Source organism: Actinophytocola sp., from assembly GCF_009379765.1.
Classification (GTDB): domain Bacteria; phylum Actinomycetota; class Actinomycetes; order Mycobacteriales; family Pseudonocardiaceae; genus Actinophytocola.
In genome coordinates, this window is the sequence record NZ_WHTD01000066.1 from 1 (window position 1) to 40,748 (window position 40,748).

General features: G+C 71.3%; 43 protein-coding genes and 2 tRNA genes. 15 read left to right on the top strand and 30 right to left on the bottom strand.

Going from position 1 to position 40,748, the window contains the following annotated elements; all coding sequences use genetic code 11:
• Positions 1-409 precede the first annotated feature (409 nt).
• Positions 410-844: a hypothetical protein gene (locus tag GEV28_RS20615; protein ID WP_291413738.1), complete on the top strand. Its 435-nt coding sequence runs from the start codon at positions 410-412 to the stop codon at positions 842-844.
• Between the two features lies 1 nt (position 845).
• Here the strand turns inward: GEV28_RS20615 and GEV28_RS20620 are convergent, their stop codons facing one another.
• The 5 genes from GEV28_RS20620 to GEV28_RS20640 all read right to left on the bottom strand — a co-directional run bounded on the left by GEV28_RS20620 (position 846) and on the right by GEV28_RS20640 (position 5,107).
• Positions 846-1,208 (bottom strand): RDD family protein, encoded by a 363-nt coding sequence (locus tag GEV28_RS20620; RefSeq protein ID WP_291413739.1) that lies wholly within the window; start codon positions 1,206-1,208, stop codon positions 846-848.
• A 67-nt stretch (positions 1,209-1,275) separates the two neighbouring features.
• On the bottom strand, positions 1,276-1,710 hold the full coding sequence (locus GEV28_RS20625) for a hypothetical protein (RefSeq protein WP_291413740.1): 435 nt from the start codon (positions 1,708-1,710) through the stop codon (positions 1,276-1,278).
• 85 nt (positions 1,711-1,795) lie between these two features.
• A complete protein-coding gene (locus GEV28_RS20630; RefSeq protein ID WP_291413741.1) occupies positions 1,796-2,311 on the bottom strand; it encodes a DUF742 domain-containing protein in 516 nt (171 codons plus the stop codon).
• Positions 2,312-2,327: 16 nt separating this feature from the next.
• Complete coding sequence (locus GEV28_RS20635; protein ID WP_291413742.1) at positions 2,328-2,756, bottom strand: roadblock/LC7 domain-containing protein; 429 nt, start codon at positions 2,754-2,756, stop codon at positions 2,328-2,330.
• Positions 2,753-5,107 (bottom strand): nitrate- and nitrite sensing domain-containing protein, encoded by a 2,355-nt coding sequence (locus GEV28_RS20640; RefSeq protein WP_291413743.1) that lies wholly within the window; start codon positions 5,105-5,107, stop codon positions 2,753-2,755. The genes GEV28_RS20635 and GEV28_RS20640 overlap by 4 nt, the downstream gene beginning before the upstream one ends.
• 454 nt (positions 5,108-5,561) lie before the next feature.
• Between GEV28_RS20640 and GEV28_RS20645 the strand changes: the two genes are divergently transcribed.
• The 3 genes from GEV28_RS20645 (at position 5,562) to GEV28_RS20655 (ending at position 10,009) form a co-directional block, all read left to right on the top strand.
• Positions 5,562-5,870 carry a DUF485 domain-containing protein gene (locus GEV28_RS20645; RefSeq protein WP_291413744.1) on the top strand — a complete coding sequence of 103 codons (309 nt, stop codon included), beginning with the start codon at positions 5,562-5,564 and terminating at the stop codon, positions 5,868-5,870.
• Positions 5,867-7,480, top strand: coding sequence for a cation acetate symporter (locus tag GEV28_RS20650; protein WP_291413745.1), 1,614 nt, complete (start codon positions 5,867-5,869; stop codon positions 7,478-7,480). Before GEV28_RS20645 ends, GEV28_RS20650 begins: the two co-directional genes overlap by 4 nt.
• A 312-nt stretch (positions 7,481-7,792) precedes the next feature.
• Positions 7,793-10,009, top strand: coding sequence for an MMPL family transporter (locus GEV28_RS20655; RefSeq protein ID WP_291413746.1), 2,217 nt, complete (start codon positions 7,793-7,795; stop codon positions 10,007-10,009).
• Between the two features lie 364 nt (positions 10,010-10,373).
• Here the strand turns inward: GEV28_RS20655 and GEV28_RS20660 are convergent, their stop codons facing one another.
• From GEV28_RS20660 to GEV28_RS20675, 4 genes are read right to left on the bottom strand one after another with little or no spacing between them, the layout of a single operon-like run.
• Positions 10,374-10,562: a hypothetical protein gene (locus tag GEV28_RS20660; protein ID WP_291413747.1), complete on the bottom strand. Its 189-nt coding sequence runs from the start codon at positions 10,560-10,562 to the stop codon at positions 10,374-10,376.
• Between the two features lie 3 nt (positions 10,563-10,565).
• A complete protein-coding gene (locus tag GEV28_RS20665) occupies positions 10,566-10,781 on the bottom strand; it encodes a hypothetical protein (RefSeq protein WP_291413748.1) in 216 nt (71 codons plus the stop codon).
• On the bottom strand, positions 10,769-11,422 hold the full coding sequence (locus GEV28_RS20670) for a hypothetical protein (RefSeq protein WP_291413749.1): 654 nt from the start codon (positions 11,420-11,422) through the stop codon (positions 10,769-10,771). Before GEV28_RS20670 ends, GEV28_RS20665 begins: the two co-directional genes overlap by 13 nt.
• A 1-nt stretch (position 11,423) precedes the next feature.
• Positions 11,424-11,702 carry a hypothetical protein gene (locus GEV28_RS20675; protein WP_291413750.1) on the bottom strand — a complete coding sequence of 93 codons (279 nt, stop codon included), beginning with the start codon at positions 11,700-11,702 and terminating at the stop codon, positions 11,424-11,426.
• 239 nt (positions 11,703-11,941) lie between these two features.
• Here GEV28_RS20675 and GEV28_RS20680 point away from each other — a divergent pair, with 239 nt between their 5' ends.
• Positions 11,942-12,793 carry a helix-turn-helix transcriptional regulator gene (locus GEV28_RS20680; protein ID WP_291413751.1) on the top strand — a complete coding sequence of 284 codons (852 nt, stop codon included), beginning with the start codon at positions 11,942-11,944 and terminating at the stop codon, positions 12,791-12,793.
• 30 nt (positions 12,794-12,823) lie between these two features.
• On the top strand, positions 12,824-13,000 hold the full coding sequence (locus GEV28_RS20685; protein ID WP_291413752.1) for a DUF397 domain-containing protein: 177 nt from the start codon (positions 12,824-12,826) through the stop codon (positions 12,998-13,000).
• Positions 13,001-13,126: 126 nt separating this feature from the next.
• Here the strand turns inward: GEV28_RS20685 and GEV28_RS20690 are convergent, their stop codons facing one another.
• The 3 genes from GEV28_RS20690 to GEV28_RS20700 are packed head-to-tail and all read right to left on the bottom strand — an operon-like array spanning position 13,127 to position 16,344.
• On the bottom strand, positions 13,127-14,179 hold the full coding sequence (locus GEV28_RS20690; RefSeq protein ID WP_291413753.1) for an alpha/beta hydrolase: 1,053 nt from the start codon (positions 14,177-14,179) through the stop codon (positions 13,127-13,129).
• A gap of 13 nt (positions 14,180-14,192) precedes the next feature.
• Positions 14,193-15,446, bottom strand: coding sequence for a triacylglycerol lipase (locus GEV28_RS20695; RefSeq protein WP_291413754.1), 1,254 nt, complete (start codon positions 15,444-15,446; stop codon positions 14,193-14,195).
• Between the two features lie 10 nt (positions 15,447-15,456).
• Positions 15,457-16,344: an alpha/beta fold hydrolase gene (locus GEV28_RS20700; RefSeq protein WP_291413755.1), complete on the bottom strand. Its 888-nt coding sequence runs from the start codon at positions 16,342-16,344 to the stop codon at positions 15,457-15,459.
• 791 nt (positions 16,345-17,135) lie between these two features.
• Between GEV28_RS20700 and GEV28_RS20705 the strand changes: the two genes are divergently transcribed.
• A tRNA-Arg gene (locus tag GEV28_RS20705) sits at positions 17,136-17,209 on the top strand.
• Between the two features lie 108 nt (positions 17,210-17,317).
• Positions 17,318-17,389: transfer RNA gene (locus GEV28_RS20710), tRNA-Glu, on the top strand.
• A gap of 142 nt (positions 17,390-17,531) precedes the next feature.
• Here GEV28_RS20710 and GEV28_RS20715 read toward each other — a convergent pair.
• The 14 genes from GEV28_RS20715 to GEV28_RS20780 all read right to left on the bottom strand — a co-directional run bounded on the left by GEV28_RS20715 (position 17,532) and on the right by GEV28_RS20780 (position 30,858).
• Positions 17,532-18,134: a dihydrofolate reductase family protein gene (locus GEV28_RS20715; RefSeq protein ID WP_291413756.1), complete on the bottom strand. Its 603-nt coding sequence runs from the start codon at positions 18,132-18,134 to the stop codon at positions 17,532-17,534.
• A complete protein-coding gene (locus GEV28_RS20720) occupies positions 18,131-18,994 on the bottom strand; it encodes a metalloregulator ArsR/SmtB family transcription factor (protein WP_291413757.1) in 864 nt (287 codons plus the stop codon). The genes GEV28_RS20715 and GEV28_RS20720 overlap by 4 nt, the downstream gene beginning before the upstream one ends.
• 314 nt (positions 18,995-19,308) lie before the next feature.
• Positions 19,309-19,851 (bottom strand): dihydrofolate reductase family protein, encoded by a 543-nt coding sequence (locus GEV28_RS20725; protein ID WP_291413758.1) that lies wholly within the window; start codon positions 19,849-19,851, stop codon positions 19,309-19,311.
• Between the two features lie 56 nt (positions 19,852-19,907).
• Positions 19,908-20,909 carry a sigma-70 family RNA polymerase sigma factor gene (locus GEV28_RS20730; protein WP_291413759.1) on the bottom strand — a complete coding sequence of 334 codons (1,002 nt, stop codon included), beginning with the start codon at positions 20,907-20,909 and terminating at the stop codon, positions 19,908-19,910.
• Between the two features lie 264 nt (positions 20,910-21,173).
• Positions 21,174-23,993 carry a carbohydrate-binding protein gene (locus GEV28_RS20735; RefSeq protein ID WP_291413760.1) on the bottom strand — a complete coding sequence of 940 codons (2,820 nt, stop codon included), beginning with the start codon at positions 23,991-23,993 and terminating at the stop codon, positions 21,174-21,176.
• A 166-nt stretch (positions 23,994-24,159) separates the two neighbouring features.
• Positions 24,160-25,644: a discoidin domain-containing protein gene (locus tag GEV28_RS20740; protein WP_291413761.1), complete on the bottom strand. Its 1,485-nt coding sequence runs from the start codon at positions 25,642-25,644 to the stop codon at positions 24,160-24,162.
• Between the two features lie 158 nt (positions 25,645-25,802).
• Positions 25,803-26,594: a peptidoglycan-binding domain-containing protein gene (locus GEV28_RS20745; RefSeq protein WP_291413762.1), complete on the bottom strand. Its 792-nt coding sequence runs from the start codon at positions 26,592-26,594 to the stop codon at positions 25,803-25,805.
• Between the two features lie 176 nt (positions 26,595-26,770).
• Entirely contained in the window at positions 26,771-26,947 is a 177-nt protein-coding gene (locus GEV28_RS20750; RefSeq protein ID WP_291413763.1) for a hypothetical protein, read from the bottom strand.
• A gap of 416 nt (positions 26,948-27,363) precedes the next feature.
• Positions 27,364-28,608: an FAD-binding oxidoreductase gene (locus tag GEV28_RS20755; protein ID WP_291413764.1), complete on the bottom strand. Its 1,245-nt coding sequence runs from the start codon at positions 28,606-28,608 to the stop codon at positions 27,364-27,366.
• Entirely contained in the window at positions 28,605-28,916 is a 312-nt protein-coding gene (locus GEV28_RS20760; RefSeq protein ID WP_291413765.1) for a dihydrofolate reductase family protein, read from the bottom strand. The genes GEV28_RS20755 and GEV28_RS20760 overlap by 4 nt, the downstream gene beginning before the upstream one ends.
• 71 nt (positions 28,917-28,987) lie before the next feature.
• Positions 28,988-29,428, bottom strand: coding sequence for a hypothetical protein (locus GEV28_RS20765; protein WP_291413766.1), 441 nt, complete (start codon positions 29,426-29,428; stop codon positions 28,988-28,990).
• Complete coding sequence (locus GEV28_RS20770) at positions 29,425-30,261, bottom strand: patatin-like phospholipase family protein (RefSeq protein ID WP_291413767.1); 837 nt, start codon at positions 30,259-30,261, stop codon at positions 29,425-29,427. The genes GEV28_RS20765 and GEV28_RS20770 overlap by 4 nt, the downstream gene beginning before the upstream one ends.
• A 7-nt stretch (positions 30,262-30,268) precedes the next feature.
• Positions 30,269-30,592 carry a hypothetical protein gene (locus tag GEV28_RS20775; protein WP_291413768.1) on the bottom strand — a complete coding sequence of 108 codons (324 nt, stop codon included), beginning with the start codon at positions 30,590-30,592 and terminating at the stop codon, positions 30,269-30,271.
• Between the two features lie 47 nt (positions 30,593-30,639).
• Complete coding sequence (locus GEV28_RS20780) at positions 30,640-30,858, bottom strand: hypothetical protein (RefSeq protein WP_291413769.1); 219 nt, start codon at positions 30,856-30,858, stop codon at positions 30,640-30,642.
• Between the two features lie 177 nt (positions 30,859-31,035).
• Here GEV28_RS20780 and GEV28_RS20785 point away from each other — a divergent pair, with 177 nt between their 5' ends.
• A complete protein-coding gene (locus tag GEV28_RS20785) occupies positions 31,036-31,542 on the top strand; it encodes a hypothetical protein (protein WP_291413770.1) in 507 nt (168 codons plus the stop codon).
• A 104-nt stretch (positions 31,543-31,646) separates the two neighbouring features.
• On the opposite strand, the gene GEV28_RS20790 is transcribed toward GEV28_RS20785, so the two are convergent.
• The 3 genes from GEV28_RS20790 to GEV28_RS20800 all read right to left on the bottom strand — a co-directional run bounded on the left by GEV28_RS20790 (position 31,647) and on the right by GEV28_RS20800 (position 33,071).
• Complete coding sequence (locus tag GEV28_RS20790; protein WP_291413771.1) at positions 31,647-32,069, bottom strand: pyridoxamine 5'-phosphate oxidase family protein; 423 nt, start codon at positions 32,067-32,069, stop codon at positions 31,647-31,649.
• A 157-nt stretch (positions 32,070-32,226) separates the two neighbouring features.
• Positions 32,227-32,331: a hypothetical protein gene (locus tag GEV28_RS20795; RefSeq protein ID WP_367115142.1), complete on the bottom strand. Its 105-nt coding sequence runs from the start codon at positions 32,329-32,331 to the stop codon at positions 32,227-32,229.
• On the bottom strand, positions 32,328-33,071 hold the full coding sequence (locus GEV28_RS20800; protein ID WP_291413772.1) for an ATP-binding cassette domain-containing protein: 744 nt from the start codon (positions 33,069-33,071) through the stop codon (positions 32,328-32,330). The genes GEV28_RS20795 and GEV28_RS20800 overlap by 4 nt, the downstream gene beginning before the upstream one ends.
• 129 nt (positions 33,072-33,200) lie before the next feature.
• On the opposite strand from GEV28_RS20800, the gene GEV28_RS20805 reads away from it, so the two are divergent.
• From GEV28_RS20805 to GEV28_RS20815, 3 genes are all read left to right on the top strand, one after another.
• Positions 33,201-34,478, top strand: coding sequence for a PQQ-binding-like beta-propeller repeat protein (locus GEV28_RS20805; RefSeq protein WP_291413773.1), 1,278 nt, complete (start codon positions 33,201-33,203; stop codon positions 34,476-34,478).
• Between the two features lie 111 nt (positions 34,479-34,589).
• Complete coding sequence (locus GEV28_RS20810; protein WP_291413774.1) at positions 34,590-35,132, top strand: sigma-70 family RNA polymerase sigma factor; 543 nt, start codon at positions 34,590-34,592, stop codon at positions 35,130-35,132.
• The gene (locus tag GEV28_RS20815; RefSeq protein ID WP_291413775.1) at positions 35,122-36,066 is read left to right on the top strand and encodes a hypothetical protein; all 945 of its coding nucleotides are present in this window, start codon (positions 35,122-35,124) and stop codon (positions 36,064-36,066) included. Before GEV28_RS20810 ends, GEV28_RS20815 begins: the two co-directional genes overlap by 11 nt.
• A 64-nt stretch (positions 36,067-36,130) precedes the next feature.
• Here the strand turns inward: GEV28_RS20815 and GEV28_RS20820 are convergent, their stop codons facing one another.
• Positions 36,131-36,856, bottom strand: a complete 726-nt coding sequence (locus GEV28_RS20820) for a hypothetical protein (protein WP_291413776.1) — start codon at positions 36,854-36,856, stop codon at positions 36,131-36,133.
• A 637-nt stretch (positions 36,857-37,493) separates the two neighbouring features.
• On the opposite strand from GEV28_RS20820, the gene GEV28_RS20825 reads away from it, so the two are divergent.
• The 3 genes from GEV28_RS20825 (at position 37,494) to GEV28_RS20835 (ending at position 40,590) form a co-directional block, all read left to right on the top strand.
• Complete coding sequence (locus tag GEV28_RS20825; protein ID WP_291413777.1) at positions 37,494-38,363, top strand: C39 family peptidase; 870 nt, start codon at positions 37,494-37,496, stop codon at positions 38,361-38,363.
• 86 nt (positions 38,364-38,449) lie between these two features.
• A complete protein-coding gene (locus GEV28_RS20830) occupies positions 38,450-39,502 on the top strand; it encodes a DUF2330 domain-containing protein (protein WP_291413778.1) in 1,053 nt (350 codons plus the stop codon).
• Between the two features lie 251 nt (positions 39,503-39,753).
• The gene (locus GEV28_RS20835; protein ID WP_291413779.1) at positions 39,754-40,590 is read left to right on the top strand and encodes a sulfite exporter TauE/SafE family protein; all 837 of its coding nucleotides are present in this window, start codon (positions 39,754-39,756) and stop codon (positions 40,588-40,590) included.
• The last annotated feature ends 158 nt before the right edge of the window (positions 40,591-40,748 follow it).

Genomic DNA, 40,748 nt, shown 5'->3' on the forward strand with positions numbered 1-40,748 from the left:
CGCGCCGGAAGTTCATCACTTGTCTCGCCGGCCCAGCTTCCTGCTGGCGGCGTTGCCGGTCCGCCCGAGTACAACCCGGTACGAGGACGAACCGGCGCCTTGCCAGCAGAAACCTGGATCCGCCGAGATAAGCAACAGACTCCCGGCGCGGGACACTAGGAGCATGCGCGCACGAGTGGCGGTTGCGGCAGCAGTGGCTGGCGGTCGGCACGTTCTTCGTCGTCCGGGCCGTGACCGAGCCCGCGGCCGCCGTACCGCCGCCGATCATGCCGACCGCGTCCGTGCCGGGCGAGCTGCGCATCCCGGACGGCTTCCTGCTCGGCGACGCGCGGTCCGCGCGGCCGGTCGCCGACCAGGGCCTGCGCTGGGAATGTGCCGAGGGCCCGAACCTGCCGACCCTGGTGAGCCCGTGCGGCGGCGCGCTACCGACCCGACGCGGGCGCGGGTGGCCGGCCGGCAGGTGGCGCTGGTCGCGGACAACCGGTGGAAGCTCGAACGGGTCAGCGTCTACCGTGACACCGGCGCGGCCCGCCGGGCGATGGCCGACACCCGCGCCGCGCTCACCGACTGCGCGAGCCGCACGCGGGACGGGGTCACCACGGTCTGGCGGTTCGAACCGCTGGACATCGGCGAGGAGGCCGTGTTCGTGGCCGGCCAACGGGTCCAGGGCGACGAGGGGCTCCCGGGCCACCACCGCGGCGGCATCGCGCGCCAGGGCCGCACGCTCGTGACGTACGTCGACTTCGGCCAGGCCCGCACGCTCGCCGACCGCGGCGAGGTCACCGGCTACGAGCTCGCCGCCGCGACGTTGGCCGGCAGGCTGCGAGCCGCCGCGTGGAACTGACTCAGTGCCAGTCGTAGGTCACCGCCGTCCGCAGCACCAGGTCCTGCACCGACCGGCGCTCCGCGCTCACCGCCGTCCACAGTAGACCGATCGGCAGCACGGCACAGAACAGCGCGCGCAGCAACGCCTTCCCGAACGGCAGCCGCCGCCCGCGCCGGTCGACCACCCGCAGCCCCAGCACCAGGTCGCCGTACGTCCGGCCGGTCGCGGTCCAGCTCTTGGCCAGGTAGCCGACGAGCACCGCGCCGGCGACCGCGACGACCACCACCCGGGGCGGGGCAGGGAACCGGAACGACACCGGGTCGACCACGAACACCACCCCCGCGAGGCCCAGGTAACCGAGGCCGAGCAGGGCGAACAGCACACGAAGTCGATCGCCCCGGCGAGCAGCCTGCTGACGACACCCGCCGACCGCCCCTGGACGTGAGAGGTCACCGGCGCAGCACCCGGTCGAACCACCGCCCCACCGCCTCGTCCGCCTGGCCGGCCTGCAGCCGGACGTCGTGCACGCTCTCCGCGGCCAGCGATCCGGTGGACTCCCGGATGATCGTGGGGAGGTCCATGCCGCGGGCGAGCGCCGGGAGGTCGAGCAGGTCGAGCACGTCCGCGACCACCACCGGCACCACCTTCCGGTAGAGCCGCTCAGCCGAGGCGAGGGCGGCCTGCCGCTGCCGGAAGCCGGTCTCCGCCAGCAACCGCAACCGCCGGCTCGGCCAGTTCTCCGGCCGCGGCGCCGGGGCGACCACGCGCGCGACGGCACCGCCGGCCGGCAGTCCCGTTCGGACCCCGATGACCGCGAGTGCCAGCACCGCGTCGGCGGCCTGGGGTCGGGTCTCTGTTCGTTCTGCCGCTGGTTGTTCTGCCACGAGCCGATCCTCTCGGTGCTCGGGCGCCGCCGGCTCACGCCGAAGAGGTGAGATCAGCGGTGTGGGATGGGCAGGTGCGGGTCGGTCAGCCGCGCAGGTTGGTCAGGCCCCGCCGGACCCGATCGAGGAGCTCCAGGTCCGGCCGGTCGTCCGGGCCGGTCGGCGTGCTGTGCACGTCGATGAGCCCGAGCCCGGCCATGTCGTCGAGCAGCACCCGGACCACGCCGATCGGCAGCGACATCAGCGCGCCGATCTCGGCGACCGACATCGAGCGCCGGCACAGCCGCGCCACCACCTGGTGCTCGCTGCGCAGCGTGTCGAGCAGGTCCTCGGCCCGCGCCGTGGTCGACACCAGCGTCTCGATCTCGAACCGCCAGTTCGCCCGCGTCCGCCCGGCGGTCCAGGCGTAGGCGCGGACGGCCGAGGAGACCTCCTCACCCGGCACGTGGACGGGCGGCGGCAGCGGGCGGCCGCTCGCGTAGGGCAGCGGTTGCGGATCGGGTTGCCGCTTGGCCGCCCGGCCGCCGCCGCTGCGCGTGATCCCGTTGAGTACGTCGGCGTAGGTCAGCTCCGTGGGTTCGGGACCGTCATCGACACCCATGGCAACCACCGCCGACTCAGCTCGCGGCCAGCGCGGCTCGCAGCTGTGGCGTCAGAAGCTGGCCGACCTGGTCGACCAGCACGGTCATCTCGTACGCCACCTGCGAGATGTCGCAGTCGTGCGAGGCCAGCACGGCCAGGCACGACCCGTCCTTGATGGAGGTGAGCAGCAGCGCGCCCTGGTCCATCTCCACGACGGTCCGCACCACCTGGTCGGCGCCCAGGCATTTCGCCGCGCCCAGGTTGAGGGAGACGATGCCCGCGGAGATCGCGGACATCTGCTCGGCCCGGTCGACCGGCAGCCGCTCGGAGGAGGTGAGCAGCAGCCCGTCCACGGACACCACGACGGCGTGGGCCACCCCGGGGACGCTGTCGGCGAAGTTGTTGACCAGCCAGCCGAACTGCCCAACCTGATGGGTCTCGTCGGCGTTGCGGGCGACCGTCATGGTCTTGGTTCCCCCTTTCTGCTCTCACCATCGCGAATGCCTGCCTGAAAGTTGCTCAGGAACCCGCGTGTCTTTGCGGCGTCCCGCTGAACCGCGGGTGCCGGCTGCTCCCGCACGGGAGTCGCGAGCAGCTGACCCTTCGGGACCCGCTTGGGCAGTGCGTCGGGACCGGTGGTCTGTTCCTGCATGGCCTGCTCCTGCCCGGGTTGAGCTACGGCTGCTGTCACCGGCGGCGCCGACATGGCGGCGTGCCGGACCGCGGCCGCCGGCCTCTGGAGCCAGGTGAACCCGGCCGGCACCAGCGCCTTCGGAACGGGGGTGGCCTCGCCCGGGGCCGGCTTGTGCGCGGTGAAAAGGATCGACGCGGGCGTGCTGGCCGCAGGGAGGACCGGCAGCCGCACGAAGATCCCCGCCGACTCGAGCCGGACGGCGACCCCGGCCGGCTCGGCCATCCGCGGCGCGACCGCGGCCATGGCCGGCTCGCCGGTCCGCGGCCCGGGCAGCGCGCTGCCGTCGGTCACGACCAGGTCCGCGGGCACGAGGATCGACGCGCACAGTCCGCCCTCCGCGCGCACCATCAGGCGCACGTGCATGCTGTGCCGCGTCGTCAGCCTGCCCACCACGAACAGGCCCATCTGGCGGGAGATCGGCACGTCGACCCCGCCGCCCGCGGCGACGCGGTGGTTCGCCTCGTTGAGCTCCGCGTCGGCCATCCCCACGCCCTGGTCGAGGATGTCGACCAGCACGGCGCCGTTGTCGAGCAGCCGGCTCATGATCACGACCTCGCTGTCCGGCGGGGAGAACGCGGTGGCGTTCTCGATCAGCTCGGACACCGACCGGATCAGGTCGCCGGCGGCGAAGCCGATGATCTTGGACGGCGGGGCGGTCCGGATGACCGCACGCTCGTAGTGCTCCACCTCGGACACCGCCGCGCGCAGCACGTCGGACACCGGCAGCGGCTCGGTGAACCGGCGGCCGAGCACGGTGCCGGACAGGACCATGAGGTTCTCGTTGTTGCGCCGCATGCGGGTCGCGAGGTGGTCGATCTTGAACAGGTCGCCCAGCTGGTCGGGGTCGTCGGTCTTCTGCTCCAACTGCTCCATCAGCCGAAGCTGCCGTTCCACCAGGCCCTGGCTGCGCCGGGACAGGTTCATGAAGATGCTGCTCAGGTTGCTGCGCAGGCTCGCCTCCTCGGCCGCCGAGCGCACCGCCTGGCCGTTCACCGCGTCGAACGCCCTGGCGAGCTGGCCGAACTCCTCGGTGGTGTGCAAGGGAACCGGGTCGATCGCGACCCGGGCCGCCTCACCCGCCCGGATGCTCGCCACCGCGGCGGGCAGCCGGTTCGACGCCACGTCCAACGCGGTGCGGCGCAGCAACCCGACCGAGCGCAGCAGGTACCGGCCGAGCACACCGCCGATGCCGGCCGCGAGCAGGACCATCGTGAGCAGCAGGACCGACGCCACGCCCGCGCGGTTGCCGGCGGAGTCGGCGAGCCGGGAGGAGTTGGCCCGCAGCCCGGCCGCGCCCTGCCCGGTGACGTCGCCGTACAGCGCGGTGGTGGCGTCGGACGTGGCGTTCCACTCGTCGAGCGTGAACCCCGGCGCCGGGCCCGGGGTGCGGGCGGCGAGCACGAGCAGCCGACGCTCGGCGACATCGGGGCCGGTCACGGTGTTCTCGTAGCGGTCGAGCAGGTCCCGTGGCGCCACCGCGCGGAAGTCGCGGACGTTGTCGTCGAGCCGGACGTCCGCCTCGATGATCAGCTGCCGCTCCGACTCCGACAGCGCGTTGTCGCGCATGCCCGTGAGCCCGACCGCCTGCTGCAGGCTGACCTGCTCACGGGCCTGCTGCAGCTCGTTGAGCGCGATCGAGCGGCTGGTCAGGTCCTCGTCGGGGAAGCGTCCGACCAGCGCGCGGTCGAACTCCAGCACCGCGCCCGTCACCGCGTTGTAGGAGCTGAGCACGACGGGCCCGCCCACCCCGGCGGCCACCTGCCCGCGAGCGTAGGGCAGCAGGTCGAGCGCGCCGATCACGTTGCGGTAGCGCTGCGTCGCGTTGTCGCCGAGGTTCGCGTCTGCCGGATCAGCCCGGTCGCCGTGGTGAGCGTCGAGTCGGTGACCGCGGCAACCGGTTTCATGTCGGGGCGCTGGCGCATCGCCTCGTTGCGCTCGTCCTGGATGGACGTCAGCACGCCGACGAGCTGCACACGCACGTTGGCGATGCGCTCGATGCCGGCGTAGGAGTCGGCCAGCGTGACGTCGGCCTGTACCCGCAGCACGCCGAGCACCAGGGCGCCGACGACGGGCACGACCAGCACCGCGCTCAGCTTGACGAGCAGTGGCCAGTTGCGCCATTGCACCGCGGTGGACCACCACGCACCGCGACGGCCGGCTGAGTCGGGCGAACCCTCGCCGACCGAGTTCACGAGATGCACCTCACGCGATCTCCTCCAGGCGTGCCCGGCCGGTACGACAATTGTGTCCAGTAAACTTAGGGACGCGGTGACAATGTGTACAAGACCTGATTACGCCACCGGTTGAGCACGCTCTGTTGCGAACCCGTGGGATGGCGAACTAATCGCACGATACCGCAAGATCCGGTTATTTTCGAACCGGCGTGCTCTTGACTCCGCCGCGACGATGGTTACGCTTTCGACGCTGTGCCTGCCGGTGGCCCGACCGGCGCCCTCGAAATCGTCGCGAACGGGAGCTGTGATGACCGGAATGTCGCCCTCTACGCGCGCACCCGAAATTAGGGACCTACACCGCATTCGAGCCGGGTCCGGGTGGGCATATCGGTGACGACGGGGTGAATCCGGACTTCGCGGCGATCCGCGCCGACCCGGAGTTCATCGCCGTTCAGCGGCGGCTGCTCAGGTTCGTTTTCCCGGCGAGCGTGCTGTTCCTCGCCTGGTACATGACCTACGTATTGTTGGCCGCGTACGCGCCGGAGTTCATGGGATATCGGATGTTCGGCAGCGTGACGGTCGGGCTGCTGCTCGGCCTGTCCCAGTTCGTGACCACCGTCGTGATCATGCTGCTGTACACGCGGTTCATGCGCCGAAGAGTAGATCCGCAGGTCACGGCCCTGCGGGAGCAGGCAGGCGCACGCCGGTGACGACGTTCGCGCACGGCTCCGCCGTCTCGGTCGCCGCCTCCGGCACGGGTGAGCCGGTCCTCAATGTCAGCATCTTCCTCCTCATCGTCTCGGTGACCCTGTACGTCGTGTACCGGGTCAGCAGCCGGAACACCACGACGGCCGACTATTACGCGGCCGGCAGCGCTTTTTCCGGCGTGCAGAACGGCGTCGCACTGTCCGGTGACTACCTTTCCGCGGCGTCCTTTCTCGGCATCGCCGGCGCGATCGCGGTGCAGGGATATGACGGGTTCCTTTTCTCCATCGGATTTCTCGTCGCCTGGCTGATCCCGCTGTTGCTCATCGCCGAGCGGGTCCGCAACGTCGGCCGGTTCACGATGGGCGACGTGCTCAGCTTTCGGATGCGGCAGCGACCGGTACGAGCCGCCGCCGCGAACGCGACGTTGGTGATCTCGGCGTTCTACCTGCTCGCGCAGATGGCCGGCGCCGGCGTACTGGTCGCATTGTTGTTGGACATTCGGTCCACCGGCGGCCAGGCACTGGTGATCGTCGGCGTCGGCGCGATCATGATCTTCTACGTGCTCGTCGGCGGCATGAAGGGCACCACCTGGGTGCAGATCATCAAAGCCAGTCTGCTGCTCATCTGCGTGGTCATGATGAGCGTGTTCATCCTGGGCAAGTTCGGCTTCGACCTCACCAACCTGCTCGACCAGGCGGCGCGCAACAACGCGCTCGGCGACGCGGTGCTCCAACCCGGTGCCCAGTACGGGAAGACGGGGACGACCAAGCTCGACTTCGTGTCGCTGGCACTGGCGCTCGTGCTCGGCACCGGCGCGCTGCCGCACGTGCTGATGCGCTTCTACACGGTGCCCGACGCGTTCCAGGCGCGCCGCTCGGTGGTCTCGGCGACCTGGGCGATGGTGGCGTTCTACCTGGCGACGCTCGTCATCGGCTACGGCGCGAGCGCGATCGTCGGGTCGGACGCGATCCTGTCCGCGCCGGGCGCGGAGAACTCGGCGGTGCCGTTGCTGGCGTTCGCGATCGGCGGCTCGGCCTTGTTCGCGATTGTCGCCGCGGTGGCGTTCACGACGATCCTGGCCGTGGTCGCGGGACTGACGCTGACCGCGTCCGCGTCGTTCGCGCACGACGTGTACGCCAATGTGCTCAAGCACGGTCGGCCGAAGCCGGGTGCGGAGGTGCGGGTCGCTCGGATGACCGCGGTGGTGATCGGCTGCCTGTCGATCCTCGGCGGCATCCTCGCGATCGGGCAGAACGTCGCGTCGCTGGTGGCGCTGGCGTTCGCGGTGGCCGCGTCCGCGAACCTGCCGACGATCCTCTACACCCTGTTCTGGCGGCGGTTCAACAACACCGGCTCGCTGCTGTCGATCTACGGCGGGCTCGGGTCCTGCCTGCTGCTGATCGTGTTCTCGCCGGTGTTCTCCGGCGCGAGCACGTCGATCATCAAGGGCGTGGACTTCCACCTGTTCCCGCTCCACAACCCGGGAATCGTGTCGATCCCGCTGTCGTTCCTGCTGGGCTACCTCGGCACGGTGCTCGGCCGCGACCGCGCGGACGGCCCCCGTTCCGACGAGCTCGAGGTCCGCTCCGTCACCGGCATCGGCGCAACCTGACCTGTTCCCCACCAGAACCCGCGAGTCCAACCCCCAGGACCCGCGAGTCCCCGGTTCCAGCACACACCATGAGGTCGTCGTTCGTCCGGAACGTTGGACTCGCGGGTCGCGAGCGTTGGACTCGCGACTTGGCTGGGGGCTCGCCGGGCGTTCGACCCGTGTCCGGTCTCGCAACCGACCCGGCGCGCTTGACGGTGCGTTGCCGGGTGCTGCCCGTGCGTCGCCGGCTAAGGGTGATCCCTGAGCAAGTCCGGGGATTGCCCCGGATCTCGGCGGCCCGGCCATGCCCCAACCTTGGGACATAGACCGAACGTGGCATACATCCAGAGGGGTAAGGAAGACATGGGCAAGCCGTTGTTAACCGTGCGGATCGCCAGATGGAGCGCGGAACACCCGTGGCGGGCGATCGGCGCGTGGGTTCTGTTCGTGGCGATCTGCGTCGGCGCGGGGACCTTCGCGGGGACGAAGCAGGCCGACTTCGACGACAATCCGAAGGGCGAGCTCGCCACCTACCAGAGCATCGTCGACGAGTCCGGGTTCGACCACCCGGCGACCGAGAACGTCCTCATCTCCGCCCGCGAGGGCGACCTCGACGAGAACCGCGCGATGGCGGCGGCCGCCGACGTCCGTTCCGGGATGGACGCGCTGTCCGGCGTCGGCCCGGTCAGCGAGCCGGTGCCGTCGCCGAAGGGCACCGCGGTACTGGTCAACGTGGAGCTGACGGGGGAGGCGGACTCCGCGGAGGAGCGCGTGCAGCCGCTGCTCGACACGACCGCGTCGGTGCAGGAGCGATACCCGGACCTGCGGATCGAGCAGGTCGGCGGCGCGTCGCTGGACAAGGCGCTGAACGCGACGTTGGGGGAGGACTTCCAGAAGGCCGAGCTGATCAGCGTCCCGGTCACGTTGCTGATCATGCTCGTGGTGTTCGGCGCGCTGATCGCCGCCGGCGTGCCGGTGCTGCTCGCCATGTCCGCGGTGGGTACCGCGCTCGGGCTGTCGGCCCTGGTGTCACACCTGATCCCGGCCACGGACAACACCAGCAGCATGATCCTGCTGATCGGCATGGCGGTCGGCGTGGACTACTCGCTGTTCTACATCCGGCGAGAACGTGAGGAACGCGCGAAGGGCGCGGGGCACGTCGACGCGGTCGAGATCGCCGCGGCGACCTCCGGGCACGCGATCGTGGTCTCGGGCATCGCGGTGACGGTCGCGATGGCGGGCATGTTCGTGGTCAACGACCTGGTGTTCTCCTCGATCGCCGTCGGCACGATCCTCGTGGTGCTCGCCGCGATGATCGGCTCGATCACCGTGCTGCCGGCGCTGCTCGCGAAGCTCGGCCGGTGGATCGACAAGCCGCGGATCCCGTTGCTGTGGCGCCTGTCCATGCGGAACAAGGGCGAGCCGCGGTTCTGGCGCGCGGTGCTGCGGCCGAGCCTGCGCCGGCCCAAGACCACGCTGGTGGTCTCCGGCGGCATCCTGGTCGCGCTCGCGATCCCGGCGTTCGGCATGACGCTCAACGCGCCGTCCGAGGCCGACCTGCCGCGCAGCATCCCGATCATGCAGTCCTACGACCGGATGACCGAGGCGTTCCCGAGCAAGGGCGCGTCGCACGAGATCGCCATCCGGGTCCCGGCCGACCAGGTGCCCGCCGCCCGGACCGCCGTGGACGACCTGCTGTCGCGCATCGCGGCCGACGACGAGTTCGCCCAGGACCAGCCGCCGGAGGTCGACGAGGCGGCGGGCGGCCGGATCTTCCTCGTGTCGGCCGGCATCCCGTACGACGGCGGTTCCGCCGAGGCGGACCGGTCGCTCGAGCAGCTGCGCACGGTGCTGCTCCCGCAGACCGTCGGGAAGGTCGCGGGCGCCGAGTTCGGGGTGAGCGGCGAGACGGCCGGGGAGAACGACTTCGTCGGCTCGATGAACGACGCGCTGCCGTGGGTGATCGGGTTCGTGCTGCTGCTGACGTTCCTGGTGATGTTGTGGGCGTTCCGGGCGCCGGTGATCGCGTTGAGCGCGATCGGGCTGAACCTGCTCTCCGCGGGCGCGGCGTACGGCGTGCTGGTGCTCGTGTTCCAGCACACCTGGGCCGAGGGTCTGCTCGGGTTCACCTCGACGGGCGGGATCACCGCCTGGCTGCCGGTGATCCTGTTCGTGACGCTGTTCGGGCTGTCGATGGACTACCACGTGTTCGTGGTGTCGCGGATCCGGGAGTCGGCCCTGTCCGGGCTGTCCAACCGGGACGCGGTGGCCGCGGGCATCACCCGGTCGGCAGGCGTGGTCACGAGCGCGGCGGCGGTCATGATCGGCGTGTTCTCGATCTTCGGCACGCTGAGCACGATCGACATGAAGCAGCTGGGCGTCGGCCTGGCCACGGCGATCCTGCTGGACGCCACGCTCATCCGGGCGGTGGTCCTGCCCGCGCTGATGACCGTGCTGGGCTCGTCGAACTGGTGGGCGCCGCGCTGGCTGCGGGGCCGCTCGTCGGCCACGTCGCCCGCCGAGCCGAGGGTGCTCGAGCCGGTCGGCTGAGCCGTCCGGTCGGCGCAGGTACCGCACGCCCTTCCTGGCGTGCGGTACCTGCTGGCGGAACGTCAGTTTGGTTCACCGCTGCGGGCCGGCGCGGTGGCGACCGCCGTCTTGCCGGACAGGGTGTCGCCGCACACCACGACGAGCGGAGGCAGCCGCTCCGATCGCGCACGGTCATTGCGCACCATGCCCCCTTTCGCCGGGCGTCGCGGGTGCGCGGCTCCTGGACCCCGCAAGCCGGCCGCACCGTTCCAGCGCGGCTCCGGGGCGCCGCTTGGGAAGGTCAGTGGCGGGCCTGGCGATCACGATCGGCCGGAACCGAGACGTCGGCGGGGTGGTCAACGTCGTGGACTCGTGTCCCGCGCCGTCACGCTGCCGATGCGTGGCCACGGTCGCCGCGCTCCACTCGGTCGGGCCCGAACCGCTCGGCGAGGCGAGTCGCGGCACGGGTCCGTCGGCGTTCCCGCAGGGCGTCGGACACCAGCCAGCAGACCGCCCAACCGATGAAGGTCAGGAACGGCGACGAGGCCAGCAGGACGACCCACAGCTTGTCCATGTCTCACCGCACCTCCTCGCGTTGTGGTTCGCCCAGGACCAGCCGCTCGTACGGGATGCCGTCCCCGTACACGGCCATGACTCTGCAGATCACGTTGATCCGCCCGGCGCGCACGGGGTCGATTCCGTTGACGGCGTTGCATTCCCGGGTGAGCCGCCCGATGGACCAGTTGTGGTTTCGGAGCCACTCGCGGATGAGCTCCCGGTTCAGCTTGGGCACAGCGACTCCAGCGGGATGAGGGCGCAGTCGCGCAGCTCGCGGACGAGCTTGCTTGCCACGACCCAGCGGCTGGCCGGGTCCTCGTAGGCGACGTTGGTGTGCTCCACCGGCTCCGGCGACACCGTGCCGGTGGTGCGGTACACGAGGCCGTGAACGCCCGCGATCGGGTGCTCGCGAGCGCGCACCGCGACTGCTCCCTTGCGCAGCGCGGGGCACATCCGACTCGCCACCCGGACGCACGGCAGGCACACCGGGGGTTCGTTGACCCCCATCCGTTCCGGCCAGCTCGGCCAGCCGTCCCGGAGATCGCTGAGCAGCCACAGGACGCCGTCCTCGGCGCGGTCGGCCGGGCCGCCGCAGACGTTGCACAGCAACTGCCGCATGGCGCGCCGCTGCCGCAACGGGTGCACGATCGCGAACCGCGGCTCGCCATGCCCTTGGCGGACCAGGCTGCGCACCCAGAGCACCCCGTGGCGGTCGCGGTCGTAGACCGTCTCGTCCAGATACCCGATGCCCGAGCGGCGCTCGACGACCGTGGGACGCTCGGCCCGCTCCGCGCTCCACGACGTGATGTAGGGCGTGAAGGGCCGCAACGCGGCGACATTGACGTGCTGCTCGGCGCGCGAATGTGCGGTCGCCATGTCAGCTCATGTCCGGACGTCGGTGCGGCACGCACGAGGAGTGGCGGCGGAGCGCACCCAGCTCTCGGCGGGCAATACGTGCCCGGATCGCGGCCGCGACGGCCGTCACGTCATCGGCCAGCGCACGCTCATCCGCTGTGCTGAGCGGCGCCGCGCGACCGGCGTCGGCGTCGAGAAAGCGCAGCACGTAGCGAGCGAGCCGGGTGTTGACCTCGGCCATCTCGGCCATGAGCACGCTGTCCTGATGGGCGACGTCATCCGGCGGCGGGATGTGGTCCATGACGACTCCAGTGGGCGGTAGGTGACCCGCACCCCGCGCGTCCTCCTGCGAGAGCGATGCGCGGGGCCGGGCCGCCGGCCGTGTAGGATGCACTGCATCATCGCCGACAGAGGAAACGTTACTAGAGGAAACGTTTCCGTACATGTGCCCGAACGGGTGATGTTCACCTGCGGACGATCATGTGCGCGGGCACACTGAGTAACCCGACCCCACCGATCACGCCGCAACGCGGAGGACTCATGGCCGCACGCCCAGGACCGACCCTGCGACGTCGCAAGCTCGTCAAGGAGCTGACCGCGGCACGGACCGCAGCTGGGATGAGCATTCGCCAACTCGCCGCCGAGATCGATCTCCAACCCGGGACCCTGAGCAAGATCGAGGGCGGCAAGCAAGGTCTCACTGTTCGCAACATCAAGGCCATCGGCCGCGCCTCCGGCCTGAGCAAGGCCAAGATCGACCAGTTGGTGCTCCTGGCCGCGGACGACGACAACAACAGCGACTGGCTCGTCGAGTTCCGCGAGGACATCCCGGAGTGGTTCGAGCTGTACCCGAAACTCGAACAGGACGCGGACGAGATCTGGAGCTACGGCTCCGAGCTGCCGCATGGCCTCGTCCAGACTCCCGCGTTCGCCGAGGTACTGGCACGGATCACGTTCCCCGACCTCGCCGATGAGCAACGGCGCCGATCCGTCGACCTACGCACGGCCAGACAAGCGATCCTCGAACAAGAGCATCCGACGGGTTTGAAGATCGTCCTCAACGAGGCGGTGATCCGCCGCCCGATCGGCGACGAGGAAGTGATGCGCGAGCAGCTACGGCACCTCTTGAGCCTCTCGGAGCGACCGAACATCGACATCCAAGTCCTGCCGTTCAGTGCGGGCGCGCACCCCGGGATGAAGACAGGCTTCAACTTGCTCCGGTTCCCGGAGGGCTTCGACGACATGGACTGCGTGTACCTCGAGAACGCGAACGGCAGCGTCTGGCAGGAGCGACCCGAGGACGTGGCCCACTACTCGGACGTGTTCACCAGGCTCCAGGTCCAGGCACTTTCAGGTGACGAGACGCGCGATCTGCTGGGTAGCCTGACGTAGTTCCTGCGAGAGCGTAGAGAGGAGTGCACCATGGGCGCTGCGGACCTGGTGTTCAAGAAGTCGAGCTACAGCGGCGGCAACGGAGAGTGCGTCGAGGTGGCGTTCGCCGGAGCCATCCGGGACAGCAAGAACCCCGACGGTCCGTCGATCCGAGTCCAGCTCGACGCGCTCGTCGACAGCGTCAAGTCCGGCCGGCTCGATCACTGATCATCCGCATCGCGGCCCGCGGCCTCGCCCGGTTCGGGCGGGGCCGCGGTCACGGTTCTAGCCTCGTCGCGTGCGACTGCGGACCGAGCTGGACTCGCTCGTCGCTCGGGTCGGGCTCGCCTCCCGCTATCCCTTCGCGAGGATCTCGCGCAGGGCGGCGTTGAACTCGGCCGGCTTCTCGAGGTGCGGGCTGTGGCCGGCGTCGGCGATGACGACCTCGTCGTAGGTGCCGCCCTCGGCCGCGTAGCGGTCCAGCACCGCGCGGGTCTGGGCCAGCATCGGCTGCGGCGGGTGGGTCGCGGCGCCGGGCCAGTCCGGCAGGGCTCCCAACGCGCCCAGGTTCGCCAGGTCGAACATCGACGCGTCGGAGACGATCTGGTCGTCGGCCCCGCGGATCCAGCGGATCGGTGGCTTCGGGGTGATCGTGTGCAGGTCGTCCAGCCGGAAGTGGTTGGGCGCCATCGTGTTGAGGACCCCGCTGCGGCCCGGCGCCACGCCCGGCCAGCCCTCGGCCGGCGTCAGGTCGCCCGGGTAGTGGTCGTCGCCGATGCGGGTGCTCAGCATCGACTCGACGAACATGTCCGCGTGCTCCGGCTCGAACGGCGGCTTCACGTAGAAGGTCAGCAGCACCCGCCGTGGCGACAGCGCCGAGTCCGCCGACCGGTCGCCTTCCCGCAGCAGCCGCACGAAGTCGGGGTTGGCCGCACCGCCGCCGGACCCGGTGCCCGCCGCGTCGATCAGCTCGCCGGACTCGCCCCGGGTGCCGCCGAACCCGTACGGCGACACCGGGTTCATCAGCGTCACCGTACGCACCAGCGCCGGGTGGTCGCGCAGCAGCTGCAGCACGACCCCGCCACCCATGCTCCAGCCGACCAGGTGCACCGGACCGAGTCCCAGCGCGTCGACGGTGGCGGTCACGTCGTCGGCGTAGTCCCGCACGCCCCGGGTCGCGTCGACGGGCAGCGGGTCGCTGTCGCCGAACCCGCGCAGGTCGACCGCCAGCGGCCGGTACCCGGCGGGCAGGTCCAGCATCGTCTGCTGCCAGAACAAGCTGGAGGAGACGTTGCCGTGCACGAACACCACGGGGGTGCCGGTCCGCCCGTCGACCTCGAGGACGTGCACGGTGAGCCGGTCGGTCGGCACGGCGCGGGCGGTGATCCCGGCGAGCAGCTGCGGCATGGTTCGGATCCTTTCAGGCCAGCCAGCCCGCCACGGTCGACATGACCGCGGTCGCCCAGCCGAGTTGGAGATGGTTCGCCGAGGCCACCAGGCTGGTGGCGCCGACCGTGGTGACGCCGGTTGTGTCCAGCGCGCTCGCGACGAACACCACGCCGTCGCTGGGACCGCGGGTCTCGTTCCAGATGCCGACGATCGTGGGCGAGCCGCCGGCGAGCAGGTACACCGGCACGCTGGCGGGGGTCGGCGCGGACCGGATCGCCGCGATCAGCGAGCCGGCGTCGATCGCGGCCTGGATGCCAGGGCCGTTGGTGTAGAAGCCCTGCCCGCCGTAGTAGGTGGTGTACCAGTCCTGGGCGGTGGTGTTCACCCCGTACACGCCGTCCCACCGGGCGAGCATCTGCCGCTGGCCGGGATAGGTGTCGTAGCCGCCGGTTGGGGTGATCGACAGCTCCGGGTGGTAGGTGTACTGCCCGAAGCAGGTCATCCGGGTGTGCGGGCTCGGCGCGTTGACCGCGCCGCCGCACTCCGGCCAGATCGAGAAGTCGTGCGCCCAACCGTGCGCGAACGGGTAGTCGTAACCGCCGTTGGGCCCGCCGAGCGTGATGAGCTTCCGCACGTCACCGGCGTAGGACCGGCCCCACGACGGCTTGACCGACGCCACGTACATCCGCGCGGACATCATGCCCTTGCTCCAGCCGACCACGTCGACCTCGCTCACCCCGAGCCGGGACTTGATGACCGCGATCGCGTCGCCGACCTGCTGCGCCTGCTGGAGGTTGTCGCCCTGCTTGTGCGCGAAGCCGATCGCGAACACCCGGTGGCCGCGCGAGCTGAGGTACTGCATCAGCCCGGTCGACGGGCAGGACGTCGACCCGCAGCCGAAGCCGCCGGACTCGTTCGGGTTGGCCCACGCGCGGTCGGGGTTGTCGTTGGCGCCGTGCACGAGCAGGACCGGCGTGGGCTTGCTCCCCGTGTCCCAGCCCGGGGCCGAGTAGAGCAGGAACCGCGACGACGACGGTTTGGCCACGTTGCCGAAGAAGGTGCGCCGCTGCCCGTCCTGGTCGCCGCGGCCGTCCGGCGGGTACTGCTCGTCGTGGAAGCCGGCCGTGGTGTCGCGGTAGCGGTCCACTTGGGACCATCCGTTCGCGACCGTGCCGTAGGTGGCTTCCTTGACGAGGTAGGCGGGATCGGCGGTGCTCACCGCGGGGACGAGCACGCCGGCCGCGACCGTGGCGACGGTCAGGGCGGCGGCGAGAGGTCTGCGCATCCTGTCCTTCTCAGCTGAGCTCCGCGACGACCGCCGTCACGCCGGGGTCGCCGAAGAGGATCGTGTAGTGGTTGGTGCCCGGGACCGTCTTCAACGCGAGCCCGGCGAGCTGGTCGGGGTCGGGGTACAGCGGCGTCGGCTGGTCGAACATGCCGCGCTCGGCCCGCAGGAACGGGGTGTTCGCCGGCAGGGCCGCGAACGCCGCGCGGGCGGCCGCGCCGGTGTGCAGGTCGACGAAGTCGGTGCGCATGGCCTCCTCGGACACCTTGCTGCGCAGCTGGTCGCCCTCGCCGGTGAGGTCGTAGTCCACATAGGCCTCGATGGCCGGCGACCAGTCGGCGAACGCGGGGTGCGCGCGCCAGAAGTCGCGGTAAGCCTCCTTGGTGGGGAAGCGCATCCGGAGCCGCCGCGCGGCGGGGCCGAGAGCCTCGTCCGGGTCACCGTCCGGCGCGGGCAGCGGCGGGCCGCCGTCGACGAGGACGAGCTTCCGCACGCGGTCGGGACGGCGGTGGGTGAGCACGGCGGCCACGAACCCACCCATGGAGTGCCCGACGACCGTGGCCCGCTCGATGCCGAGCGCGTCGAGGGCGGCGACGCAGTCCTCGGCGTGCGCGACCATCCCGAACGGCCCCGGCAGCGTGCCGCTCCCGCCCCGGCCGCGGAGGTCGGGCGCGACGACCGGCCCGCCGAGGCGGCGCGCGACCTCGACCCACGCCATGCTCGACGCGGTGATCCCGTGGACAGCCAGGACCGGCGCTCCGGCGGCGAGGTCACCCCAGACCGCGACCGTGAGCTCACCACCGGTCACGGGGACGCGGACGTGGGACGGGTTGGCGGGCACGAGCCACCTCCGCGGGCGCAGCGCTGGGAACCGGATCGTCGCCAATGCGCGTCCCATCGGCAAGGTGGCCGCCCACCACGTCGCCCTCGCCGGCCATGTGCGCCGCCCACACACGGCGTATTTCCAGCAATTTTCGATAAATGATTGACGGCGCGCCGGGACGTAGGACATTATTGATCGGAACAACAATGAAGGGATTGTCATGACGAGCATGTGGATGCGAGAGTCGCAGGGCCGATCCGGCGCTGTGGCCGCTGCCGCGTGCCTGTGGCAGGCCCACCTCCACGAATATGCGCGGCGGTCGCTTTGCGGCTCGGGCTCCCCGCCGTGACCTGCGTCTAAGGTCATGACCTGGGAGCCGCCCATCGGGAAACCGATCCGGGCGGCTCTTCTGTTTCGTGTGCAATTTTAATTGGCGAATCGGCGAGCTTCGGAAGCGGCGCGGCCTCCAAAACCGCGGCCAGGGGGTTCGACTCCTCCCGCCGGTGCATTTCCGCGCGCAATTCTTTGGGGCGTGCGTGTTGGTTGACAACTCCACAGCGGAGCAGACATTCCGTCCGCCTCGTCGCTGCCCCCGTGGCGCGGCCGGGCGGACACGGTGGAGACGGGCTGCGGAGCCCGACCCGGCTGTAACCCGGGCGCCGACCAGGCACAGGTGGTTCGACTCCACCCTCCACCACTAGGCCATGTCTCGCGGATCTTGGATCGTGGTATTCGCGCCCAGTTGTCCCCTGGCCGCGTTGTCGGAAGGCCCGAATACAACCTGGTATGCGCGGCCTTCCGCCGCCTTGCCAGGCGCCAGCTGGGTCACGAATCCCATCGACCAAGACCCACGAGACACGACCTAATGCCCTGTAGCTCAGGAGGACAGAGCGCGCCGCTACGAACGGCGAGGTCCCGGGTTCGAGTCCTGGCAGGGCAGCGGTGCCGTGGGTACCCATGGCACACCGGGTGCGAGGGAGGCGGCAACCCATCCGCTTCGGGCGCGGAAGAGACCGCGTTCGACTCGCGGGCGCCCGACTGTCGCCAAGGCGCGTTGGTCCAGTGGGACGGACACCGGCTTCTCACGCCGGAGACACCGGTTCGACCCCGGTACGCGTCGCTTACCTGAAGGAGTTGGAGGGGCTGCGGAGGTTTCCGGAGATCGGCCGGGAGGAGTTCCGGTTCTTCACGTTGACTGCGGCGGATGTGGGGTTCGTCGGTCCGGGTCGGGGCCTGCGCCTCGGGTGCGCTGATCGGCCGGCTCAGCGGACTCGGTCGTAGACGAGGGCCAACGTGCCGTGCTCGCCCGCGGCCTGGCTGGCGAGCGCCCACTGCCCCGCGGGCAGGCCGTCGTCGAAGAGGCGCGGCCCGCCGCCGAGGAAGACCGGAAAGATCGTGATCGCCAGCCGGTCGACCTTGTCTGCCGCCAGCAGCGCCTTGATGACGCTCGCGCTGGAGAGCACGAGAATGTCGCCGCCTTCGGTCGCCTTGAGCTCCGCGACCACCTCGGCGGTCGGCTTGTCGACGATCGTCGTCCGCTCCCACGGCGCCTCGCCGAGGGTGGCGGAGAGGACCACCTTGTCGGTGCCGACGAGCCACTTCGCGAAGCCCTCGTCGCGCGGGTCGGCACCCTCCATGCCGATGACCGTGGGCCAGAAACCGAGGAACCCCTCGGCGTTGACCCGCCCGAGCAGGGCCGTCGTCGCCGGCTCCCAGAGGCTGGTCAGGTGGTCGCGGGCGACGTCGGTGACGGCGTACGGCATCACCCAGCCCATGTCCTGAGGGTCGCCCGGCCCGACGTAGTGGCCGTCGAGGGAGAGGCTCATGTTGGTGACGACTCTGCGGCCGGCGGTCTGCTCTGTCACTTCGTGCTCCTTGTGTCGGTGCTGACGGTGCCGACGGTGTCGTGCGAGTCCGCGGCGAGGGTCGCCGCGAGCTTGTCGAGGCACTGGCCGAAGCCGATCTCGATGCCTGCAATGAAGTCCGCGGAGTCGACAGTGCTGTCGGTGATCCGGTAATGGACGTCGAGGTCCGTGCCGGTGTCGGTGGGCCGGAGGCCGAGGTCGACGTGGGCGGTGAAGGCGAGGCCGCCGTCGCGAAGCAGAGGGGAGAGCCGGTAGGCGAGGCGCTCACCGGGGCGTACGTCGTCGACGACTCCCTCCGCGCGCCCGGCGACCAGGTCGGAGCCGTCGACGTCCTCGGCATCGCGGTACTCCTGGACGATCCGCCCACCCGGTCGCGCCTCGAAGACGAGCTCGGAGACGCGGAGGTCGTCGGGCGTCCACCATCGGGCGAGCAGGGAGGCCTCGGTCAGGTGGCGCCAAACCAGCCCGGGGCCCCCCGTCAGCGACCGGAGGAACCTGAACGAGCGGCCGTCGGCCCACCCCGACTCCTCCGCGGCGAGCCGCTCTGCGTGGAGGCTGAGCCCGTAGCGGTCGTAGGTCGCGCGCGGGCCACCGACCTGGTCCGCGGTGTCGGCGATCCGGTTGAGCGCAGCCGCCAGGTCCCGCAGTGGAGCGGGCCGGAGCGCGTAGATGCGGCGCTGGCCGGTGCGCTGGGCGGTGACTACGCCGGCGCGCTCGAGGGTCTGCAGGTGCTTGGTCGTCTGCGGCTGGCGCGCCTCGGCGAGCTGGGCGAGGACGCCGACCGAGCGGGGCCGCTCGGCCAACAAGCCCACGAGCCGCCAGCGGGCCGGGTCGGCCAGTGCGGTGAGGAGTGCGTCCATGAGGACGAGTATTCGTGACAGAGAATATTCATGTCAAGGAATAGTTTATGGACCAGTCGGACCAGTCGGACCGCGTCGGGATCGTCTGCTCCGCTGTGGGGGGATCCTGATGGGCCGGAAGGGGGAGAGCGGGTGCCGCGCACCGGGCGCCTGACGTCCCGAGCGCCGCCCGCATGCCACCGCGCGTGGTCGCGGCCGACTTGCTGACCCACGCGAGCATGCCGACCTCAGTGTCCAGCCGCACCGCGAGCACCCGCCCGCCGTTGCGGCGCAGCCGGGCCGCGATCACCTGCCGGCACCAGTTCCGCGACTACTCAGCCGAGCACGCGGAACCACAGGTTGGTCCCGTGCGGCACCCCGGAGAGGCTGATGCGCTCCAGCCGCACGTCGGCCCCGCCGGGCTGGTCGAACAGCCGGACGCCGTCGCCGAGCAGGACCGGGGAAATGATCACCAAGACCTCGTCCAGCACGCCCGCGTCGAGGCACTGGTGCGCCACGCCGGCGCCGAGCACGGTGACGTACTTGTCGCCCGCGGCCGCCTTGGCCGCGGCCACGCCTGCCGCGAGGTCACCCACGAACGTCACACCCGGCACCGCCCGGTCCGGGGCGTGGTGGGTGAGCACGAACGACGGCCCCTCCCACCCGCCGCCGAAGGCCTTGCCCTCGTTCTCGGTGCCCTTGTACGGGTCGCCGCCGCCGAAGGTCCGGTTGCCGACCAGCAGCGCGCCGACGTCGCCGACCAGCTCGTCCACCAGCGGGTTCGGCCCGAGGTACGCGGTCAGCCACGACATGTCACCCCCGGCGCCCGCGATGAACCCGTCCAGCGACATGGCGGCGGAGTAGAGCAGCTTGCCCATCGGTTACCTCCCGTGGAGTCGTTGACCCCGTAGGAGACGACGCCCGGCCGGAAAACTCATCGGTCCAGGGCGGCGGGCAGGTCGAAGGCGGCGAACAGGCTGGTGTCGTGGAACGCGGTGAGCTCGGCGATCCGGCCGTCCGCGACGCGCAGCACGACGATCGCGAACGCGCGGAACGCGGTGTCGCCGGGTGCGCGCACGTAGGAGGCGAGCGCCGGCCGCCCGTTGGCCGCGGTCGGCAGCACCCGGAAGCGGCCCACGTAGTCCGGCCGGGAGGGGTTCCAGCTCGCGGTGAGCGTGGCCATGACCGCGTCGCGGCCGAGGTACCACATCGGCCACGGCGGCATCGCCGCGCGGACGTCCTCGGCGAGCAGGTCGGCGACCGCGGTGAGGTCGGCTTGCTCCAGTGCGGCCATGTACCGCCGCAGCACCGCCCGCTCGGCCGCGGTCGGCTCGGCCGACGGCGCCCAGTCCAGCCGGCGCGAGGGCAGCTGCTCCTTCAACGTGGCGCGGGCCCGCTGCAGCGCGCTGTTCACCGACGCCACGCTGTGCTCCAGCAACGCGGCGGTGTCCCTGGCCGGCCAGCCGAGCACGTCGCGAAGGATCAGCACCGCCCGCTGCCGGGGTGGCAGGTGTTGGATCGCGGCGAGGAACGCGAGCTCGATCGTCTCCCGCGCGACGACCTCGTCCTCGGGCCACAGCTGGTCCGGGAACGGCTGCAACCAGGCGATGTCGGTGCGCGGCGGCAGGCCGACGTTCGGGTCGAACGGCGCGGCCAGGTCCTGGGGGAGCACCCGGCGCGCGCGGCCGTCGAGCGCGTCGAGGCAGGCATTCGTCGCGATCCGGTACAGCCAGGTACGCAGCGACGAGCGCCCCGCGAAGTCGGGCAGGCCCTTCCACGCACGCAGGAACGTCTCCTGCACGAGATCCTCCGCCTCGTCGAACGAGCCCAGCATCCGGTAGCAGTGCACCCGCAGCTCGCCCCGGTGCCGCTCGACGAGCGCGGCGAACGCGGACTCGTCGCCCGCCCGCGCGGCGGCCACGACGTCGTCGTCCACGATGGTCTCCTTCGTGTCTTGCCGACACGCTACCGGCACGTTCTCGGCGCTGCGAGGAACGTTGCGACATAGGCGACTCCCGGCGCTCGCCCAGGTCCCCGTGCGCTGCGCGGCAGGACCCGCGAGTCCAACGCTCAGGACCCGCGAGTCCAACGCCTGGGCCAGACAATGGCGTGGTCCGGTACCCGTCGCACCGAAGGGAACGGCGCCCACCCGGGGTGAGCGCCGTTCCGTCTGGCGGAGATCAGTGGAGATCGGTGGAGATCAGTACTGCACGGTCAGGGTGTCCACATCGAACAGTGCGCCCGCCCCGCCGCCGAAGGTGAGGAACAGCGGTCCGGACCCGGTGCCGGTGAGGGTCGTCGTCACGTTCTGGAACGTCTCCCAGCCACCGGTGTTCGGCACCGCCACCGAGCCGAGCACCGTGCCGGTCTGCGAACCCACGCGGACCGTCAGCGTCCCGCCCGCGCCCGCCGACGAGATGCGGGCCGTGACGCTCCGCGCGCCGGCGGCGGGCAGCTGCGAGTAGCCGACCCAGTCACCGTTCTCGATGTAGCCGGCCGTCGCGCCGCCGCTGGCCGCCGCGTGTGCGGCTGCCTGGACCCCGCCGGTCGACGTCCACGCCTCGCCCTCGGCCGTGCGGGGCGTGGTCGCGCCGGCCGGGTTCAGCGTGAACGCGTCCACATCGAACAGGTTGCCCTGCCCGGTGACGCCCTTGAACACCAGGAACAGCTGCGTGGTCCCGGCGGGCGCGCCCGACACGCCGGTCGACACGGTGGCGAACGTGTCCCAGCTCCCGGTGTTCGGCACGGCCACCGACCCCAGCAGGGTTCCGGTCGCCGAGCCCGCGCGGACCTCGAGCGTCCCGCCGACGCCACCCGAGGACACCCGGGCGGTGAACGACGCGGCGCCGGACAGCGAGTACGGCGTGAACGAGATCCAGTCGCCGTTGTCGGTGAAGCCGACCGTCGTCCCGCCCTCGGCATCCCCGTGCTGGGCCAGCTCGATGCCGTTCTGGGCGCTGAAATGCTCGCCCTGCCGGTGCCGCGGCTGGAGCTTGCGGACGCTGTGGCTGGTCAGCCCGCCGTTGTCGGTGTACTCCGCGTCGAGCACGCCGAACACGTTGGCCGCCGGGTCGTGCTCACCGTCCACTGGCGTCGCGATCGTGCCCGAGCACCCGTTCACGGATGTCAGCTCGTGCTGGTGGCTGTCGTGACCCAGCAGGTAGCGGACCTTCACCCGCGAGCAGTCGATCGCGCCGTCCTCCGGGTCGGACACGCCGACCTGGAAGCTCACCGCGTCACCGAAGGAGAACAGCGCGCCGTCCGGCGGTTGGGACAGCGTCACCGCCGGCGCGGTGTTGCCCACGGTGATCCGCACGTCGGCCGAGCCGGTGAGCCCCTCCGGGTCCCGGACGGTCAGCGTCGCCGTGTAGTCGCCGTTGGCGGTGTACGTGTGCGACGGGTTGGCCGCGGTCGACGTGCCGCCGTCGCCGAAGGTCCACTGGTAGGTCAGCGCGCCGCCCTCGGGGTCGGTGCTGCCCGCCGACGAGAAGTCCACCGCGAGCGGCGTGGGCCCCGACGTCTTGTTCGCCGACGCCACCGCGACCGGGTTGCGGTTCTCCCCACCGATGTACTCGATGCGCCACAGCGCCTGGTTGTTCGACCCCGTGCCGTAGTCCAGCACGTACAGCGCGCCGTCCGGACCGAACGCCATGTCCATCACCTGGGTGCCGGTCCACGGGAACGCCCCGATGTCGCCGACGCCGCCGCTCGACGTGACCTCGATCGCCTTGATCCAGCGGCGGCCGTACTCACCGGCGAAGAACCGGCCGGACAGCGACTCCGGGAACTTGACCGACGAGCTCAGGTTCGGGTCGTAGCGGTAGACCGGGCCACCCATCGGCGACTCCGAGCCGCCGCCGAACTCCGGTGGCGTGCCGGCCTCCCCGCCGTACCGGATCCATGCCGGCTTCGGCGCGGGCAGCTTCTGCTGGCCGGTGTTGCGCGGCGAGTTGTTGGTCGGTCCGGTGGCGCAGTCGAACCTCGCCCCGGACGGGCCGGACGGGAACGCGAAGTCGTTGTAGGTCTCCGCGGTCGTGTTCGTGCCGGTGCAGTACGGCCAGCCGTAGTTGCCGGGCGCGGTGATCCGGTTGAACTCGACCTGGCCGCCGGGGCCGCGGTCCGGGTTCGGGCCGCCCGCGTCCGGGCCGTAGTCGCCGAGCCAGACGATCCCGGTCGCCTTGTCCACGCTCATCCGGAACGGGTTGCGGAAACCCATCGCGTAGATCTCCGGCTTGGTGTTCGCGGTGCCCGGCGGGAACAGGTTGCCGGACGGGACCGTGTATGTGCCGTCCGCCTGCGGCTTGATCCGCAACACCTTGCCGCGCAGGTCGTTGGTGTTGCCGGAGGAGCGCTGCGCGTCGAACTGCGGGTTGCGACTCGTGCGCTCGTCGATCGGGGTGTAGCTGTCCGACTGGAACGGGTTGGTGTCGTCACCCGTTGTCAGGTAGAGGTTTCCGGCCGCGTCGAAGTCGATGTCGCCGCCAACGTGGCAGCACTGGCCGCGGTCGTTGGGCACCACCAGCACGACCTTCTCACTGGCCATGTCGAGGGTGTTGTCGGTCTTGAGCACGAACCTGGACAGGTGCAGCTCGCCCTTGAACCGGTCGAAGTCCGCCTGGGTGCCGTCGGTCGGCGCGTCACCGTCCGGTGTGGACAGTCGGGGGGAGAAGTACAGGTAGATGAAGCGGTTCGACGCGAAGTTCGGGTCCGCCGCCACACCCTGCAGGCCCTCCTCGTCGTGGGTGTAGACGGTGAGCTTGCCGGCTTGGGTGGTGTTGCCGGCCGCGTCGGTCACCCGGACCGTGCCGTCCCGGGCCGTGTGCACCACGGATCTGTCGGGCAGTACGGCCAGCGACATGGCCTCGCCGAGCTCGGCCCCACCCGAGGCGAGCTGGACCTGTTGGTAGTCGCCAGGGGGGATGACGGACCCGGCGTGCGCGACCGGGGCAATGGGAACAACCATCGCGGCGAACAACAGTGCGGCGGTGAGGCCGTACCGACGCCGTCGGTGCAGGGACATCGGCGTCCTCTCTAGTGTCTCGTGGTTCTGGTTGCTTGCGGTCCGCTGTGGGTCCATGTGGTCGATGGCAAGGCGGAGGGAGGCCGCGTATTCCGGGTTGTATTCGGGCCTTCCGACAACGCCGCCGGCGGCCGCGTGGGCCGCGGCGAGCGCGGGTAGGCCAGGATCACGGGACACTTGTTCGGTATGCCTGAACTTCGGCGACCTGGCCGGCGGGCCACCCGGTGTTCGCGGTGAGGACCAGCCGGAGATAGCGGCGCGATCCCGCCGTGACCGGGACCGTCACGGTGTTCTGCGCCGCGGGATCGAAGCGGTACCCGGACGGGCCGGCCACCGTCGTGTACGACGAGCCGTCGGTGCTCGCGAGCACGGACAGCGTCTGGGTGCGTGCGCCCCACGCGCCCGGCAGCGACAGCACGAGCCTGCCCACCTCGGCCGGCGCACCGAGGTCGACGGTGATCGACTGCGGGAACGCGTGGTTCGCGCTTTCCCAGTAGCTGCTCGGGTTTCCGTCGTTCGCCGCCGTGGCCGGGTAGCCGCCGACATTGCTGCTGGCGGTGATCGGCCGGCCGCGGGCCAGGTCCGGGTCGGCCGGCGGGACGGTGCCGCCGGTGAACCGGTCGACCCAGTAGCGGGTGCGGTCCAGGTAGGCGGTCTCGGCGGCGGCGCCGGTCTGGCCGTAGGCGCCCTCGAAGGTCAGGTAGCCGTGGCCGCCGGGCGGGCCGGACCTGGCAGGCTCGATCACCGAGCCCTCGTGCCACTCGTTGAACGAGGTCACCGACACCCAGGTCGGCGCGCCGCCGGTGGCCGGGTCGAGCGCGTTGTTCCACTGCCGGTCGTAGGCGGCGCCGTTGTCGCGGTCGACGGTAGGCGTGGTGTTGCCGGGGACCGCGCGGTCGTCGAGGTAGCCCGGCGCCACCGACGGCGCCCAGACCAGCCCGTTGGCCTTGCAGAAGTCCGAGGCGTTCTTCCAGCCGGGCGCGGTGGCGCCGGCGATGCCGTCGTAGGTGTACATGCCGCCGAAGTGCGCGACCTTGCTGGTGTCGGTGGTCTGCGCGAGCACGATGCTCGTGCTCGCCACCTGCTCCAGCGCGGTCCAGTCGGTGATCCGCAGGCTCTCGAAGACGTAGAACGCGGATCTGTTGCCGTGCGCGGCATCCCGGTAGAACGCCGGACTGGAACCGTATCGGGAGTTGATGTAGTCGATGTCCGCGACGGTGGAGGCGGCGGTGCGCCCGCCGTAGGGCTCCAGGTGCCAGGCGACCTTGATGCCGTGCCGGGCCGCGGACTCGAGGATGCTCGGCACCAGGTTGTCCTCATAGGACCCTTGGCCCCACCAGCTGGTGACGATCGTGCCCGCGCCGGAGCGCTGCACCCACGCCATGTGCTGGTCGATCGCCGCGGTGTCGCCGGAGTCGTAGGCGCCGAGCGTGGGATAGAAGTCGGCCCCGATGTCCTCCGGCGGCGTGTGGTCGCCCTGTTGCCAGTGCCGGTAGGAGCCGTTGACCGAGGGACTTCCGTACCACGGGTAGTAGAAGAGATGGACGTCAGCCGGAACCGCCTGCACCTCCGCACTCGACGCGGGCACGGGAACAGTGCCGACGACGAGCAGCAGGGTCAGAAGGCCGACAATGCTTTGCAGGGTTCGCATGTCTGCCCTTCAACCAAGCAACGTTGCCAGGTTTTTCGAGCATGGCAGAGCGGACAGATGCTGGCAAGACTACGTAAATTTTCAACCTTGTTTACGCAACTTCCCGACTTACTCAATTCCGCAAGTCACGCCACCCAGCCAGGTCGATGATTGCTGGCCTAGGCGAAGACGGTGAAGAAACCCGCGTAGTCGCCGCGGGAGCGGGTGCGGTCGTTGACCTCTCCGCCGCCGGTGTTGTCGCCCACCGTGTTGCCGTCGATGCTGTAGACGGTGTCGCCGGCGACCTCGCGGATCAGGCAGTAGTGCTGGTTCTGCTCCATGTAGCCGATGTCGCCCGGCTTCGGGTCCTTCACCCGCTTGATGCCCGGGATCCCCGTGCCCATGCCCCAGTTGCCCACGCTCGCGCCGCCCGTCTTCAGCGCCCACAGCGTGAAGATCCCGCACCACGACGGCAGCCCCGGCTTGACGTACTTGACCACGTCCGGCGACCAGATGCCCGGCGCGGCGACGTCGAAGTACTCGGTCAGCCGCTCCCAGCCGACCCGGGTCTGCCGGCCCGTCTCATCGGCGCCGCCGGACTCCTTCGCCCGCACCAGGCCGATCTCGGCCCACGCGTGGGAGATCGCGGCCTGCCGGGCGGCGTCGTTCGGGTCCTCGGCCGCGGCGGCGACCGGCTCGGGTTCCTCGGTCCCGTCGCCGTAGCCGTCGTGGTGGTAGCCGCCGGCCGCGTGCTGCTCCGCGTCCGTGGTCAGGGTCTCGCGCAGCTGCTCGTCGGCCTCCACGCCGTAGTCGAGGCCGCGCCACTGCCGGTAGTCGACGACGGCCTGCTCGGTGCCCGGTCCGAAGTCGCCGTCGATCGTGCTGGGGTAGAAGCTCAGCTGCTGCAAGCAGGTCTGCAGCTCGACCACCTCGTCGCCGGTCGACCCGCGGCGTAGCACCCCATCGCTCATGACGACCACCCTCACCCCGCCGGCCCGCGCGCCACCACGATGAGGCAGACCGACCATCGGGCGCGCACCGCTGCCCTTTCGGGCTCGACGGCGATGTCCGAAGCGAGAGAGTTGTTGCTACGGCTGGCCCGGCGCGCCGCAGGCCGGCCCGCGTTGCCCGAGCGCAAGCGCTACGACTACGTCCGCACCAGCGGCCGGTACCGCTCCTCGAGGAGCATGCTCGGCCGGGACGGCGCCCTCACCCATGTCGACAGCCGGGTCGACCTGACCGAGCGCGAGCTCTGGATCGCCACCGACGGCTCCGGCCGGATCGAGGAGACCCGGTCCGGGCGCCGCGCCGGGGCCAGCGGCACCACGGCCAGGGCCGGACTACCCGCCGACCCGGACGGGCTCGACCGGGTGCTCGCCGCGAACCACCATGGCTGGGGAACGTTCGAGTGGTTCGGCGCCGTGCGTCAGGTGTGGTCGAACCAGGTCGTCGCCCCGGCACTGCAGAGCGCGTTGCTGCGGGTGCTGTCCACCAAACCCGACATCGTGCCGCGCGGCCCCGTCGCCGACCCACTGGGCCGGAAAGGACTCGCGGTCAGCACCGACACCGTCCACTGGGGACGGCCGCAGCGGCATCTGCACATCCTCGACCCCGATACCGGCATGCTGAACCGAGGAGACCGTGGAGCTGGTCGGCGGCCGCCCCGACCCGGAGGCCGAGGGCAGCAGCCACACCGCCTGGCGGCGATCGGCCCATGTGGACTCGACCGACGAGCGCCCGTCAGAGTGACTGGGGGAAGCGGAACAGCCGCCTCGGGTCGTAGGCGTGCTTCACCCGGGCCAGCCGGGAGTGGTTGTCGCCGTGGTAGGCCCGCGCCCAGTCGGTGAGGTCCGGGTCGGGGAAGTTCGGGTAGACGCGGCCCGAACCCCACGGGTGCACGGTCGCCCACGACCGGCGCACCCGGGCCGCGTCGAGCCCGGCGTGCTCCAGCAGGAACCGCTCCGTGCGGTGGACGAACGCGGACTCCCGCGCCGGCACCCGGTTGTAGGCGCCGCCCATCGGCGTGAAGTTGAGCTCCACGTCCTCGCCGGAGGACGCCAGCAGCGACGCGATGGCCCGCGCCGGCAGCGGGCGGCGGAAGAACTCCGACTTGCTGACCACGGGCCCGGGTTCGGCGGGCTCGGCCGAGCCGAGCGTGGCGAGCGAGCGCTTGAGCTCGCCGTAGGGCATCCGCGCCATGCGCTCGGTCGCCGGCGGCGGGAGTGGTACGGCGGACTCGGTGCCGAGCATCGCACCGAACGCGACGACCTCGGTGGCCGTGATCTTCAGGTTCGCGCTCAGCCCGTCCGGCGCGTCGGGTGCCCACTCCTGCCAGGCCGCGACGACCGCCGCCGCGTCGGCGCGCGGCCAGATCAGCTCGAACCGGGTCGCGTCCGGTGCCGGCACCGGGTCGAACACCAGCGACGTCACCACGCCGAACTGCCCGCCGCCCGCGCCGCGCAGCGCCCAGAACAGCTCCGGCTCGCGGTCGGCGGCGCAGTCGACGACCCGGCCGTCGGCCAGCACGACCCGCGCCGCGCGCAGCCGGTCGCACGTGAGGCCGTACCGGCGGCCGAGGATGCCCAGCCCGCCGCCGAGCGTGAGGCCGGCGATCCCGACGGTCGCGCCGCAGCCGGCCGGCAGCGTCAGGCCGTGCGGCGCCAGCTCGTCGTACACGTCGCTGAGCGTGGCGCCCGCACCGATCGTCGCGACGCCGGCCGACACCGAGACCGAGCGCAGCGGCGAGAGGTCGAGCACGATCCCCTCGGTGGAGGACCGGCCCGCGAAGCAGTGCCCGCCGCCGCGCGGCACCACGTGGATGCCTTCCCTGCGCGCGATGTCGAGCGTCCGCACGACGTCCTCAGTGGACGCACAGCGGACCACCGCCCGCGGCCGGATGTGGTGGAACCGCGCCATGGCCGGCTTGCGGGCCGCGTCGTAGCCGGGCATACCGGGTTCGAGCACCTCGCCCGTCAGCCCGATCATCGCGGCACGCGGTACCGCACGTGGGTGGATCGCGGCCCCTCGCCCACGCTGGTCCGCTCGAGGGTGACGGGGCCGCCGATGTCGGCGAGCAGCCGGGCGCCGGCGCCGGGCAGCACCGGCTCGATGTGGAGGTTGAGCTCGTCCACCAGACCGAGCCGCGGCGCCTGGTCCACGGTGCTCGCGCCGCCCATGAGGTGGACGTTCCTGTCGCGCGCGAACAGCGCGCCGGGTGGTTGCGTCTCACCGGGGTCCGGGCCGGTGATGAGACCGTCGAGCGACATCGAGAGGGCGACTCCCACGATCCCCATGGTGGCCTCCTGTAGCCGAAGTCGATGTCTCCGACCCTGGACCGGGCCCGCGGGATCGGTACGTAGGACGCTCATCGCTGAGAAGGGGAGACCGGGCACCCGCCGGTCTTCTCATGGGTCACCGCACCGCCGTCGTCCGCGGTCAGCACGAACTGGTAGCACGTGGGGGTGGTCGGTTCGGTGACGTAGGGGATGATCGCGACAAGAACGGTCGTCCTGCCGGGTTCCCGACTCAGCTCGACGACCGTCGAGCCCGTGAAGGCGACCGTGTCGGCGATCTTCTGGTCGCTCATCGAGAAGTCCAGGTCTTCGGCGATTTCTTGGGCCGTGCTGTCCGTGGCCACCACCGTCCTACCAGCGGGCCGGTCCTCGGGGAACATCAGGCTGGGGAGCACCAGCAGGCCGATCGCGGTCAACGTGAGGCCGCCCAGGACCAGTCCGATGGCCACCCGGGCCGCGGTGGGAAACGCGGCCGGCTGCACGGGTTCCTCGTCCTGCTGCGCGTCGTTCACGGCATCGGGTCCGTCCAGACGGCGCGGACCTGGTCGACGACGGCGGCGGACTGGGCCAGGCCCGCCCGCGCGGCGTCGGCACGCTTCGCCGGGTCGAGCACGTTGCGGCCGAACGCCTTCAGCGCGGCGGCGTCCGGCGTCACCAGCTCCACCCGGGACTCCGACCGCAGCGCCTCGACCTCGCTGTCCGGGAATGTCCCGAGGCCGCGGGTCAGCGGCGCGATCACCACCACCCGCTCGTACCCGGCGGCGAGATCGGCGTTCGCGCCCGAGCGGACGCCGCCGTCCATGTAGCGCCGGCCGTCGATGGGGACCGGCGGCCACACCCCCGGCACCGCGCAGCTCGCCGCGACTGCGCGGACCAAAGGGATGCCCGAGTCGCGGTCGAAGACGCGGAACTCGCCGGTTGCGACGTCGACCGCGGTGATCCGCAGTGCGCGGTCGGGCCACTCCCGCACCGGCAGCAGCGCCTCGATCACCGAGACCCGGTCCTCCGCCGACGTCCCGGTGCGGGCGCGTGCGGCGTAGCGCCCGATGCGGGCCGCCACCTGGGCACGGGGCCCGACCATCGCGAGCCCGTAGCGCAGCAGCACCCCGGTACCGATCGTCGCCCCGGTGCCGCCGTCCGGCGGCTCCAGCTGGGACTCGTACCGCCGCGTCACGTCCAGGCCGGCCGCGACCTGGGTGCCGACCACCGACCCGGCGGACGTGCCCACGACCAGGTCGGCGTCGGTGAGGTCCACCCCGGCCGCGGTGAGTCCGGCCAACATGCCCCATTCCCAGGCGATCCCGGTGATGCCGCCACTGCCGAGGACGAGTGCGCGCTGCGTCATCCGCCCATCATGCCCGGGACGCCGCCGCCACGGTGGCCCGCGCGGGCGCCGGCACGAGCGACACCGACAGCCACACCAGCGTCGCGCCGGCAACCACGTGCAGGCCGCTGGTGAGCACGGTGTCCGGCAGCCGTGCGGCGACGGCGAGCGCCGGCAGCGCCACGATGTAGGCCACCGCCGGGACCCGCGGGTGCACCCGGGCCCGCACCATCGTGATCCCGAACAGCACCGCTCCGGTGGCGAAGACCGCCGCGCTGCCAAGCAACGCGAACATGGTCGGGCCTTGCAAGAGCTCCTCGACGACGGGCTCGTCGAGGTAGAACAGCGTCATGTTCAGCGTGAACGCGGCGCCGCCGAACAGCCCGAGGCCGACGACGTTCAGCGGGTACGCGACCGCGCCGAACCGTCGGTCGCCCGGCTCTGCCGCAGGTGGAGCACGACGAGCACCGGGATCGCCGGCGCGGGGGACAGGCCGAGGAGGAAGCTGGTCGGCGCGGTCTCCCCGGTGACCGCCTCGACCATCGCGGGCGCCGCGATGAGCAGGCCGGCAAGAACCCCGGACCACATGCCGAGCCGGGTCAGAGTTGGTGTGTCCATGCGAAACTCCTTGGGGGATAAGGGTTCTGATCCACGAACGGTAGGAACGGCGGCGGCTCCGCCGGTAGTGCCGCCCGGCCAAAGCCGCGGTCGGGTCACGGCAGGTCCCGGCCGAAGGGCACGTGTCCTCCGGCCAGAAGAACCGCTGGGGCGCCGGGGTCGTCGTAGTCTCATCCAATGGCGACCGTGCGACCGGCGCGGATCGTGCCCTGGGTGTCGGGCGCGGTCTACGCGATCGTGCTGCTCGCCGGGCTCTACTACGTGGTCGCCGGGCTCGGCGAGTACCGGCCACTGAGGACGGTCGGGTTCTGCGCCGGCATCGCGGCGCTGTTCGGGCTGGAGTATCTCGAGCGGCGGCGCGACCGGGCGCCACGCGTGGCCGCCGTGTTCCTCCTCGCCCGGCTGCCGCTGTTCTTCGCGGTCGTGGCGCTCGACGAGTCGAGCCTGTCCCCGGCGCAGACTTCGGCGCAGCGACCGCACCAGCGCCCGGCGGGTGCCGGTCCCGCGCGGGTAGTCCAGCCAGCCGACCGTGTCCGCGCGTGTCCGCAGGAGGTCACGGATTCCGGGCGCGCCGTAGGAGTCGACGATCCAGCGGTCCCCGGCGACGAGGCGTTCGACGTCCGCGGCGTAGCCGACCCGCTCGACCCCAGCCCGGCTCGTAGGCAAGCTGGTCGAGCTCGGTGAACGGCAACCCCAGCCGGCCGGCGAGCACGCGCGCGAGCGTCGTCTTCCAGGCACCGGTCACGCCGGTCGCGATCACCCTGCGCACCACGGGACAGCCACCAGGGTCAGCCGCCGCGGGGCCGGGGCAGCGGGTGGGCGTCGTTGGCGGGGCCGACCCGCTCGCCGGCCAGCACGTCCGCGCTCACCCGCACGTACAGCGACGGCTCGCCGTCCGTCCAGGACGTCCTGGCGGGGCGGTGGTCGGGCACCGCCAGCGCCCGGCCGACGAGCCGCACCGACCAGCCGCGATACCGGCCGCGCGCCCACTCACCGGCCTCGAACGCCACGATCGTCGGCCGCCCGAAGGCCCCCGCCCGCACCGTCGACGCGCGCAACGCCACCACGATCCCCGACCCGTCGACCTCGAACGGCACGGCCCGCACCACGGGCATGGCCGACTCGGTGTAGCTCAGCCGGCCGATCTCGCTGTTCTCCAGCAGAGCCCAGCATTCGCGCTTGCCGAGCTCCGTGACGCGAGTCGCGATCATCAACGTCGTCCCCTGCCGCCCTGGCACGGCACCGTAGGCCGCGTGGTGATCGATGGTCTACCGGCTGGAGCGCAGGGGAAACCAGGGTCGAAGGACCCTGATCACGAACTCCGGAACCTGGCGGCATATTCGTGACTCCCGCACCGTAAGTCGACCTTCACTCGCCGGGGCGGACGATGCCGTTCTCGTATGCGAAGACGATCACCTGGGCGCGGTCGCGGAGGCCGAGCTTGGTGAGGATCCGTCCCACGTGGACCTTCACGGTGGGCTCCGAGACGACGATCCGTTGCCCGATCTCCTTGTTCGCAGCACCAGCCGGTGCTCGCCGGCAAGCCCGCTGATCGTCTCGACACCGAGCCCGCCGACGAGGAGCGCCCCCGGCTCGTCGCTGGTGACCGTGGCGCCGTGCCGCACGAGGAGGTCGCGGAGCGCGGCCGCCTCCCGGGCGCGGACCAGCACCTGGTCGACGCCGACCCGGGCGATCAGGTCGTCGACGGAGGTGTCGGCCAGCAGCCGGCCCCGGCCGATGATCACCAGATGTTGTGCGGTGAGCGCCATCTCGCTCATGAGGTGGCTGGAGACCAGCACCGTCCGGCCCTCGGCGGCGAGGTCCCGGAGGAGCGTGCGCAGCCAGAGCACGCCGTCCGGGTCGAGCCCGACGAGCCCGAGCACCTCGTCCACTCGCGACCTCGCCAGCCCGTGCGTCTGCGCCACCGAGAGCAGGTGCCGGTCGGCGGTCCGTCCTTTGTGGATCGGTGGGGCCTCGAGCAACGCGCCGACCCGCCGCAGCGGATCCGCGAGGTCGACGTAGCGCCGCCCGTCGATGGTGGCCGTCCCAGCGGTGGGGCGGGAGAGCCCGAGGAGCACGCGCGTGGTGGTGGACTTGCCGGCGCCGGTGGGCCCGAGAAAGTCGGTGACGTGGCCGGGGCGAACGGTGAAGGAGAGGTCGTCCACCGCGTTCGTGCGGCCGAATTTCTTGGTGAGCCCGGTGATGTCAATCATGGGACCGACACTAGGAACGGGCGCCGCCGCTGTCGTCTGCCTCGAGCCTGACTGGGTCCGCCCGTGTGGTACGCCGAAAGTCGTACGCTGAGGATGTTCCGCTCCACCACGTGGCGCGCTGGAGGGTTCATGCAGCGAGGGCGCAACATCATCACCGCGGCGGTTCTGGTCACCTGCATGGCCGTCGCCTGCACCGCCGGTCCGGCCGCACGGGAGAGTCCGCCACCGAAACCACGGACATCGGCGGCCCCGGCGGTTCCGGAATTCGATCCGCCGATGGCGTTCTCGCCGGACGGGGTGACCGTCGTGGATTTCGGTGAGGCATTTCCGGACGACCCGCGGGATTCCGAGTTCCCCTATCTCGTCGATGACGGCGTGGTGTATTTCGTGCTCGGGCCGAACCTCGAGGCACGCGACCTCGCCACCGGTGAGTCCCTGTGGACCGCGGCCGGACAGGGCGCGCCCAACCCGACCACGCCCGTGCTCGTCCGGGCCGGCGGCCGCGCGTTCCTCCACGCGACCTTCCACGTGACCGAGCCCGGCTCCGGCACGACCCAGGACAGGGAGCTCCTGCGGGTCGCGCGGATCGACGCGGCCACCGGCGAGGTCGTGTGGGCCACGGACATCGCAGACCTCCCCGAAGGCGTCCGCATCGGCCGGGTCGGCGTCGTCGGCGCGGACGAGGAGCACGTCGTGGTGTCGCCGGTGCAGCTCAGCCAGCCCGACGACATCGACGAGGTGGCCGGCTTCACCGCGGTCCTCGACGCCGGGACCGGCGACGTCCGGTGGCAGCAGCCCGACCTGTGGTCGTTCGCGCTCGCCGGCGGCGTCGTCGGAGCGGCGCGGGTCGAGCCGGTCGGGTTCCGCAACGACCACACGCTCGTCGGCCGGTCCGCTGTGGACGGCCGGGACGTCTGGGTCGCGCCGGAACAGGTGAACGACGGCGGCGTCGACGACGGTCACGCCGTGGGCCCGGACCTGTACTTCGTGCACACGGGCTCGCGGGACAGCCTCGTCGTGGCCGTGGCGACCGGAAAGGTCCTGCTCGACCTCACCCGACGGCTCCAGGAGAGCCCGTTCGACAACTGCCACGCCGACGGCCGGGACACCATCGTCTGCGCCGGCATCGACGGCCTCGACGAGGCCGTCGCCGCGGGCTATGACGTGCGCTCGGGGAAGCTACTGTGGCAGCTGCCGGACGAGTCGGCCAACCGCATCGCGCCGGAGGTCCACGCCGCCCGCAACGGTGCGGTCTACGGGAGCGTCGAGGACCGCGGTGTCGTCCTCGACGCGCGGACCGGCGAGGACGAGGCGGTCGACCAGGAGATCGTCCCGACCCGCGTCGTGCGGGGGTTCGGCCTCCGGCTCGACCGGAGCGGCATCGTGGCTTACCCGGCCACGAAGTGACGTAGGTCACGATCGGGCCGGCGGAACCTTTCGAACCCGACGGCGTGTTCCAGGTATGGGTCAACCGCAGAGACGACAACAGGCCGGGCCTCGAGCGCCGATGGGAGCGGGATGGTCGCCGAGGTGAACTACCGGCCGACGCCGGTCAACGCCGGCGCGCCGCCGCTCGAGGCGCTGCTCGAACGCCAGTGGATGCCGCTTGTGCGGCTGGCTGCGTTGCTGGTCAACGACGCCGACACCGCGCCGGACATCGTGCAGGACTGCTACGAGGCGGTCTGGCGCCTGCGGCCGAACGTCGAGGACTACGAGCACTTCGTCGCCTACCTGCGCAAGGCGGTCCTCAACCGGTCCCGGTCCCGGCTGCGCAGGCTCCGGACGGTCAACCGGTTCCTGGCGCAGGCCAGGCCGGGTGCGGACATGCCTCCCGCCGACCGCCCGCTGCTGGTCGCCGAACAGCACCGCGAGCTGCTCGGCCATGTCGACCTCCTGCCCACCCGGCAGCGCGAGGTGATCGTGCTCCGTTACTACTGCGAGCTGTCGGAGGCCGAGACGGCGGCCACCATCGGCATCTCGGTCGGCACGGTGAAGTCCTCCGCCCACCGCGCCCTCGCCACCCTCCGACGCAAGATGAAGGACATCTCCGATGAGCGCTGACCTGGAGGACACCCTCACCACCGCGCTGCGCGCCAAGGCTTCCGACGTGCCCGCCTCGCCCATGCCGCGGCTCGGCACCGGCCAGGTCACCGCGGCCCCCGCTCGGCGCCGCTGGCTCGTCCCGGTCGCCGCGGCGGTGGTCGCCGTCGTCGGGATCGGCGGCGCGGCGTTGGCGCTCGCCCCGGGCGACTCCTCGGCGCCCACGCCCATCACCGCCGCGGCCGGCCCGGACGGGCTGAAGCCGGGCGAGGTCTACTACTCCCTGTCGCTGACCAGCACCGGTACCAACGGCGTGATCGTCGAGACCCAGCTGTGGCAGCCGCAGGACCGCACCGGCGCCTGGCAGCAGAAGGCCGTCGGCGGCCGGTCCATAGAGGACGGTCGGGTCGTCCCGAGCGAGGACCGGGTCGAGGCCCCGGCCGGTGGTGAGTGCTACCCGGCAACCAAGCCGTCCGACGCGTCGTGCACCGAGCCGGGCGCCTGGTTCAACCCGACGCTCGAGTTCCTGGCGAACGCGTCGCACGACCCGGCGGTGATCAAGCAGCAGCTGTGGACCGAGGCGGTCGCGGAGGAGAAGGAGCGCACCGGCCCCGGCGGGGACTTCGCCCCCTCCGCCGGCACGCTCAGCGACGAGAACCTGACCTACCTGGAGCTGAACCACCTGCGCGGCGTGCTGGACGGCAACGGCCAGCCGGCGGAGCTGTCGGCGGCGCTGAAGCAGGTGGTCGCGTCGATGTCGGGCATCCAGGTGAAGGAGAACACCGCCAACCTGGTGGGCGAGCGCGGCACCGGCTACAGCCTGCCCAACCACGAGGGCGAGCTCCTGACGGTCGTCTTCGACGGCGAGGGCGCCTACCTGGGCTCCCCGACCTCGGCGGTGAGCCACGGCGTGGCACCGGGTCTGGGCGAGGCCCCGTCCCGCATGCTCGACTGATCTCCGCCCCGCCGGATGCCCTGGCCGAGCGCCGAGCGCCGGGCCGTCCGGCCGCCTCGCGCGCTCAGCGCAGCCTGGGCTGCGGCCTGGTCAGCAGGTCGAGCGCGGTCCGGCCCGGCTGCCCGGTGAGGTCCCAGTCGACGGCGCCGAGCAGGAACGCGATGATCGCGTCGGCGAGGAGGCTCGCGCCCTTCCAGCGCGCCGCCGCCTGGTCGTCGGGCTGTACGCGGTGCCGGAGCACGAAACCGTCCAGCATCGCCTGCAGCACGGTCGACATGCGCTTGAACGTCCACTCCGGACGCATCACGAGGTCGAGCCCGTGCGCGAGCCGCCGGTAGATGCCCAGCCACACGCTGGTGGCCGCCCGCGAGCCCGGCAGCAGGACGCCGGACAGCTGCGGGTGCCTCGGCAGCAGCGGGCCGAGGTGCAGGACGAGATAGCTGCGCGGATGCCGGACGAGGTCGGCCAGCAGCTCGTCCGCGACGCCGATCACCAGCCGTGACACGGGAACCGACGGCCCGAGTACGGCAGGCCCGTGCGGGTCGTCGTCCTGCTCCCGGAGCAGCGTGTAGACCACCGCGTCCGGCAGGAAGTCCGCTCTGGTGGGCCACCGGCTGAAGAACGCCCGGCGGCTCGCGGCCTCCCCGGCCCAGGACGGGGCCAGCCGGATCACGTCCTCGGTGTGCAGCCATTCCAGTGCCGCGGGAAAGCGCACGTGGCGCAAGCGGTGCGACTGGTCCGGATGGATCGGCTCTGCCTGCAGATATGCGTCGATGAGATCGGCTGCCACGGAAAGGAAGTGCTGCGCCGTCGTGTCGTGACGGGAGGGCGTTGTTCGCAGACCCACCGGGGCATTCCTCCATGTGCGCGTACCGCGACATAAGTGTGACCCCGCAAGGAGATCAACCACAGTCCGGCAGAAGAGTGATGCCACGCGCCGGCTCTCACGCTGCGTGATTTGAAAATCCCGGAAATCAGCTCGGGGCTTACCAGCCGCATTTCCGGAGAGCAATGACCGGGCCGACACGATGCGCGTGGTGGGCGCGGTCAATTCAGGCCACCGGCCGGTCCGTGGGCGGCGTTTCCCGCAGGCGCACCCACCGCACCCCGCGAGTCCAACGCCCAGGACCCGCGAGTCCAACCTTCAGGACCCGCGAGTCCAACGCCCAGGACCCGCGAGTCCAACCTTCAGGACCCGCGAGTCCAACGCCCAGGGCCCGCGAGTCCAACCTTCAGGACCCGCGAGTCCAACGCCCAGGGCCCGCGAGTCCAACGCCCAGGACCCGCGAGTCCAACGCTCCGCACCCGCAAGCGCGCCCTCCAGGTCGGACCCGCGGAGAAACTTTGCTTTCGGATAATGCGAACTCGGACTATGTCAGCGACACTTACTCCGACATCGCACAATCACTGACCGTAAGGAGTTCGTGGTGCTACGTCACCGATTACTCGTCGTCCCCATGGTCGTCGTTCCCGTCGTCGCCGCCTTGCTCGTCGGCGGCGCCGCCATCGCGTCCGCCGCGCCCGGGACCGTCGGCAACACCGACGGGGACGGCCTCAACGTCCGCGCCGCGGCGACCTCGGCGAGTACCTCGCTCGGCCTGGTCTGGGACGGCCGGGCCGTGGACATCTCCTGCCAGGAGGCGGGCCAGCCGGTCACCAACACCCGGGGCTTCACCAGTGACCTCTGGGACTACGTGCCCGCGCTGGGCGGCTACCTCGCCGACGCGTACATGGCCACCGGCTACGACTACCGCATCCCCGGCGTGCCCGACTGCGATGGCGGGGAGACCGGTCACTACGTGCCGGTCTCCCAGTTCCAGGGCCAGCCCAACCAACGCGAGGACTGCGGCCCGACGAGCGTGGTCACCGCGCTGCTCGCGGCCGGCGTCACGCCCAGGTCGTGGAACCCGGCCCAGCCGGTGAACGCGATCAACAGCGCCCGCGCGGCGATGGGGTACGACCCGTCGTGGCAGGACCCCAACCAGTTCGGCACGAACGAGGAGGACGTCCGGGTGGCGCTCGCCAGCAACGGCGTGCAGGCCCGCGTCGTGTTCGGTGACCTCGACGCCACGCTGCAACACGTGCGCAACGGCCGCCCGGTGATCATGGCGGGCAACATGGTCGACCTGCCCTGGTCCGGCAACTACGTCGCGCACTTCCTCACCGTCGCCGGGTACGAGAACGGCCAGTACCTCGTGCTGGATCCCGCGTCGGAGGCCCGGATCTACTACACGTCGGCGTCGGTGCTCGCCGCGTTCTGGGACCACGACCTGGGTCGCGCCGGCGTGCTGCTGTAGGCGCCGCCGCGGGCAGGTGGGGCGGTGACCATGACGATGTGGTCACGGGACGAAACCGGCATGCGCGACCGCCGCGTCCGACGGCCATGCGAAACACCCCCCGCCTGCTCGCCAGGGCCCTGGTTCTCCCCGTCGTGGCGCTCGGCCTCGTCGGCGTCGGCCCGGGCGTGGCCGGCGCCTGCGCGTGCGGCGCCGTCCTCGCCGACGAGCGGCTCGAAGCCACCCAGGAGACCGCGCTCGTCGAGCTCGCGGGCGCCACCGAGTCGGTCACGCTGAACATCACGACCCGGACGCAGGCCACCGAGGCGGCGTTCATCATGCCGGTGCCCAGCCGGGCCGCGTTCGAGCTCGCCGACGCCGAGGTGTTCAGCGAGCTCGACCGGATCAGCAGGCCGCGGGTCGACTACCGCGATGTCGTCGTCGACGGGGACGGCACCGGCGGCGCCGCGAACGACGGCGACCACGTGACCGTCACCGACCACGTCGACGTCGGCCCCTACGAGCTCGCGCAGCTCGCCGGCGCGGACTCGACCGCGGTCACCGACTGGTTGGCGGACAACGACTTCACGCTCCCGGCCGACCTCGCCGGCGCGCTGACGCCCTACCTTTCCGAGGGGTGGCTGGTCGTCGCCGTGCGGCTCACCCCGGAGACCGAGGGCACGACCTTCGCCGAGGGGCTGCCGCCCATGCGGCTGACGTTCGGCACCGACGAGCCGGTGTACCCGATGCGCCTGTCCGCCACCGCCGAGTACGGCCAGCCGCTGCGCCTCTACGTGCTCGCCGACCACCGGATGGACGCCAGCAACCCGGCACCGCAGGGCGGCGGACCGGAGCTGACCTACGCCGGCCCGCTGCGCCCGGCCGACGTGGCGAGGTACCCGATCCTGGCCGACATGGTTACCGGGCAACGGTTCCTCACCCGCTTCGACGCGACGTTCAGCCCGGACCACATCACCGACGACATCCACCTGACCCGAGCCGCGACCGACGACTCCTACCGCGCGGTCGTCGTCGAGAGCCGCTACGTCACCGGGACACCGGCCGGCGAGGTGGTGCTCTGGGCCCTGGCGGGCGCCGGCCTCCTCGCGGTGTCGGCACTGGTCGTGGTCGCCGCCGTGCGGCGCTCCCGGCGTCCATAGTGGACCAATCCGAAGCCTTGACACGGTGGCGAACATCTGTTCGAATATCCGCTTGTCCGGACATCGTCGGGACGGGGCGGAGATGAAATGCTGAAAGTCGAGAAATTGTCTGGGGGACACATTTCTGGGAGCTACTTTCAGTATTAGTTCACGCCGTTTGTCAATCCCTGGTCGGGTGATTGTCTTGGCTGGTCGTCGGCGTATCGTCGGCTGTCTCGCAACCTGAAATTCGAATTGGCCGGGAGTTGGCTATGGCCGCCACCGAAATAGTACGGGCCGTCACCGCGCCGGTCCGGGTGAGCGGAAAATGGGCGCCCGTGGCCGGCCTCGTCGCGGCGGCCGTCGTGGTCGCCGCGATCATCGATCCCGTTCCGGTGGCGGCCGCGTTGGTCACCGGTTTCTTCAACACCGCGGGCGGAGGCGGCGCGGTGGTCACCTTCCTCGCGCTCACCGCGTCCGGCGTGCCGGCGCTCACCGCGCACGCCACGAGCCAACTCGTCACGCCGGCCTCGTTCCTCGGCGGGTTCCGCCTGGCGCGGCGGTATCCGCCCGGCTGGCGCCCGCTCGTCGCCGGGTGCGTCGGCACGGTCGCCGGCGTCGCGGTCCTCACGGTCACGCCGCCGAACACTTTCCAGGCCGCCGCCCCGTGGTGCCTGCTGCCGGCCGCGGCGCTCGTCGTCGCCCAGGAACCGGTGCGCCGCCTCATCCACCGCACCGGCCGCACGCTCGGCCCGGCGACCACACCGGCCGCGACGTTCGCCTGCGGCGTCTACGCCGGCCTCATCGGCGTGGGCACCGGCACGCTCGCCCTGGCCGTGCTCGGCCTGGCGCCGGGCTTCGCCGGCATGCCGCTGCGGGATCTCCTCCGCACCCGCAACGTGCTGCTGCTGGGCATGGCCTTGCTGGTGAGCGTCGCCTTCGCGGTGACCGGACTCGTCGACTGGACCCTGGTGGCGCTGCTCGCGGTGCCCGCGGCGGCGGGCGGCTGGATCGGCACCAAGGTCGTCGGTCGCCTGCCCGTCCCGGTCCTCCAGAGCCTGATCGTCGCCACCGCGCTCGGCGGCGCGGTGTGGATGCTGGTGCGCTAGTGTCGCGTGATCCTGTTCCTTGCGTCCGCTGTGGATCCACGTGGTTCCTAAGGCGGAGGAAAGCCGCTCGTACTGGATGTACTTGGGCTTTTCTCCAACGCCGTAACACAGACAGGGGCCGCTGTTGGCCGCAGCGGCGTAAAGGTTTCAGGGTCACG

Coding starts and splice junctions, on each gene's coding strand:
- GEV28_RS20675 (WP_291413750.1), bottom strand. CDS start 11,702: ATGGACCACATCCCGCCGCCGGATGACGTCGCCCATCAGGACAGCGTG.
- GEV28_RS20780 (WP_291413769.1), bottom strand. CDS start 30,858: ATGGACACACCAACTCTGACCCGGCTCGGCATGTGGTCCGGGGTTCTT.
- GEV28_RS20740 (WP_291413761.1), bottom strand. CDS start 25,644: ATGCGAACCCTGCAAAGCATTGTCGGCCTTCTGACCCTGCTGCTCGTC.
- GEV28_RS20810 (WP_291413774.1), top strand. CDS start 34,590: ATGGTCGCCGAGGTGAACTACCGGCCGACGCCGGTCAACGCCGGCGCG.
- GEV28_RS20805 (WP_291413773.1), top strand. CDS start 33,201: ATGCAGCGAGGGCGCAACATCATCACCGCGGCGGTTCTGGTCACCTGC.
- GEV28_RS20670 (WP_291413749.1), bottom strand. CDS start 11,422: ATGGCGACCGCACATTCGCGCGCCGAGCAGCACGTCAATGTCGCCGCG.
- GEV28_RS20700 (WP_291413755.1), bottom strand. CDS start 16,344: ATGGGACGCGCATTGGCGACGATCCGGTTCCCAGCGCTGCGCCCGCGG.
- GEV28_RS20785 (WP_291413770.1), top strand. CDS start 31,036: ATGGCGACCGTGCGACCGGCGCGGATCGTGCCCTGGGTGTCGGGCGCG.
- GEV28_RS20790 (WP_291413771.1), bottom strand. CDS start 32,069: ATGATCGCGACTCGCGTCACGGAGCTCGGCAAGCGCGAATGCTGGGCT.
- GEV28_RS20695 (WP_291413754.1), bottom strand. CDS start 15,446: ATGCGCAGACCTCTCGCCGCCGCCCTGACCGTCGCCACGGTCGCGGCC.
- GEV28_RS20775 (WP_291413768.1), bottom strand. CDS start 30,592: ATGACGCTGTTCTACCTCGACGAGCCCGTCGTCGAGGAGCTCTTGCAA.
- GEV28_RS20760 (WP_291413765.1), bottom strand. CDS start 28,916: ATGGGGATCGTGGGAGTCGCCCTCTCGATGTCGCTCGACGGTCTCATC.
- GEV28_RS20690 (WP_291413753.1), bottom strand. CDS start 14,179: ATGCCGCAGCTGCTCGCCGGGATCACCGCCCGCGCCGTGCCGACCGAC.
- GEV28_RS20720 (WP_291413757.1), bottom strand. CDS start 18,994: ATGGACGCACTCCTCACCGCACTGGCCGACCCGGCCCGCTGGCGGCTC.
- GEV28_RS20815 (WP_291413775.1), top strand. CDS start 35,122: ATGAGCGCTGACCTGGAGGACACCCTCACCACCGCGCTGCGCGCCAAG.
- GEV28_RS20745 (WP_291413762.1), bottom strand. CDS start 26,594: ATGAGCGATGGGGTGCTACGCCGCGGGTCGACCGGCGACGAGGTGGTC.
- GEV28_RS20680 (WP_291413751.1), top strand. CDS start 11,942: ATGGCCGCACGCCCAGGACCGACCCTGCGACGTCGCAAGCTCGTCAAG.
- GEV28_RS20630 (WP_291413741.1), bottom strand. CDS start 2,311: ATGGGTGTCGATGACGGTCCCGAACCCACGGAGCTGACCTACGCCGAC.
- GEV28_RS20835 (WP_291413779.1), top strand. CDS start 39,754: ATGGCCGCCACCGAAATAGTACGGGCCGTCACCGCGCCGGTCCGGGTG.
- GEV28_RS20830 (WP_291413778.1), top strand. CDS start 38,450: ATGCGAAACACCCCCCGCCTGCTCGCCAGGGCCCTGGTTCTCCCCGTC.
- GEV28_RS20800 (WP_291413772.1), bottom strand. CDS start 33,071: ATGATTGACATCACCGGGCTCACCAAGAAATTCGGCCGCACGAACGCG.
- GEV28_RS20640 (WP_291413743.1), bottom strand. CDS start 5,107: ATGGCGCAACTGGCCACTGCTCGTCAAGCTGAGCGCGGTGCTGGTCGT.
- GEV28_RS20735 (WP_291413760.1), bottom strand. CDS start 23,993: ATGTCCCTGCACCGACGGCGTCGGTACGGCCTCACCGCCGCACTGTTG.
- GEV28_RS20755 (WP_291413764.1), bottom strand. CDS start 28,608: ATGATCGGGCTGACGGGCGAGGTGCTCGAACCCGGTATGCCCGGCTAC.
- GEV28_RS20660 (WP_291413747.1), bottom strand. CDS start 10,562: ATGGACAAGCTGTGGGTCGTCCTGCTGGCCTCGTCGCCGTTCCTGACC.
- GEV28_RS20725 (WP_291413758.1), bottom strand. CDS start 19,851: ATGGGCAAGCTGCTCTACTCCGCCGCCATGTCGCTGGACGGGTTCATC.
- GEV28_RS20770 (WP_291413767.1), bottom strand. CDS start 30,261: ATGACGCAGCGCGCACTCGTCCTCGGCAGTGGCGGCATCACCGGGATC.
- GEV28_RS20685 (WP_291413752.1), top strand. CDS start 12,824: ATGGGCGCTGCGGACCTGGTGTTCAAGAAGTCGAGCTACAGCGGCGGC.
- GEV28_RS20635 (WP_291413742.1), bottom strand. CDS start 2,756: ATGACGGTCGCCCGCAACGCCGACGAGACCCATCAGGTTGGGCAGTTC.